This is a genomic window from Sphingomonas sp. UV9 (genome assembly GCF_004101245.1).
In the GTDB taxonomy this organism is placed as follows: domain Bacteria; phylum Pseudomonadota; class Alphaproteobacteria; order Sphingomonadales; family Sphingomonadaceae; genus Sphingomonas.
On sequence record NZ_SCIN01000001.1, the window covers coordinates 368,918 to 426,588 of the forward strand.

Consider the following 57,671-nt stretch of genomic DNA (forward strand, 5'->3'; position numbering starts at 1 on the left):
TCGAACGGCAGCGTCACCGATCCCCTCAACGATGGCCAGGCGCTAGCAGCACGCGGTGATTGCGTGGTCGTAACGGTCAATCACCGGCTGAATGCGCTCGGCTATCTGTATCTCGCGCGGCTCGACCCGCGGTTCCCCGACAGCGGCAATGCGGGACAGCTCGACCTGATCCTCGCGCTGAAATGGGTGCGCGACAACATCGCGGCGTTCGGCGGCGATCCGGCGCGCGTCATGGTGTTCGGCCAGTCGGGCGGCGGTGCGAAGATCGCGACGATGATGGGGATGCCCGCCGCCGCCAGTCTGTTCCACCGCGCCGCGACGATGAGCGGCCAGCAGGTCACGGCGTCGGGGCCCCTCAACGCCACCGCCCGTGCGCGCGCCTATCTGGCGAAGCTGGGAGTGCCCGAGACCGACCTTTCGCCGTTGCTGACGATGCCCGTCCAGACGCTGGTCGAGGCGCTATCGGCCACCGATCCGATCATGGGCGGGGGTGTGTATTTCGGGCCGGTGCTCGACATGACGTGGCTGACCCGGCACCCGTTCTGGCCGGACGCGAACCCGCTCGGCAACCGCATCCCGATGATGCTGGGCAACGCGCACGACGAAACCCGCGGCTTCATCGGCCCGGATTCGGCGAAGGCGAGGGGGCTCGACTGGAGCAACGTCGCGGCGCGGATGGCGCCCGAGCTGAAGACCGACATCCTCCCCGAATGGGTCGTGGCGCAGTACCGCGCCCGCTATCCGGACTGGACGCCGAGCGACGTCCTCTACGCCGCGACCACCGCCGGGCGCAGCTGGCGCGGGCAGGTGATCGAGGCGGAGGCGCGCGCGGATGCGGGTGTGCCCGGCTGGGTCTATCAGGTCGACTTCGCCTCGCGAACGGACCCTCGGCAGGGGGCGTTCCACACGATGGATATCCCGCTGGTGTTCGGAACGCTGGCCGCGGCCGGATCGCAGACCGGTACTGCGGCTGACGCTCGTGCCGCGTCGAAGGCGATGCAGGACAGTTTCGTCGCGTTCGCGACCACTGGCGACCCCAACCGCACGGGTGCACCGGACTGGCCGCGATACGACCGCACCACGCGATCGACGATGATCTTCGACGCCCGGTCCAGGATCGAGAACGATCCGCGACGCTGGGAGCGCGAACTGTTCGCGCGCGTACCCTATATCCAGCCGGGAACCTGATCCTAGCGCGGGATCGGCTAGGCGATGATCAATACGAGCAGTTCGCTGCCGGTCTGACGGATGCCGATCGTCGCGCCGTCGAACAGATAGGTCGCGATGCCCGGTCCCGACCTCGTCGACGATGATCATAGGTCGCGATGCGGGCTGCTGGGCCAGGCTCGATGCGGGCCAGATCATCGCGACTGTCTGGGCCGTAAATCGGTACCGTTTCATACCCGCAGCTCCTGCTTCGTGCGATGTGGGACGCGGCGAGTTGACACGTCAAAGATCATGCGACATTGTTCTGACACCGGTTACCTAGGCAAAGAAGGAACGGTGGGGAGACCAGCAAGAGCTGGCTTTTGGGGAGAGGATCGGGTGCTGCCGTGCTCAGTAACGGCCCCAATTCTCCGCGATAATCAGGTCGGAAGCGCCGCGGCGGGACGTCGAGCGCGCAACCGGTGTCATCGGCGATCGCCGAACGGGGAGTGGATGCAATGGAAGTTCAATTAACGGTTGCGATTCGACGGATGGGCTGGCTGGGCGGCGTGTCAGCGGGCAGTCTGGTTCTCGCGCTCGCGATGCCGGCCATCGCCTCGGCACAGGCGGCGCAGATCCCGAACAGCGTGACACCGGGAACGCCGGCTCAGATCGATCCGTCGCCGGCGCAGACAGCGGTCGTAGCCCAGGGCACCGAGGCCGATCCGGCCGCCACTACCGCGCCCCAGACTACACTGCAGACCACGCCCGATACGGTGCAGGCTGAGGGCGAGACCGCCGAGATCATCGTCACCGGCTTTCGCAAGTCGCTCGACGCCGCGCTGAACGTCAAGCGCCAGTCGGTCGCCGCCGTCGATGCGATCGTCGCCGAGGACATCGCGAAATTCCCCGATCAGAACCTTGCCGAGTCGCTGCAGCGTATCCCCGGCATCTCGATCCAGCGCGACGCCGGCGAAGGGCGGGCGATCACCGTCCGCGGTCTGGGCGCCCAGTTCACCCGCGTCCGCGTCAACGGCATGGAGACCGTCGCCACCTCGACCGACGGCGCCAGTTCGAACCGGGATCGCGCGTTCGATTTCAACGTCTTCGCCTCCGAACTCTTCAATTCGATCGTCGTCCACAAGACCGCCGAGGCGTCGCTCGACGAAGGTTCGCTCGGTGCGGTCGTCGATCTCAACACGGGCAACCCGCTTGGCGGCAAGATCGGCTTCACCGCGGTCGGGTCTGCGCAGGCGAGCTACAACGACCTGAGCAAGAATTTCGGACCGCGCCTCGCCGGGCTGTTGTCGTGGAAATCGGCCGATGGCAGTTTCGGCGTCGCAGCCTCCGCCGCCTATTCGAAGACCAATAATTTCGAACTCGGCAACAACACCGTACGCTGGGCCCAGGGCCCTTTCGATTCGGTCGACGGCACGCGCTGCTACACCACGCCGAACCGCGGCGGCGTGTACGTGCCGAGCGCAGACTGCACTGCCGCCGCGCTTGCCTTTCACCCGCGCATCCCGCGCTACGGTTCCGTCCGGCACGAACGTGAACGGCTTGGGATAACCGGCAGCGTGCAATGGTCGCCAAGCGATGCCACCAAGGTGTCGATCGATGGCCTGTATTCGCGCTTCAAGGAAACCCGCGAGGAGAAATGGGGCGAAGTCCTGCTGCGCTCCAACGAACGGTCGATCGACATCAGCGACTATACGATCGATTCGAACAACAACCTGATCAAGGCGACGTTGAACGATGCCTGGGTGCGAACCGAGCATTATCTCCGGAAGTCGCAGACCGAATTCTACCAGATCGGCGGCAGCTGGGATCAGGATGTCACCGACAAGCTGCGCTTCACGCTGATGGGCGGCATCTCGAAGTCGGATGCGACGATCCCGGTCGAGACGACCTTCGTGTTCGATGACCGCGATGCGCAGGGGTATAGCTACGACTATACCGATATGAAGCGGCCGGCGCTGACCTTCGGGACCAGCGTCACCGACCCGGCGAACTTCCAGCTGGCGGAGATCCGTGATCGGCCGTCGGAAACGGTCAACAAATTCCGCACCGCGCAGTTGCGGACCGAATGGGATGTCGCCGAGGGCTTCCAGATCAAGGCGGGCGGGCTCTACCGCAAGTTCACCTTCGACACGCAGGGCTTCTCGCGCGACGCCGTCGTCTGCCCCAATGCGGGGGGCCGTGACGTCGTGCTGGGGACGCTGACCTGTTCGCCGAACACGCTGTTCGGGTCGACCGCGGTGTACGGCTTCCCGGCCGGCAGCCTCGGCGAGATCTTCAACCTCGGCAAGGCGGGCCAGCCTGCGGGGACGACGACCAGCTTCCTGATCCCGAACATCGATGCGTCGGCCGCCTATACCGGGCTCTACAACCGTCCCGCGACCGTATTGGTCGGCGATACCCGCAGCGTCTCCGAGCAGGTGACCGGCGGCTTCACCGAGTTCGACGTGAAGGGCGACATCCTCGGCCTGCGCTACGCCGCCAATGCCGGCATCCGCTACGTCCACACCAAGCAGCGTTCGACCGGGCTGTCCTCGGCGACCGTCGCCGGCGTCACCGTCAACACGCCTGCGACGGTCGAGCGCAGCTATGACGACTGGTTGCCCGCGATCAACGTCGCGCTGTTCCCGACCGAAGACATCATCATCCGCGGCGCAATCGCCAAGGTGTTGACCCGACCCAGCCTCGGCAGCCTGACGCCGGGCGGTTCGGTCGATGGCTTCAACTACCGCGTGACCTTCGGTAATCCGCAGCTCGACCCGTTCCGCTCAACCGCGTTCGACATCTCGGCGGAATGGTATTTCGCGCCGCAGTCGATCTTCTCGGTCGCGCTGTTCAAGAAGAACGTCGAGAGTTTCCCGGTCTCGGCAACGCGCAGCGGCACGTTCGCATCGACCGGCCTCCCCCTGTCAGTGATCCCGGCCAGTTCGCCGGCCGCGGGTGCTCCGGAAGGCCAGTTGTGGCAGATCACCTCGCCGGTCAACGGCACGGGTGCCTCGCTGAAGGGGGCGGAAATCTCGCTCCAGACGACGTTCCGCTTCCTGCCGGGCTTCCTGCGCAACTTCGGCGCGCTGGCCAATGCGACGTTCGTCGACTCCAGTGCCGGGTATTCGCAAGGGGGGCCGGCGACGACGATCACCCGGCCCGCAGGCACGCTCGGTCCGCTGCCGAACACGACCCGATCGGCGACACTCTACGGCCTGTCGAAGCGCGCGTATAACGGCACGCTTTACTACGAGGATGCGAAGTTCAGCGCGCGCGGATCGATCAGTTATCGCAGCCCGTATATCGACGGCGCGTCGGCAACCGGCAATTTGTTCGAGGGGTATGGCGCGACGACCAACGTCGATGCGTCGATGCGCTACAAGCTGACGCCGGCAGTCGAGGTGTCGCTGGAGGGCACCAACCTCACCGACAATTACCGCAGCCGCTACGTCGATCTCGACGCGAACCGGAACTACGAGAACAATCACTTCGGCCGCACCTTCCTCGTCGGTGCGCGCTTCAAGATGTAGTGGCGGCAGCGCAAACCGCCGATATCTCGGGGACGCAGGCCTTGTTAGGCTGCGTCCCCTTTTTGCGTTAGATCTCGTCCGCGGCAAAACCGAGCGCTGCGGTCAGCGCGGCGCGCGCTGCGGCGCAACGCTCCCAAAGCTGCGGATCGCCGAGGTCGTCGGGCGCGATCGCCACGGGCCATTCGCGCGCGATCACCGCTTCGATCCGGTCGCAAATTGCCTCGTCGACGAGAAAGCGGGGATCGATCGCGGCGAGCGCCTCGGGGCCGACTTGCACCCGCAGTCTCAGGCAGGCGGGACCGCCGCCGTTGCGCATCGATTCGCGAACGTCGACGACCTCCAGCTGCTGGATCGGGCCGCCGCTCACGACGAGTTCGCCGAGCCAGGTCCAGACCGCGTTGTGATCCCGCGCTTCGGCGGGCAGGATGAGTGCCATGCCACCGTCGGGTAGCGTCACGAGCTGCGAATTGAACAGATAGGTGCGGATCGCGGTATCCAGGCTGACGCGGTCCGCGGGGACTTCGATCACGAGGGCGTCCGGGAGGAGCGTCCGCAACGCCGATCGGAGCGCGAGGGCGTCGGCGAACGCGTGCTCGTGCGCGAACAGGACATGGCCGTTGGCGACTGCGACCACATCGTTGTGGAAGGCGCCGGCGGCGATCGCCGCGTCGCTCTGGCGCACCATGAGCGTGCAAGCGGGATCGAGCCCGTGGCGACGCGCGACGGCTTCGCTGGCGGCGCGGCGCTGGCGCGAGGGGAAGCCACCGGCATTGCCCTCGCCATAGACGAACATCTCGACCGCGCTGTGCCCGCTGGGCGAGGCGAGGCGCATGAAGTTCGCTGCCCCCTCGTCGCCGAACGCCGCGGGGACAGCGGGATGGACGCGGAAGAAGCGCGGATCGGCGAAGGCGAGGCGAAGCTGCCGTTCGGTCTGCTCGGCTTCGCTCGCGCGGTGCGGCATCGTCGACAGGTTCGCGACCGAGATGTGGCACAGGCCGTCCGCGGTATCGCTGCCGGGCGACACCGTGCCGGCGTTCGCGGTCCACATCGCCGAGGCGGACATCGCGTTCGCCACCAGTGCGCGGTCGGAGGCCCAGGCCGAGGCGAGGACTTCGGCATCGGCGCCGACGAACCCCAGCGTCCGAAGCCACTCGACATTGGGTCGGATGTGCGGGAGGAACAGGCCTTGGTGCAGACCAAGCGCCATCGCGCGGCGCATCTTGGCGACGCCCTGAAGGGCGGCAAGGCGCGGTGCGGAAATATTGCCGGCGTTGTTCGCCGAAGCGAGATTGCCGATCGAGAGGCCCGCATAATTGTGCGTCGGCCCGATAATCCCGTCGAAATTGACCTCGATCACCGCATCGCTCCCTATCACTCGCGAGCGACCGCCATCGTCCGTGGAGGCGCGTCGCATGGCGTTCAATATCGGGGATAGGGCATCCGCCCCAGGAAAATCGGCAATGGTCGGGGCGATAGGATTCGAACCTACGACCCCTGGACCCCGAGACCAGTGCGCTACCAGACTGCGCCACGCCCCGACAACATTGCCGGTGAGCGCCCTAGCCGCGACATGGATTCCGATCAAGACAAATATCGGCTGCGTCCGCGATCTATCGCGCACGCGACGGCACTGCTAGGAGCGCGGTATGACTCCGCTCGACCGCATCCGCAATTTTTCCATCATCGCCCATATCGACCACGGGAAGTCGACGCTCGCCGACCGGCTGATCCAGCAGACCGGCGGGCTGACCGCACGCGAAATGTCCGAGCAGGTGCTCGACAACATGGACATCGAGAAGGAACGCGGGATCACGATCAAGGCGCAGACCGTGCGTCTGGCGTACAAGGCGAAGGACGGCCTCGATTACGTCCTGAACCTGATGGACACGCCCGGCCACGTCGACTTCGCGTACGAAGTGAGCCGCAGCCTCGCCGCGTGCGAAGGCGCGCTGCTGGTGGTCGACGCCGCGCAGGGTGTCGAGGCGCAGACCTTGGCGAACGTCTACCAGTCGATCGAGCACGATCACGAGATCGTGCCGGTCATCAACAAGATCGATCTGCCCGCCGCCGAGCCTGAAAAGGTGCGCAAGGAGATCGAGGACGTGATCGGCATCGACGCGTCCGAGGCCGTGCTCGCATCGGCGAAGTCCGGCATCGGCATCGCGGACATCCTCGAGGCGATCGTCGTCAAGATCCCGCCGCCCAAGGGCGATATCGACGGTCCGCTCAAGGCGATGCTGGTCGATAGCTGGTACGACCCGTATCTCGGCGTTGTCATTCTCGTGCGCGTGATCGACGGGGTCCTGCGAAAGGGCCAGCAGATCAAGTTCATGCAGACCGGCACGATGCATCTGGTCGACCGGGTCGGCTGTTTCCGCCCGAAGATCGAGCAGCTGACCGAACTGGCCACCGGCGAGATGGGCTTCATCACCGCGCAGATCAAAGAGGTCGCGCAGACTCGCGTCGGTGACACGATCACCGATGCCAAGCGGCCTGCGCTGGAAGCGCTGCCGGGCTTCAAGGAAGTCCAGCCGGTGGTGTTCTGCGGCATGTTCCCGGTCGATGCGGCCGAGTTCGAGAAGCTGCGCGAGAGCATCTCGAAGCTGCGGCTGAACGATGCGAGCTTCTCGTTCGAGATGGAAACGTCGGCGGCACTGGGCTTCGGCTTCCGCTGCGGGTTCCTGGGGCTGCTGCATCTGGAGATCATCCAGGAGCGGCTCACGCGCGAATACGACCTCGACCTGATCACGACCGCGCCGTCGGTGGTGTACGAGATCGAGCTGACCCACCCCGATCCTGCGGGCACGACGCATATCGAGCTGCACAACCCGGCCGACATGCCCGAGCCGAACAAGATCGCGACGATCAGCGAGCCGTGGATCGAAGCGACGATCTATGTCCCCGACGAATATCTCGGCAGCGTCCTGAAGCTGTGCCAGGATCGCCGCGGTATCCAGAAGAACCTGACCTATGTCGGCGGCCGCGCGCAGGCGACATATGAACTGCCGCTCAACGAAGTCGTGTTCGATTTCTACGATCGGCTGAAGTCGATGTCCAAGGGCTATGCCAGCTTCGATTACCACCAGATCGGCTACCGCGAGGGTGATCTCGTCAAGATGGGCATCCTGGTCAACGAGGAGCCGGTCGACGCGCTGAGCATGATCGTCCATCGCGGCACCGCCGAAGTGCGCGGCCGCGGCATGGTCGAGCGGCTGAAGGAACTGATCCCCCGCCATCTGTTCAAGATCCCGATCCAGGCAGCGATCGGCGGCAAGGTGATCGCGCGCGAGACGATCAGCGCGATGCGCAAGGACGTGACCGCGAAATGCTATGGCGGCGACGCAAGCCGCAAGAAGAAGCTTCTCGAGAAGCAGAAGAAGGGCAAGCTGAAGATGCGCGAATATGGCTCGGTCAGCATCCCGCAAGAAGCGTTCATCGCCGCGCTGCGCATGGGCGATGACGCGTAGGCGCATCTAGAGCGGGTCAGTTTCCAAGCCACCTTGCTTAACGCCTCGTCACCCCAGCGAAAGCTGGGGCCTTTGTAGGGTGGGGGCGCGGCTCGAACAGCGAGATACCAGCTTTGGCTGGTATGACTGGCAGGGGGGGTGGCGCGCCCATCTCGTTCACGAAAATGTCGCAGCGGCGCCAGGTTTCGCACAGACGAAAACCCCGTCACCAACTGTCATCATCCTAACACAATCCCCGCCTAACCGCCGGATCGGGGAGTGAGCGTCGCGAGGCGTCGTCGTGCCATCCGGGGAGGGTGGTCGATGAAGCGCAGCGGCGTTGCGTATTGGGATGTGCGGCCGGTCGTCAGGGACAGCGCCGCACGATTGGGGAATATCATCTTGAAGATTTCGGTCGTTAAGTCGGCGCTGATGCTTGGCGTCGCGTGTGGTTCGGTGTTGGCTGGGTCGGCGGCGTTCGCGCAAGCCGCGCCGGTGCAGGAGCAGGTACAGGCTCCCGAGGAAGGCCTAGGCGACATCGTCGTGACGGCCGAGCGGCGTTCGGAGAACCTGCAGCGCGTGCCGTTGTCGGTGGGTGTGGCATCGGGCGATGCACTGCGCGATTTCCAGGCGGGCGGCGACGACACGTTACTCGCGCTATCCGGCCGTGTGCCAGGACTGTACGTCGAATCGACGACCGGCCGCATCTTCCCGCGCTTCTACATCCGCGGTCTCGGCAATATCGATTTCTACCTCGGCGCCTCGCAGCCGGTCACGATCATCCAGGACGACGTGATCCTCGAGCATGTCGTGCTGAAGTCAAACCCGGTCTACGACGTCCGCCAGGTCGAAGTGCTGCGCGGTCCGCAGGGCTCGCTGTTCGGGCGTAACACGACCGCCGGTATCATCAAGTTCGACACCTACAAGCCGACCAACGCTTTCGAGAGCCGCGCCGCGGCCTCGGTGGGCACCTATGGCAGCGTCAATCTGGACGCCGGCGTCGGTGGCCCGCTCATCAACGACGTGCTCGCATTCCGCCTCTCGACGCTGATCCAGCACCGTGCGAACTATATCGACAACGCGTTCGTGGGTGCCAGCCAGGACAGCACCGCGACGCCGCGCAAGAACGCGATGGGCGGCTTCGACGATCGCAACATCCGCCTGCAGCTCGCGCTCACGCCGGGTACCGCGTTTTCGCTCGACCTGTCGGGTCATGCGCGCTGGTATGACGGCACCTCGACGCTGTTCCACCGCGGCGCGCTCCAAAAGGGCTCGAACGACGTCTCGGCCGAGCCGCGCAACACCGTCGCGCTCGACGAAGGCAACGACAACCCGCAGAGCTACAACACCTATGGCGGCTCGGTCCGCGCAAGCTACGACTTCGGTCCGGCGGCGCTGACCTCGATCACCGCCTATGAAACGACCTCGGGCTTCAGTCGCGGCGATACCGATGGCGGTGCGGGCGCGAACTTCCCCGTCCGCGGGGTCGCCAACGGCTTCGGCCAATCGCAGGGCCAGATCCGCGATCTCGATCAATGGTCGCAGGAGATCCGTCTTGCCGGCACGCCCGGCGGACGCTTCAATTGGCAGGTCGGTGGCCTGTATTTCGACAACCGCGACATCACCGATTTTTACCAGCGGACGTTCTTCCTGACGACCGCCGCGCGTAACCCGAATAACTGGGTCCGCCTGCATGACGTCAACACGTCATGGGCTGCCTTCGGTCAGGTCAGCTACGAACTGATGGACAAGCTGACCGTGACGCTCGGCGGTCGCATCACCGAGGACAAGAAGCGCACAGAGCTGCTCAAGACCGTGCAGACCGTCGCCGGCGTCAGCCAGTATCCGGCCAACTTCCGCCGCGACGTTACGCTGAAGGCGACCAAGCCGAGCTGGGACGCGAGCATCCTGTACCAGGCGAGCCCGGACGTCAGCCTGTACTCGCGCGTCGCACAAGGGTTCCGCGGACCGACCATCCAGGGTCGTTCGGCGGTGTTCAACTCGGACTTCTCGACCGCCAAGTCCGAGACGATCCTGTCGTGGGAGACGGGCATTAAGACCCGCCTGCTCGACAACACGCTGAGCCTCAACGCGACGGTGTTCGGCTACCGCGTCAACGACATCCAGCTCAACGGCAACGACGTCAACGGCAACGGTATCCTGTTCAACGGCAACAAAGCCGAGGCGTACGGCATGGAAGCCGAAGCCAATTGGAAGCCCGTGCCGAACCTGACGCTGGGGGCTGGCCTCAGCCTACTGCACAGCGCGATCCGCGACAAGTCGACCGAGGTGCAGATCTGCGCGCTCAACAACGTCGTGGTCTGCACGCCGTCGGCACCGGTTCGTTCCGTCCCGGGTGCGTTCGGAACGACCTATCTGGTGAAGATCAACGGCGAGCCGTTGCCGAACGCGCCGGAGTATAACGTCGACCTGACCGCGCGCTATGACCAGCCGCTCGGCAATGGCGGTCGCGCGTTCATCGCGGGCGACTTCAATATCCAGGGTTATACCCAGTTCGTGCTGTACAAGACCAAGGAGTTTACCGCGAACGGCAACTTCGAGGGTGGCCTGAAGATCGGTTACGCGGCGCCCGACGATGCGTACGAACTAGCGGTGTTCGCGCGCAACATCACCGGCGAGAAGAACCTCAAGGGCGTGATCGAGAACTATATGGCGGCCGTGTTCAACGAGCCGCGGATCATCGGCGTGTCGCTCAGCGGCAAGTTCCGCTGATCGGGTAGGGAGGCCATCAATCCTCCCCCGCAAGGGGGAGGTGGCTGGCCCTTCCCAGACGGAGGGGGAGGAATGCGATCCATACGTTCCGTGTCCGTCCCCTCCGTCACCTTCGGCGACACCTCCCCTTCGCGGGGAAAGATAGCTTCGAACCAATATTCGACCTGCCCGGTCCGGCTCACGGCGGCACACCCCAGTCTATCCTAACGCTAGCGTGACGCATTTGTCAGAAGCGTCGGCTCGTAACGCGCTGTAGCGGCCTGAAATAGCAATTTGCCGTTTTCCTTCCGCCGGTTGATACTCGCTTCATGTCGCTCAATCCCGTCTTCTACGATGCCAGTGGCCGCCGGCGCCGGCGCTTCACCTTTGGCGTTGCTGCGTTCGTCGCATTGCTGCTGCTGTCGATCGCGGTCTTCGCGGTATCGATCGGCGCGGTGCCGACCGCGCCGTTGCTGCCGATCGAGCCCGAGCATCCGGCGCTCCACAAGTTGCCGGCACCGCGGGGGGGCATCCTCCGCGAGACGAGGCGCGACCTCAATTACTACGCCCGGCAGCTGTTCGGGACGATCGCAGCCAAGCCCGGTGCCGGTAACGGCGCCAATCCGCAGCTCGCGATCGCCTTTCATGTGCCGTGGGACGAGGCGAGCACGGCCAGCCTCGCGCGGCATGTCGAACAGCTGGACTGGCTGATCCCCGGCTGGGTGTCGGTCACTGGAAAGGATCACCGGATCACCGTGTTCCGCGATCAAGCCGGTCGGGACATCCTGAACAAGGCGGTGCATCGCCCGGTCATCCTGCCGATGGTCCAGAACGCGGTCGACGGGGATTGGGATGGCGCCGGTAGCGCTGCGCTGTTCGCCGATCCGAAAGCGCGCACGGCGTTCCTCGACAAGCTCGTCCCGTTCCTCAGCGCGAACCATGCCGGCGGCGTGTTCTACGATTTCGAGGATCTGCCCGCGTCCGCGCAGCCCAACTACCGCGCCTTCCTCGCCGAGACGCGCGCGCGCTTCGCACCGCGTGGCTGGGTGGTGGCGATCGCTGCGCCGGTCGCGAATCCGGACTGGAGCCTGCCCGCGTACGCCAAGGTGACCGACAAGATCTTCCTGATGGCGTATGACGAGCACGAGACGAGCGGCGCGCCGGGGCCGATCGCCTCGCAACGCTGGTTCGCGCGGACGGTCGCCAACGCAGCGCGCGGCATCCCGCCGTCGAAGCTGGTCGTGGCGATCGGCTCCTACGCCTATGACTGGCACGCCGGCGCCGAGAGCGGCAATGGCGATGCGCTCGATGTCGAGGAGGCGTGGCAGAACGCCGCGGACTCCGGCACGATGCCGACCTTCGACAAGACCAGCGGCAACAGCAGCTTCGCCTATTCGGAAGGCGGCGTGCAGCATCAGGTCTGGCTGCTCGACGCGGCATCGGCCTTCAACCAGATCGCCTTCCTGCAAAAGGCGGGCCTTGGCAGCGTCGCGCTCTGGCGGCTTGGCTCCGAGGATCCGGGGCTCTGGTCGATCTGGGGTCGCGATCACCGCAAGCTTCCGGTCCCGGATTCGATCGACGCCATGCCCGCGGGCACCAACGTCGATATCGAGGGCAATGGCGAGATTTTGAAGATCGCCGCGGAGCCCGTCACCGGCATTCGCGATGCGGTGCCGGCAAAGGACGGCACGATCGCCGATGTGAACTTCACGCGGATGCCGTCGCCTTACGTCGTGGTGCGGACCGGCTACCGCCCGAAACAGCTCGCGCTGACCTTCGACGATGGCCCGGATTCCGAATGGACGCCGCAAATCCTCGACATCCTCAAGCGCGAGCATGCGCCGGCGACCTTCTTCGTGATCGGCGAGAATGCGCTGACGCAGCGATCGCTACTCGAACGGATGGTCGCGGAGGGGCACGAGATCGGCAGCCACACCTATACGCATCCCAACCTCGCCAACGTCTCGACGCGGCAGGTGAAGTACGAACTGAACGCCACGCAGCGGCTGTTTCAGGCGTTCACCGGGCGCTCGCTCCGCCTGTTCCGCGCGCCGTATTTCGGCGACGCAGAGCCGAGCACCGCCGACGAAATCCTGCCCGCACTCGAAGCGCAGCAGCGCGGCTATATCTCGGTCGGCCTCCACGTCGATCCCGACGACTGGAAGCGGCCGGGCGTACAGGCGATCATCGACCGGACGATCGCCGGCGTCGAAGCGGGCAATCCCGAGCGCAGCGGCAACATCATCCTGCTCCACGACGCCGGCGGCAACCGCGCCCAGACCGTTGCCGCGCTGCCGGTGATCATCGATCGACTGCGCGCGATGGGCTACAGCTTCGTCCCCGTCTCGACGCTCGCCGGCCTGTCGCGCGATGCGGCGATGCCGGTCATATCGTCGAGCGACCGTGTTGCCGCCGTCGCCGATCTGGCCTTGTTCAGCACGCTCGGCGGCATCGTCGTCGCGCTCCGCTGGATCTTCGGCATCGCGATCACGATCGGCATCTTGCGTGCGTTGGCCCTCTCCGCGCTCGCGCTGATCCAGGCGCGTCGCGAACTGAAGACGGTGTTTCCGACGATCGATCCGTCGCGGTTCGTCACGGTGATGATCCCGGCGTTCAATGAGGAACGCGTGATCGTCCGCGCGGTGCAGGGCGTGCTGGCATCGACCGACGTCGCGATCGAGGTGATCGTGATCGACGACGGCTCCAGCGACGGCACGAGCCGGGTCGTGTCCGAAGCGTTTTCCGGCGACGACCGCGTGCGCTTGCTCACGCTGGAGAACGGCGGCAAGGCGCGCGCGCTCAACCGTGGGCTGGACCTGGCGCGCGGCGAGATCGTCATCGCGCTCGACGCCGATACGCAGTTCGAACCGACGACGATCGCGCGGCTCGCCCGGTGGTTCGACGATCCGAAGCTTGGCGCGGTCGCAGGCAACGCCAAGGTCGGCAACCGGGTCAACCTGATCACCAAATGGCAGGCGCTGGAATACATCACCGCGCAGAATCTCGAACGGCGTGCGCTCGCGCGGCTGAACGCGATGACGGTCGTGCCGGGCGCGGTCGGCGCGTGGCGGCTCGAGGCGATCCGCAGCGTCGGCGGCTATCCCGACGACACGCTCGCCGAGGACCAGGATCTCACGATCGCGATCCAGCGGCACGGCTGGGCGGTCAAATACGACCAGTTCGCGATCGCCTGGACCGAGGCGCCCGAGACGATGCGGGCGCTGGCGAAACAGCGGTTCCGCTGGGCGTTCGGAACGTTGCAATGCCTCTACAAGCACCGCTCGGCGATCGGCAGGTCGCAGCCGCGCGGGCTCGGCTGGGTCGGGTTGCCGCAGGCGATCGTATTCCAGATCGTGCTCGCGTCGATCTCGCCGATCATCGATCTCGCGCTGCTGGTCAGCTTCGCCTCCACCTATCTTTCGGTGCAGGCGCATGGCTGGGAGCAGACCAGCCACGACGTCTATACGATGCTCGCCTATTGGCTGATCTTCACCGCGATCGACCTGCTCGCCGCGACGATCGCGTTCGCGCTGGAGCGCAAGGAACGCTGGCGGCTTCTCTGGCTGCTGATCCCGCAGCGGATCGGCTACCGCCAGGTAATGTATTACGTCGTGCTGAAGGCGATCGCGCAGGCGTTGCGCGGGCCGCTGGTCGGCTGGGGCAAGCTGGCGCGGACGGGACGCGTGACGGCGAACTAGCGGTCCGCCCAGTCCCGTCATCCTGACGAAAGTCAGGATCCAGAGTAACCGATCGCCGCCCTTCGTGACCCTGGATCCTGACTTTCGTCAGGATGACGGGCAGAACGCGGCATCTTCGGTTTTCTATAGCGTTATGGTGAGCCGCTATATATCCGCTCGATCTGGCTCCGAGAGGTGAGAAAATGCGGTATCTTACGTGTGCGCTCATCGTGCCGCTGGCCTTGCCGGGGGGCGCACAGGCGCAGCGTCCACCGCTGGTGCTGGCCGCGGCGTCCTTGCAGGAGTCGATGACCGCCGCCGCCGATGCTTGGGCCAAACAGGGCCATGCGAAGCCGACGATTTCGTTCGCGGCATCATCGGCACTCGCGCGACAGGTAGAGGCCGGTGCGCCTGCGGACCTGTTCGTGTCGGCCGACGAGGACTGGATGAACGCACTGGCGAAGAAGAACCTGATCGTCGGCACGACCCGCGTCACGTTCCTCGGCAACCGGCTCGTCGTCGCGGCGCCGGCAGGCAGCACGGTCCGGATCCCGGTCCGCCCGCCCGCCGCGCTCGTCCGGGTGCTGACCGCCGGGCCGCTGGCGATGGCCGATACCGCGGTTCCGGCAGGGAAATACGGGCAGGCGGCGTTGGAGAAGCTAGGCGTCTGGACGCAGGTTTCGCCGAAGGTCGTGCGGGCGGAAAATGTCCGCGCGACGCTGGCGTTGATCGAGCGCGGCGCGGCGCCGCTGGGGATCGTCTACGCAACCGATGCAAAGGCGTCGGCCAAGGTTCGGATCGCAGGCGTTTTTTCTGAGAACACGCATCCCGCGATCACGTATCCGGTCGCGCGGCTGAAGGCATCGACCAACCCCGAGGCCGAGGCGTTCCGGCGCTTCCTCGTCTCGCGCGCAGGCAAGGCGATCTTCGTGCGCTACGGATTCTCCGCGCGCTAGATGCTCGACGCGGCCGCATGGGGGATCGTCGCGCTGTCGCTGAAGGTCGGCGGCGTGGCGATGCTGGTAACCTTGCCGGTCGCGTTCGCGCTGGCCTGGCTGCTCGCGCGTGTCCGGTTTCCGGGCAAGGTGATCGTCGATGCCGCGATCCATCTTCCGCTGGTGGTGCCACCGGTCGTGACCGGGTGGTTGCTGCTGCTGGCGTTCGGGCCCAATGGCCCGATCGGCGGGTGGTTGCAGGATTGGTTCGGGATCACCGTGCTGTTCCGCTGGACCGGCGCGGCGATCGCGGCAGGGGTGATGGCATTGCCGCTGATGGTGCGGGCGATGCGGATTTCGATCGAGGCAGTCGACCGGCGGCTTGAGAACGCCGCGCGGACGCTGGGCGCGGGTCCGTGGCGCGTATTCTGGACGCTGACCGTGCCGCTGAGCATGCCCGGCGTTTTGGCGGGCGCGGTGCTCGGCTTTGCGCGATCGATCGGCGAGTTCGGCGCGACGATCACCTTCGTGTCCAACGTCCCGGGCGAAACCCAGACCTTGCCGCTGGCGATCTACTCCGCGTTGCAGCAACCGGGTGCGGATGCACTCGTGTGGCGACTATCCTGCATATCCGTGGGCTTGTCGCTCGTTGCTCTGATCGTGTCCGAACTGCTGACGCGGCGAGCGGGACGGGGGCTTCATGTCCTTTGAGATCGATATCCAGAAGCGGCTCGGCGATGCGCAGGTATCGCTGACGCTGGAGGCGGGCGAGGGCGCCACGGTGTTGTTCGGTCCGTCGGGGGTCGGCAAGTCGAGCGTGCTCAACATGGTTGCCGGGCTGTTGCGGCCCGACCGCGGGCGGATCGCGATCGACGGAGAGACGCTATTCGGCGACGGCATCGACGTGCCGCCCGAGCGCCGCCGTGCCGGCTACGTCTTTCAGGAGGCGCGCCTGTTTCCCCACATGCGCGTCCGCGCGAACCTGCTCTACGGTGCGCGCGGCGAGATCGCGCGGTTCGAGGACATCCTCGGCTTCCTCGGCGTCGGCCATCTGCTCGATCGCTGGCCGCGCACGCTTTCGGGCGGCGAAGCGCAGCGGGTGGCGATCGGCCGGGCGCTGCTCAGCCAGCCGCGCTTCCTGTTGCTGGACGAGCCGCTGTCGTCGCTCGATCGCGCCCGCCGAGAGGAGATCATGCTGGCGATCGAGCATGTCCGCGACGTGCTCAAGCTGCCGATCCTGATGGTCACGCACGACCCGGAGGAAGCCGAGCGGATCGGGACGCGGGTCGTGCGGATGTAGCGGTGCGTCCCCGCGGGGGCTTGCGACTACAGGGTTCAGACGAGTTCGAAGCTTTGTTTCTCACCGTCGATCGAACTGGTCGCGACCCAGAGATCGAACATCCCCGGCTCTACGACCCAATCGCCGTCGCCCCAGAACCGCAAATCCTCTCGCTTCAAGGTCAGCGTCACGCGTTTGGACGCGCCCGGCGCCAGCGAGACCCGCGCGAACCCCTTCAGTTCGCGAACCGGGCGAGTGCGGCTGGCGACCTGGTCATGGATGTAGAGCTGCACCACCTCATCCCCCGCTCGCGCACCGGTGTTGGTGACGGTGGCCGTGACGGTGAGCGTGTCGGTCATGCGCGCCGGCACGACGACGTTGGAAACCGTGAAGCTGGTGTAACTCAGGCCGTGACCGAACGGATAGAGCGCTTCGTTCTTCGTTTCGCGGTAGCGCGATTTATACTCCTGGCTGCCCGTATCCGGCGCCGGGCGACCGCTGTTCTTGTGGTTGTAGAAATAGGGTTCCTGGCCGCTTTCGTTGGGGAAGCTGGCGGACAGCTTGGCGGACGGATTGACGTCGCCGAACAGCACGTCGGCGATCGCGTTGCCGCTCTCCGAACCGAGAAACCAGGTCGCGACGATGGCGGGCGCGTTCTTCACGGCACCGTGGAGCGCGAGCGCGCGGCCGTGCCGGAGCAGCACGATCACGGGCTTGCCGGTGGCGGCGACGGCTTCGGCGAGCGCCATCTGCGGCGCAGGAATGGTGATCTCGGTACGCGACTGCGCCTCGCCCGACATGAGCTGCGATTCCCCGACTGCGAGCAGGACGATGTCCGCGCCTCGTGCAGCAGCGACGGCTGCGGCGATCCCGCCCGGCAGGGGAGCTTCGATCTCCGATCCCTGCGCCGTCGTGACGGTCAGCCCCCGCGCGCGAAGACCTTGCGCGACCGAGACGTTGAGCGCCTCGTCGGCCATGAACGCCCAGGTGCCAACGACGTTCTTGCGATCCTCCGCGAACGGCCCGATCAGCGCGATCCGGCCGGGGTTCTTCTTCAACGGCAACAGGTTGCCTTCGTTCTTTAGCAGTACGATCGAGCGTGCCCCAGCCTCGCGGCTGAGCTTCAACATCGCGGGCGTCGAGACGCTGGTGCGCTCCGCCTTCTGGCTGACCGAGCGATAGGGGTTGTCGAACAGTCCTATCGCATCCTTCAGATGCAGCACGCGGCGGACGCCTTCGTCGAGACGCGCGAGCGGGACCTCGCCTTTTTCGACGAGGTCGGGGAGCCACAGATTGAACAGGTTCGACTGCATGGCCATGTCCATGCCCGCCATGAACGCCTTCTTCGCGGCATCGCGGCCGTCCTTGGCATAGCCATGCGCGATCAGTTCCTCGTCCGCGGTGTAGTCGCCGACGACCATCCCGCGGAACCGCCATTCGCCGCGCAGGAGATCGGTCATCAGCCAGTGATTCCCGCTGGAAGGAACGCCGTCGATGTCGTTGAACGCGCTCATCAATGTCGCGACGCCCGCATCGACCGCGGCCTTGAACGGCGCGAGATGCACTTCGTGCAGCGTGGCGGGGGAAATCTCGGTGAAGTTGTAGTCCTGACCGCCGGAAACCGCGCCATAGGCTGCGAAGTGCTTGGCACACGCCGCCATGCGCGTCGGGTCGCGGAGATTGTCGCCCTGGAAACCACGGACACGGGCTACCGCCAGCTGTATACCGAGATAGGGATCCTCGCCCGATCCCTCGGCGACGCGGCCCCAGCGTTGATCGCGGGCGACATCGACCATCGGCGCGAACGTCCAGTGGATACCGAGCGCGGTGGTTTCCAAGGCAGCGGCGCGCGCGGTACGCAGCGCAAGATCGGGATCGAACGCGCAAGCCTCGGCGATCGGCAGCGGATAGGCCGTACGCAGACCGTGGATAACGTCGCCCGCGAAGATCAGCGGGATCTTGAGCCGGGTGGCCATCGCCGCATCCTGCGCAGCCTTGGCGCCCGCATAGCCGACGCCGTTGAACAGCATGCCGATCTGCCCTGTCTTGATCCGCGCGATCTGTTCGGCTGCACCGCCGGTGGCGAGGCCAGGGTTGAAGGGCACGCCGATCGGCCGGATCTGGTCGGAGAAGCAGCTGAGCTGGCCGGCTTTTTCAGCCGGCGTCATCTTGGCGATCAGGCTCTCGATCCGGTCGCTCTGCGCGAACGCGGCGGTCGAGCCCAGCGACAGCCCGGCGATGGCAGCGCCGCCGGTCAACATCTGGCGGCGATCTAGAATGGGCGACATATCCTGCTCCTGAGTCTTTGGAGCGGGTTAGTCGCTGGACCACGGTTCCGCAAATCCGCGGAACCGTGGTCGCACCGCTTACCCGAGCGCGCGCGTGAACAGCCGCGAAAGGCGGGCGGAGAAGGCGCGGGCATCGAGCGGCCGCTCGCCATCGGCAATCTGCGCTTCGTCGAACAGCAGGTGCGCGGCGTCCTCGCGCAACGCCGTCTCGTCGTCGCCGAGCGCGGCCAACTTGGCGATCAACGGCGCGCGCGGGTTGATCTCCAGCACGGGCTTGGCGGCTGGCATGGCCTGCCCGCTAGCCGCGAGGATCCGTTCGAGCTGGCGGTCCATGCCGCTGTCCGCCGCAACCAGGCAGACCGCGCTGTCGGTCAGACGCTCTGACGCGCGGACCTCCGACACGGCGTCGGCGAGCGTCGCCTTCACGAACGCGATGAAGTCCGTGACTTCCGGCGTGGCGACGGTCGTCGGGGCTTCCGCGCCGTCGACCAGCGGGATCAGGCTCAGATCGGCCGCACCCTGGGTGACGGACTTGAACGGCTTGCCATCGTGGTCGATGCCCGCCGTTACCCAGAACCCGTCGACCGGGTCCGGCAGCAGCAGCACTTCGATGCCCCGCGCGCGGAATCCCTCGAGCTGCGGCGACGCCTCGAGCCGGTCGAGATCGGTGCCGACGGCGTAATAGATCGCGGTCTGGTTCTCCTTCATCGCGGCGACATAGTCCGCGACCGAACGCCAGGCGCCGCCCGACGTCGTGGTCTTGAAGCGGGCGAGCTTCAGCAGCGCCTCGCGGCGTTCGAAATCCTCGTACAGCCCCTCCTTCAGGACCGCGCCGAAATTCTCCCAGATCTTGGCGTATGCATCGGCATCGCGCGTCGCGAGCTTGTCGAGTTCGGCCAGTACGCGGCCGGTCACGCCCTTGCGGATCGCGGCGAGCATCGGGCTTTCCTGGATCATTTCGCGCGAGACGTTGAGCGGCAGGTCGGACGAGTCCACCAGACCGCGCATGAACCGGAGATAGCGCGGCAGGACTTCGGCATCGTCGGTGATGAAGACGCGCTTCACGTACAGCTTCATCCGGCCGTTGCGGTCGGGATCGAACAGGTCGAACGGCTTGGCGCCCGGCACATAGGCGAGCACGGAATATTCGTGCAGCCCCTCCGCGCGGTAGTGGAGCGTCAGCGCGGGCTCGTCGAACTGACCCGACACGCCGCGGTAGAAATCGGCATAATCCTCGGTGCTGATCTCGGACTTGGGCTTGGTCCAGAGCGCGGCGCCGTCGGCGATGTCGACCGGCTCCGCGTCGGGCCTTTCGCGCAGGGTGATCGGGACGGGAACGTGACCCGACTGGTCCTTGACCAGCCGCTCGACGGTAAAGCGGTCGGTGAAGGACGTCGCGTCTTCGAGCAGATGCAGCACGACGCGGGTACCGCGCGACGGTGCTTCCGCGGTATCGACGGGCGCGATCCTATAGGTGCCGAGGCCATCCGACGACCACACCGATGCCGTGTCCGCGCCGGCGCGGCGCGAGACGACGTCGACCTTTTCAGCGACCATGAACGCCGAATAGAAGCCAACGCCGAACTGGCCGATCAGCTGTGCCCCCTCGCTGCCCGTATTGGCGCTTCCGCTGGAGGCGGCGATGCGGTCCATGAAGGCCTTGGTGCCCGAGCGCGCAATCGTACCGAGCGCCTCGCCCATGTCGTCGGCGGTCATGCCGATGCCATTGTCCTCGATCGTCAGCGTCTTGGCGTCGGGATCGAGCGTGATCGCAATCTGCGTGCGGGATTCGTCACCGAGCAGTTCGGGCGCGCTCAACGCCTCATACCGCAGCTTTTCGCACGCATCGGCCGCATTCGAGATCAGTTCGCGAAGGAACACGGTCTTATCCGAATAGACCGAGTGCACCATCATGTGCAGCAGCCGCGCGACGTCCGCCTCGAATGCGTGGGTCGCAGGAGCAGAAGTGTCGGCGGCGGGGGCCTCGGCGGTGGGCGTGGTTTCGATGGTCATAAGATGTAGCTGGTCTCTCGCTGAAACGACTGCGGCGAGAGTTGGCCGGAGGTCAGTGGAAATTCAAGGGTCTGGTGCTTTTGCACGCGGTATCGTTGGACGGCCCATCGGGATCGGCCCTCTGTCAACGAAGATTTCATTTGCGTTACAGGTCGAAGCAATGTTCAATCCGAATCAGCCAGTCAAAAGATGCAACGTGTCGAGTTATCGCGCTGAAAGGAACTTTCCGTTCTTTTCCGAACCTTAACCTGCGTCCATCGTGACTGACTAGGGGGTGATGATCCTGCGAGGCCGCTGACGGGTTCGACCCGGCGGTGTTTCTGACGTTCGGTAAACCTTTGGGGAGGTTTGCTGCATTCGGGGGCCTCGATGATTACACGCGGTACAGCAATTACGCGCCGGACTATTCTTGGAAGACTGGGTCTCGTCGGCGGACTCGGCGCAACTCTCGGGGCCATGCAGGCACTCGGGTTGACGGGGGGATTGATCGGAACGTCGCATGCCGAAGCGCTCGCGACGCTGACGCCGACGCTCGGCAGGGGAACCCATGTCGTCGTGCTGGGTGCGGGGATCGCCGGACTGACTGCCGCCTACGAACTTGAACAGGCAGGGTTCCAGGTGACCGTGCTCGAGGCGCGGGACCGGGTCGGCGGGCGCGCCTGGACGGTGCGCGACGGTGACAAGATCGAGATGATCGGCGAAGCTACGCAGACCGCCAAATTTTCCGATGGCATCTATTTCAACGCAGGACCGGCGCGGATCCCGAGTTTCCACCAGGGATTGATCGGATACGCGAAGAAGTTCGACGTGCCCTTGGAAGTCGAGGTCAATTCGAGCCGGTCGGCCTATGTGATGGGCGAGAACGGCAGCAAGATCCGGATGCGGACTGCGATCAACGACATGCGCGGGCATATCGCCGAACTCTTGGCCAAGGCGCTCAACCAAGGCGCGCTCGACCAGGCGGTGACGCCTGCGGACAAGCAGAAACTGATGCCGTTCCTCAAGGCGTACGGCGATCTCGGCACCGATTACAGTTTCGCCGGCACCGAGCGATCGGGGTTCGGAACCGCGCCGGGTGCGGGCGTGACCTTCTCGTCGGCGGGCAGCGCGGTGGCGCTCGACCAGTTGCTCGCCAACGAACGGCTGCCGATGACGCTGTTCGAAGACAATCTGTACATGCAGGCGACGATGTTCGAGCCGGTCGGCGGGATGGACCGGATCCATGCGGGTTTCGATCGCAACCTGCGCCGTCCTGCGATCCGCGGCGCAGAGGTAACGAAGATCCGCCACACGCCGCGCGGCGTCGAGGTGGTGTACCGTGACAAGGCGAGCGAGGTGGTCGACACGGTGAAGGCGGATTACATCATCTGCACCATCCCGTTCCCGGTGCTCGCAGCGATCGACACCGATTTCTCGCCTGCGCTGAAGAAGACGATCGCCGGCGTCGTGTACGATCACTCGAACAAGGTGGCGTTCGAGAGCCCGCGGTTCTGGGAACGCGAGCAGATCTACGGCGGCATCTCGTTCGTCGGCGGCCCGACCACGCTGATCTGGTATCCCTCGGCCGGATTGCATTCGGAGCGCGGGATGTTGCTCGGCTGCTATTCGTCGGGGCCGACCGCCGCCGCGTTCGCGAAGCGACCGATCGCCGAGCAGATCGCGTTCTCGCGCGGAGTCATCGACCGGCTGCATCCGGGGCACGGCGCCGATCTCGTCAATGGGCTGGCGGTGAACTGGCACAAGATCCCGTACAGCCTGGGGCCCTGGCCCGACTGGAACGCGGGCAGCGCGAACGGCCGGCAGGAAGGGCATATCGACACGCCCGAGTTCCGGCTGCTGCAAAAGCCCGACGGTCGCGTCTATTTCGCTTCCGCCGCGCTCAGCCAGACTCCGGGCTGGCAGGAGGGTGGCATCCAGTCCGCGCAGGGTCAGGTGATGGCGTTGGCTCGGCGTGTGGCGGCGCAGGCGAGTATCGAGCGTCGAAGCCATACGGCATGACCGGAAAAAACAGACTATCGTCGTTGCTTTAAAGTAACGATATCGGGAATTGCGACGATATGGTTTCAGATTGAGGTCGAATCGGTTGCATATCTTCCAATTCATCGCAATCCTCTGAAAATCGATCAACAACAATACTGGAGACAATAGTTCGCAATCATGGATTGCGGGAATGGTCGAACACGTAATGATGACTTAGATCATCGTGCGTTTGGGAGAGATGCGTGAAGGGCGATCATCAATAAGGGGGGAGTCCTTATGAAGACCGTTACCAGCATTTCACGTGGTGCACTTGCCGTTGCCCTTGCCAGCCTTTCGATCGCCGCCGCACATGCCCAGGCGGTCGAAGTCGCCGCCCAGGCCAGCGCGCCGGGCGACGACATCATCGTCACCGGCACGCGCGCCACCGGGATCACCGCCGCCGAAAGCGCCGCACCGATCAAGGTGCTCGATGCCGACCTGATGAGTCATGTCGGCCAGCCGAACCTGAACCAGGTCCTGACACAACTCGTACCGTCGTTCACCGCGCAGGCATTCGGTGGCGATACCGCCAACCTCACGCTGTCGGCGCGATTGCGCGGACTCAGCCCGAACCACGCACTGGTGCTGATCAACGGCAAGCGACGGCATGGCACCTCGAACCTCGCCGTCCTCGGCGGCCCGTACCAGGGTGCGGCAACCGCCGATCTCGACCTGATCTCGCCCTCCTCGATCAAGCGCATCGAAGTGCTGGAGGATGGTGCGGCCGCGCAATATGGTTCGGACGCGATCGCCGGCGTCATCAACATCATCCTCAAAGACGACAAGGAGGGTGGCGATGGTTACGTCACCGCCGGCGAGAATTACGACACCGGCGGCCGCACCTATGCGGGCACGCTGCACCTCGCGACCAAGATCGGCGACGCGGGCTTCATCAACGTCACCGGCTTCTATCGCTATCACGACTTCACGCAGGTCGGCGGGCTCGATCGCCGCGTTACCGACATCAACGGAAACCTGCTCAGCAGCACGACAAACCCGTCGATCAGCCCAATCCAGCAACAGCTCTATCCGGGCATGTCGGATTTCCCCTACGTCAACAAGATCAGCGGCGATGCACAGTCGCGGCTGATCAACCTCCAATATAACTCCGCCTATGATTTCGGCGGGGTCGAGGCCTATAGCTTCGGCACCTATTCGCGCCGCGTGGCCAGCGCGTACGAGAACGTCCGCGTCCCGACCCGCGTCTCGCGCACCGTCGCCGGCGTGACGACCTATTTCGATCCCGACGGCGACAGCCCGGTCAACGGCTTCTCGCCGCGCGAAAAGATCCGCGAGGAGGACATGGCGTTTACCGGCGGCCTGCGCGGCGACGCCAGCGGCTTTCACTACGACCTGTCGACGACGTTCGGTCAGGACAAGAACGAAATCTACACGGTCAATTCCGCCAACGCCTCGCTCTACGCGGATACCGGCTTCACCCCGACGACGTTTTACAACGGGTTCTTCAAATCGAGCGAATTCACCGCCAACGCCGACTTCACGCATGAGATCGAGGCGGGGATGGCCGCCCCGATCAACCTCGCGTTCGGCGGCGAATATCGCAAGAACGTGTACGAGATCGGCTCGGGCGATGCCGCCTCGATCTACAAGGAGGGCGGACAATCCTATCCCGGGTTCCGGCCTTCGGATGCGGGCGTCAACGGGCGCGAGTCCCAGGCGGGCTATGTCGATATCGCGCTGATGCCGGTCGACGGACTGAAGGTCGACGTCGCCGGGCGATACGAGCATTATTCCGATTTCGGCAGCAAGTTCATCTACAAGGGCACGACGCGCTACGATTTCTCGGATGCGTTTGCATTGCGTGGCACGTTCTCGACCGGCTTCCGCGCACCGACGCTGGCGGAGTCGTTCTATTCGGCGACCAACGTCTCGCCGACCGCGGCCTTCGTGCAGTTGCCGGCCAATTCCGCCGCGGCGAAACTGATCGGGTTCGACAATCTGAAGCCTGAAAAGTCGACCAACTACAGCCTCGGCACGGTCATCCGGCCGGTTCCGCGGCTGACGATCACGATCGATGCCTATCAGGTGAAGATCGAGGATCGCATCCTCGGCACGGGCTCGATCTTCGGGCAGGGCGGGGCGAGCAATTTCCCGATCGTCACGGCGGCGATCCTCGCCAATGGCAACGTCCTCGATCCGACCGTCAGCCAGACCGGCATCAACATCTTCACCAACGGCGCCGATACCCGGACGCGCGGCATCGACCTCGTCGCGAGCTACGCCAGCGATTTCGGCGATTACGGCAAGGCGACCTGGACGCTGTCGGGCAATTACAACAAGACCAAGATCACCAAGCTCGCCACTGCGCCCGCAGCCCTGGGCAACATCTCGCTGTTCGACGCCGGCGCGCGCGCCAATATCGAAACCGCATCGCCGCGCGTGAAGGTCATCGGATCGACCTTCTACTCGATCGACAAATTCTCGATGACGCTGCGCGGCACCGTCTACGGAAAGAGTTCGTCCAAATACAGCCCGGACGGCGGGACCTTCTATACGCAGAAGATCGGCACCGCATTCATCGGCGACGTCGAACTGAACTTCAAGGCGACCGACGATCTCGAGCTGTCGATCGGTGCGAACAACGTCTTCAACAAACGCCCACCGACGCTCGGACTGGTGCCGGGTACGACCAACAACACGCTGGTCGGCGGCGGCAACCAACTCGACGCACCGCTGACGTTCAGCCCATACGGGATCAACGGCGGCTATTATTATGCGCGCATGAACGTCAGCTTCTGATCATCTGCCGGGCGTCGGACCAATCCGGCGCCCGGTCTCCACGAGAGGATATCCATGTCGAAGACCATCATTGCATCGCTCGCTCTCTTCACAGCCTTGGCCGGCGCATCCGCCGCGAGTGCGCAAACGCCTGAAACCGCGATCGTCCGCCATGCCAACACCCCCCCCGGGCTGATCCTCCAGGGTGTCACCGTCCCGGCGGGCGCAGAGATGCTATACCTGAGCGGCCAGCTCGCCGCGCCGATCAACCCGGCCAGCAAGACGCCGCCGGCACAGCTGACGATCGCCGATTTCGGTGACACCAAGACGCAGACGATCAGCGTGTTCACCAAGATCAAGACGATCCTCGCGGCGCAGGGCTATGCGATGAGCGACATCATCAAGCTGACGATCTTCGTGGCGGGCGATCCGAAACTCGGCGGCAAGATGGACTTTGCGGGCATGAACGACGCGTTCAAGATGTTTTTCGGCACGGCGGAAAATCCGAACACGGTCGCGCGTTCGACCGTGCAGGTGGCGGCGCTGGCGGGACCGGCGTTCCTGGTCGAGATCGAGGCGACCGCAGCGAAATAACGCGCGGGAACGGGGCGAGCGTTATTTAACATCGGGTATGGCGGTTCGCGCCCATATCGGGCGCGTAACGATTTGACGTCGATGGCGGCCCGTGGGACGTTCATGATCGTAACGGATCGGAAGACTGCCATGCTCGTTCCACCGCTCGTCCACGGACTCATCCTCGCACTGGTCATCGGGATCGTCGCGGGGTTGCGTGCGATGATGGCGCCCGCCGCAGTCGCCTTCGCCGCAAGCCGGGGCGGGTTGCCGCTGCAGGGAACATGGCTCGCGTTCCTCGGGTGGCGGTTCACGCCGTGGGTCTTCGCGGTGCTGGCCGTCGCCGAACTCGTCACCGATCAACTGTCGTCGACCCCCAGCCGCAAGGTACCGCCGCAATTCGCTGCGCGCATCGTCACCGGGGGGCTGTCGGGTGCCGCGATCGGCTACGGCGTCGCCGCGCCCCTGCTCGGGCTGGTGTTCGGCGTCGTCGGCGCGGTGATCGGAACCTATGGCGGTGCCGCGGCGCGCGCGCGGATGGCGGCGGCGTTCGGTAACGACCGTCCGGCAGCGCTCATCGAGGATGCGATCGCGATCCTCGGGGCGGTGCTGGTGGTGTCGTCGTTCTGATGCGCCAGTTCGATGCGATCATCGTCGGCGCAGGACAGGCCGGGCCGCCGCTCGCCGGGCGGCTGACTGCAGCCGGAATGACCGTCGCACTGATCGAGCGCAAGCTGGTCGGCGGCACCTGCGTCAATACCGGCTGCATGCCGACCAAGACGCTCGTCGCCAGCGCATACGCCGCGCATCTGGCGCGCCGGGCTGCGGAGTTCGGCGTACGGACCGGTGACGTCGCGATCGACATGCCGGCGGTGGCGGCGCGTGCGCGAAAGGTCGTCATGGACGCGCGAACCGGGAACGAGACGTGGCTGGAGGGGATGGCGGGTCTCACGCTGCTGCGCGGCCATGCGCGGTTTACCGGCCCGGGGACGATCGCGGTCGATGGCGAGGAGCTCACCGCACCGCGCATCTTCCTCAACGTCGGCGGGCGGGCGAGCGTCCCCGACATGCCCGGCATTGGCGACGTGCCGCACCTCGACAACACCGACATGGTCGCGCTGGAGGCGGTGCCCGAGCATCTCGTCGTCGTCGGCGGAAGCTATATCGGGCTGGAATTCGCGCAGATGTATCGCCGGTTCGGCGCGGCGGTAACGGTTGTCGAGCGCGGCGAGCGGCTGATCGGGCACGAGGATGCCGACGTCTCCGATGCGGTGCGCGGGATCCTGGAGGACGAGGGCGTAACGGTGCGGACCGATGCGAACTGCATCGCCTTCGCAGCGCACGACGCGGGCGTCGCGGTATCGGTCGATTGCCATGCGGGCGAGCCAGTGGTGGTCGGCAGTCACGTCCTGCTCGCGGTCGGTCGGCGGCCCAATACCGACGATCTCGGGCTCGATCGCGCCGGGATCGCAACCGATGCGAAGGGGTATGTCATCGTCGACGACCTGCTCCAGACCAACGTGCCGGGCATATGGGCGCTGGGCGATTGCAACGGACGCGGCGCGTTCACGCATACCGCGTATAACGACTTCGAGATCGTCGCCGCGAACCTGCTGGACGGTGACGATCGGACGCTGAGCCAGCGGCTGGTCGGCTATGCGCTCTATATCGATCCCCCGCTCGGCCGGGTCGGGATGACGCAGGCGCAGGCGGAGCAGACCGGGCGCCGCGTCCTCGTCTCGACGCGGCCGATGTCGCGCGTCGGCCGCGCGATCGAGAAGGGTGAGACCAAGGGTTTCATGAAGATCGTCGCGGATGCGGAGACGCAGCGGATTCTGGGCGCGGCGATCCTCGGCACGGGCGGCGACGAAGCGATCCACGGCATTCTCGACATGATGAACGCGGACCAGCCGGTGTCGGCGCTGCGCTGGGCGGTGCCGATCCATCCGACCGTGTCCGAACTGATCCCGACGCTGTTGCTCGGCCTCGAACCGGTGGTGCCGCGATGACCCAGCACGACAGCGTCGCGTCGCGCGAGCATCAGATGTTTCCGGTGCTGGACGCCGAGCAGATCGAGACGGCAAAGCGGTTCGCGAGCGGTCCGGCACGAAGCTTTGCGCCCGACGAGCAGATCTACGCGATCGGTGAACAGGGTGTGCCGGCCTGGCTGGTGCTCGCGGGATCGATCAAGGTCACCCGCCGCGACGGGCTCAGTCACGAGACACCGATCACCACGCATGGTGCAGGGCAACTTACCGGCGAGGTCAATCAGCTCGCTGGACGCCCATCGATCGCCGGGGGACTCGCCGGCCCCGATGGCTGCACCGCGCTGCCGTTTGATCCGGCACATCTCCGCGCGTTGATGGTCGGCTCCGCCGACGTCGGCGAGAGCGTGATGCGCGCGTTGATCCTTCGCCGCGTCGGGCTGATCGAGCAGGGCAGCGGTGGCACCGTGATCGTTGGCGTACCGGGCAGCCCGGACATCGTCCGGTTGCAGGGGTTCCTCACGCGGTCGGGCTATCCCAACATCGTGCTCGACGCCGCGTCGGACGAGGAAGGACGCGCGCTGGTCGACCGGATCGGCGTGGTGCGTGGCGATCTACCGCTGGTGGTCTGTCCGAACGGAACGGTGCTCAAGCGGCCGACGGACGTCGAGGTCGCGGCGTGCCTGGGGATCACGCCCGATCTCGATCCGGCCACCGTGTACGACGTCGCGATCGTCGGGGCAGGGCCGGCGGGGCTGGCGGCGGCGGTCTATGCGGCGTCCGAGGGGCTGTCGGTCGTCGTGCTCGACGAACGCGCGATCGGCGGACAGGCGGGCGCGTCTACACGGATCGAGAATTATCTGGGGTTTCCCACCGGTATTTCCGGGCAGGCACTGGCCGGACGCGCGTTCAACCAGGCGCTGAAATTCGGCGCGGAGATCGCAGTGCCGCTGGAGGTCGCGCGGCTCGATTGTGACGAGGCACGGCCTGCGGACGATCCGCTGGTGCTGGCCCTGCCCGGTGACAGGCGCGTCCGGTCGCGGACGGTGATCGTCGCGTCGGGTGCGCGCTATCGCCGCCCCGACATCCCCGACCTGGCGATGTTCGAAGGCGCAGGGGTGTCCTATTGGGCGTCACCGATCGAGGCGCGGCTGTGCGAGGGCGAGGAGGTCGCGCTGGTCGGCGGCGGCAACTCGGCCGGGCAGGCCGTGGTCTTCCTCGCCCCCCGCGTGAAACACCTTCACCTGATCGTTCGTCGGCCACTGGCGGCGACGATGTCGAAATACCTGATCGACCGGATCGCGGCGCTGCCCAATGTGACGTTGCATGTCGGCACCGAAGTCGTCGGTTTGGAAGGCGATCGGGCAATCGGACTGACGGGAGCGATGGTCCGCCAGGCCAATGGCTCGACCAGCCGCTGCGCGATGCGGCATTTGTTCCTGTTCATCGGCGCCGATCCCAACGCCGGCTGGCTGCAAGGCTGCGTCGATACGGACGACAAGGGGTTCATCGTCACCGGCACGGCGGCACTGGCGTTGCAGACGAGCCGCTCGCGCGTGTTCGCGATCGGCGACGTACGCGCGGGCTCGACCAAGCGCGTCGCGGCCGCGGTCGGCGAGGGCGCGGCGGTGGTCGCGCAGGTCCATGTCGCGCTTGCCGACGTGGCCGAAGGGAGGGTGTCATGAGGTGCGGGTGCATGCATCTCGACACGATCCGGTCGGTCACGCCGAGCGCCAGGGGGTGCGAGGAATGCCTGCGGATCGGGAGCGAGTGGGTCCATTTGCGGCTGTGCCGGGCGTGCGGGCATGTCGGCTGCTGCGACGATTCGCCGCACCGCCATGCGACCGCGCATTACCGGGCTACGCAGCATCCGATCATCGAGGGCTATGATCCGCCCGAGGGCTGGGGCTGGTGTTTCGTCGACGAGACGATGGTCGATCTGCCCGATCAGACACCGCAATCGGGACCTATCCCGCGATATGTCTGAGGGGGAGCGGCGGGTGGTCCCTCGCAATTTCCGTTCCTCAATAGGGCGCCGGCCTTTGCCGGAATGGGGCCAGTCGGGCCGGCGTCCACTTTCGGTGGCAACCCGGACTTGGCCGCGCTCGCTTGCTTCGTCGCAGCCCGACCGCTAGCCGACTCCCATCGGTACAAGCGTGAGTAAGCGAAGATGCGGCGTGTGATTATGGGGCTGTTGGCCGTTGCGGCGCTCGCTACCGCGGGGTCTGCGCAGCAGGCAAACCGCACGAAGCCGAAGCCGGGCACTGTCCGTGTCCGCATCGTCACGTCGGAGGGGCCGATCCTGCTCGCGCTCGATACGCGGCATGCACCCAAGACGACGCAGAACTTCCTCCAATATGTCGATGACGGACGCTTCGACGGGACCGATTTCTACCGCGCGAGCCGGCAGAAGTCGTCGCCGAAGACGGGCTTCATCCAGGCCGGGATTCGCACCGATGCGCGGCGCATCCTTCCGCCGTTCCCGCTGGAGACGACCGCGACGACCGGGATCAAGCATCTCGACGGGACGATCTCGATGGCGAGAGGCATGAACCCGGCATCGGCGGGGGGCAATTTCTTCATCACCGTCGGCCCCGCGCCGGCGATGGACGCGCGCGCGGGCTATCCGGGCTATGCGGCGTTCGGGCATGTCGTTGCCGGGATGGACGTGGTGAAACGCATCCTCGCCAAGCCGACCGGCGGCGGCATGGATGCGTTCAAGGACCAGATGATCCTGAAGCGTGTGGCGCTCGTGAGCGCGCGGCGGTTGGACGGGGTGGCGAAGCCGACCGGGTTTCCGAAGGCATGGTTGATCAAGGTGCGGCCTGATCGGAAGAAGTGAAGTCCCGGAGGTCACAGGACGCAAATTCCGTCACCCCGGACTCGTTCCGGGGTCCACCGTTCCGCGGACTGAGCGGCCGTCGAGACTGTGGAACCGTGGATGCCGGAACGAGTCCGGCATGACGTAATCTCAGGCGACCATGCTCAGCGCGACTGCTTCCGCCACCTTGATACCGTCCACCGCCGCGGAGAGGATGCCGCCGGCGTATCCTGCGCCTTCGCCTGCCGGGAACAGCCCCGCCGTGTTGAGGCTCACGAAATCATCACCTCGCGTGATCCTGACCGGCGACGACGTACGCGTCTCTACCCCCGTCAGCACGGCGTCGGGATGATCGTAGCCGGGGATCTCGCGACCGAACGCCGGCAGCGCTTCGCGCAATGCGGTGATCGCGAACTCCGGCAGGCATTCGGAGAGGTCAGTCATGTGGACGCCAGGCTTGTACGACGGGATCACCGCCCCCAGCGCGGTCGACGGCCGTCCGGCAAGCAGATCGCCGATGCGTTGCGCGGGCGCCTTGTAGTTCGAGCCGCCCGCGACATAGGCGCGCGATTCCCAGTGGCGTTGCAGTTCGATCCCGGCGAGCGGGTGCCCCGGATAGTCGCGCGCGGGATCGATGCCGATCACGATCCCCGAGTTCGCGTTGCGTTCGTTGCGCGAATATTGGCTCATGCCGTTGGTCGCGACGCGGCCCTCTTCCGAGGTCGCGGCGACGACGGTGCCGCCCGGGCACATGCAGAAGCTGTAGACGGTGCGCCCGTTCTTGCAGTGGTGCGACAGGCTGTAGGCCGCCGCGCCGAGATCGGGGTGGCCCGCGCAGGGGCCGAAGCGGGCTTCGTCGATCCACGACTGCGGGTGCTCGATGCGGACGCCGATCGAGAACGGCTTGGCCTCGACGTGAACGCCCTTGGCATGGAGCATCTCGAACGTGTCGCGGGCGCTGTGGCCGACCGCGAAGACGACGTGGTTGGCTTCGAGATAGTCGCCGTTGCTGAGGTGGAGGCCGCGGAGTTGGCGAGCGCCGGCCTCCTCGACGATGTCGAGACCGTCGACGCGCGTCGAGAATCGGTATTCGCCGCCCAGCGCCTCGATCGTCGCGCGCATGCTCTCGACCATCGTGACGAGGCGGAAGGTGCCGATATGCGGGTGCGCTTCGGTCAGGATTTCGGGCGGGGCGCCGGCCTTGACGAATTCGAGCAGGACCTTCCGCCCGAGATGGCGCGGGTCCTTGATCTGGCTCCAGAGTTTTCCGTCGGAGAAGGTGCCGGCGCCGCCCTCACCAAATTGGACGTTGGATTCGGGGTTTAGAACGCTTTTCCGCCAAAGCCCCCAGGTATCCTTGGTGCGTTCGCGCACGACTTTCCCGCGGTCGAGGATGATCGGTCGCAGCCCCATCTGCGCTAGGATCAGGCCGGCGAACAACCCGCAGGGGCCGGCGCCGACGACCACCGGGCGCAGGCCCTTGTAGCTCGGTCCTGCCTTGCTGACGAAGCGATAGCCGGTGTCGGGGGTACGCTGGACGTGGCGATCCTTGCGGAACCGCGTGAGGACGGTGTCCTCGTTCTTCAGCGTGACGTCGACCGAATAGACCAGGTGGATGTCCATCTTGTCGCGGGCGTCATGTGCGCGGCGAGCGATGGTGTAGCGGATCAGGTCGCGCGGGGTGACGCGCAGCCGGTCGCGGATCGCGGCGGGGAGCGCTTCGTCGGCGTGGTTCAGCGGGAGCTTGAGGTCAGTGATGCGGAGCATGCCGCACGCTCTAGCGCCGCGCGGCGCGATCCGCCATCGGTGGCGAAAGAGGACATGATCATGCGGACCGACGAAGAACAGAATGCCAAGAGCGCCAAGCGGAAGGAGGTCCACGACCGGATCGTCGCGAGCAAGACGATCGAGAAGGGGCTGATCATCGTCCACACCGGCGCGGGCAAGGGCAAGTCGACCGCCGCGTTCGGCATGGCGGTGCGGATGATCGGGCATGGGCGCAAGGTCGGGGTGGTCCAGTTCGTCAAGGGCGCGATGGCGACGGGCGAGAAGGCGATCTTCGACGCATTCCCGGCGCTGTGCGAGTTCAAGCCGATGGGCGAGGGCTTTACCTGGGACACGCAGGACCGCGCGCGCGATATCGCGGTGGCGCGCGAGGCGTGGGACGAGGTGAAGCGGATGATCGCCGATCCGTCCTATGCGATGGTGGTGGCGGACGAATTGAACATCGTGCTGCGCTATGATTACCTGCCGGTCGACGAGGTGCTCGCGGCGCTGGCGGCGAAGCCCGAGATGACGCATGTCGTGATCACCGGACGCAACGCGCCCGACGGGCTGATCGCGGTGGCAGACCTGGTGACCGAGATGACGCAGGTGAAGCATCCGTTCCGGTCGGGGGTGAAAGCGCAGGCTGGCGTGGAGTTCTGAGCTCACCGTCATGCCGGGCTCGTTCCGGCATCCACCGCTCCACGTTATCGACAGGCTTGATCTCGCGGAACGGTGGACCCCGGAACACGTCCGGGGTGACGGCGCCGCTGAGACGACCGCATGTATTGCACGCAACGCAGCCCACGCGTATCGCTCGACCCGCGACAGGTTCTCCCGAGGCTCACGCCGAGGGGGATGAAAATGGGAACGGGAGACACCCGGCTGCCCCTGCAACTGTACGCGGCGAGCCATCGTGCCTCATGCCATTGGGATACTCCCGAGAAGGCGGCACGGACGGCATTGACCCGCGAGCCAGGAGACCTGCCCGTCGCGGTCGTCTTTCGTCCGGCCAGGGTGCGCCGAACGGACGGGTAACACCCCGAGCGACGACATCGCTTCGCATCGCGCGAAGGCCGGAGGCGTGCGCCTTTTGCCCTTCGCACGGTGCGGGATCGACTGTCCGAAGGGGTACCTATGCCACGTTCACATCATCGTATGATCGTCCGGGAACGGACATGCTGAAGCCCGCCGAAGACGGCGTCGCGGTGGTCGCATGCAACACGTGCCGCCATTCTGCCGACGCGCGCGATGACGACGAGGGCCAGCGGGGCGGCGCGCGGCTCGTCAGTGCGCTGAAGGCGGTGCAGGCGAGCGACCCCGCCTATGCCGATGTCGCGGTGCAGGAGATGCCGTGCCTGTTCGCGTGCCAGGATTTCTGCACGATCCACCTGCGCGCGCCGGCGAAGGTCGGCTACGTCCTTGGCCGGTTCGAGCCGACCGAGGACGCCGCGCGGGCGATCCTCGATTACGCGCGGCTCTACGGCGAGAGCGCGTTCGGGCAGGTGCCGTTCAAGCAATGGCCGCAGGGCGTGAAGGGGCATTTCATCACTCGCACGCCGCCGGCGGGGTTCGTGGTCGAATGACCGCGTTCGCGACGCCTGCTGCATTTCTCGCGGCCTTGCGCGGCTTGCCGCAGGCGGACGCGGCGGCGCGATCCGCCGCGATCGCGCGGCAGGGCGAACTGACCAAGCCACCGGGATCGCTCGGGCGGCTGGAGGATATCGCGATCTTCATGGCCGGCTGGCAGGGCAACCCGCTGCCCCGGCTCGATCGCGGGAGCGCCGTCGTCTTCGCGGGCAATCACGGAATCGTCGCGCAAGGCTTGAGCGCGTTCCCCGCTTCGGTCACCGCGCAGATGGTCGACAATTTCAATCATGGCGGCGCCGCGATCAACGCGCTGTCGCGAGCGGCGGGCCTCGACCTCAAGATCGTGTCGCTCGACCTCGATCGGCCAACCGCGGACTTCACCGAAGCGGCGGCGATGTCGGAGGACGATTGCCTCGCCGCGATCAACGCCGGTGCGGCTGCGGTCGCGGACGCGCCGGATCTGGTCGTGCTGGGCGAGATGGGGATCGGCAACTCCACCACCGCGGCCGCGCTGTGTCTGGCGAGCTTCGGCGGGTCGGCGCGCGACTGGGTCGGGCCGGGCACCGGGGTCGATGGCGAGGGCATCGCGCGGAAGATCGCGGTCGTCGAGGCAGGGCTCGCGCTGCACCGGGACGCGCTCGGCACGCCGTTCGAGATCTTGCGGCGGCTCGGCGGTCGCGAGTTGGCTGCGATTGCGGGGGCGGTGGTTGCGGCGCGGCTGACGGGCGTTCCGGTGATGCTCGACGGATTCATTTGCTGTGCGGCGGTCGCGCCACTGGCGGCGGCGTGTCCCGACATTGTCGCGCATTGCCTTGCCGGCCATGTCTCGGCCGAGCCCGGGCATTGTCTTTTGCTCGAGCGAATGGATCTCGCGCCGCTTCTGTCGCTCGGGATGCGGCTGGGCGAGGCGAGCGGTGCGGCGACGGCGACGTTGCTGATCCGGGCTGCGCTGGCCGTGCATGCAGAGATGGCGACCTTCGCCGAGGCGGGCGTTTCGGCAGCGTGAGCGCACACACGCTGTATCTGATGCGGCACGGTGCGCCACACGTGGCGGGGCGGTTGCTCGGGCGGACCGACGACTCGGCGACCGAAGCGGGGATCGCCGCCTGCGTCGCACGCGCGCAGGGCCTTGCGGTGGAACGGATCGTCACCTCCGACCTCGCCCGCGCGAGCGCCTGTGCGGAAGCGATTTGCCGGCCCCGAGGCGTATCGGTCGCGGTCGACCCACGCTGGCGAGAGCTCGATTTCGGCGCGTGGGACGGCTTGGCCCCGGCCACGGTCGACCCCACGGAATTGGCGGCGTTCTATGACGATCCCGACGCTTCACCGCCGCCGGGTGGTGAACGCTGGTCCGCGTTGCAGGCCCGTGTCGCGCAGGCGCTGGCCGCGATGCCACCGGTGCCGACGCTGGTCCTGACACATGGTGGCGCGATGCGGGCGGCACTCGCGGAGTTGTGCGGGTTCGATCGGCGACAGATCTGGGCATTCGACCTTCCCTATGCCGCGCTAATCTCGCTACGCATCTGGCCGGGTCCGACGCGGACCGTCCAGATCGTCGGACTCGCGACATGAAGCAGCTGATCGTCGCATTCGGCTTCCTGACCCGCCTGCCCATGCCGCGCGTCGAAGTCGGAACAGAGGATTTCGCCGCAGCGATCCGGTTCTACCCGATCGTCGGCCTCGCGATCGGCGGGCTCGTCCTGCTCGCGGGCTGGTCAGGCGCGTTGGTCGATCCGTGGACCGGCGCCTGTGCCGCGCTGCTAACCTGGATCGCGATCACCGGCGCGCTGCATCTCGATGGCCTCGCCGACCTCGCCGATGGGCTCGGCGCGGCGCATGGCGATCGGACGCGGCTGCTCGCGGTCATGGCCGACCCGCATATCGGCAGCTTCGGCGTCGTCGCGATCGCCGGGCAGATGCTTGCCAAGCTCGTGCTGCTGCATGCGATCGGCATACACTGGACGCTGATCCTCATACCCTTGGCCGCGAGGATGGGCCCGCTCGTCTGGGCCAGACTGTTGCCGCCACTGCGTCCCGGTGGCCTCGGCGCAGCGGTCGTCGGTGCGGTCCGCACGCGCGACCTCTTGGGATGGGGCCTGCTGCTCGCGCTCGCCGCCGTCGCGATGCCGGCGCTGCTCGCCCTCCCGCTACTCGTGCTCGGCGTTGCTGCTTGGTTGCGGCGGACGCTGGGCGGGGTGACCGGCGACGCGCACGGCGCCGGGATCGAGATCGTCGAGACCGGGTTGCTAGTCGCGCTCGCGGTGGCCAGCGCGCTCGCTTAGCGCGAGCAACGCATCCAGGTCGACATGCCGTTCGAGCGTCGCGGCGATCGCATCGAGCGCGGCATCGATCGACGCGCCATGATCGGGCCCGCTGGCCGCGACGCCGAGCCGCGCAAGCCACACTGCGCGCTGCTCCGCGAGCGCGAGCAGGCCGTGGACGTAGCTGCCCGATATCAGTCCGTCCGCACTCGTCGCGCCTTCAGGGCTGCCATCGGCACGGTGACCGACCGGGCGGGTGGTCGCGGGCCCGGTGGTCGCGCCCATGTGCATCTCATAGCCCTCGAATGCCGCGCCCTGTGCCCGGCCGCGTACCCGCTCCAGCGTCTTGCGGCCGGTGAGCACCGTGTCGATGTCGAGCAACCCGAGCCCGTCGACACGCCCCGCGGGCCCCTCGATGCCGTCCGGATCGGCGATGCCTCGGCCGAGCATCTGATAGCCGCCGCAAAGCCCGAGCACCGGTTTGCCGCGGCGATGATGCGCGCGGATATCGATGTCCCAGCCCTGCGCGCGGACGAATGCCAGATCGGGGATCGTCGCCTTCGACCCGGCAAGGACGATCATGTCGACGTCCGGGATCGGCGTGCCCGGCGGCACCATCACCAGCGCTACGCCCGGCTCCAGCCGAAGCGGATCGAGGTCGTCGAAATTGGCGATCCGCGGCGTGATCGGGCAGGCGATCGTGACACGGCGTTGCGTACTGGCGGAGGGGCGTTCGAGGATCACCGCGTCCTCGCTCGGCAGCCGTACCGCATCGGCCAGCCACGGCACGACGCCATAGCCGCGCCATCCGCTACGCGCTTCGATCGCGCGATAGCCGTCCTCGAACAGTGCCGGGTCGCCGCGGAACTTGTTGATCAGGAAGCCGTGGATCATGGCCGCATCGGCCGGATCGATGACCGCGCGCGTGCCCACGATCGCCGCGATCACGCCGCCGCGATCGATGTCGCCGACCAAGACCACGGGCACGTCCGCGGCACGTGCGAAGCCCATATTGGCAATGTCGCCGGCGCGCAGGTTGATCTCGGCAGGGCTGCCCGCGCCTTCGACGACGACGAGATCGCAGCTCCCCGACAGCCGTTCGAAACTGTCGAGCACGTCGACCAGCAAGCCCTCACGCCCTTCGCGCCAGCGCGCGGCGGCGAGCGTCCCGCGCACCTGCCCGCGGACGATCAGTTGCGAGGTACGGTCGCCCTGCGGCTTGAGCAGCACCGGGTTCATGTCGACGCTCGGCGCGACCCGGCAGGCGATCGCCTGGGTGGCCTGCGCGCGGCCGATCTCGCCGCCATCGGCGGTGACGGCGGCGTTGTTCGACATGTTCTGCGGTTTGAACGGCCGGACCGACAGCCCGCGATTGGCGAACGCGCGGCAAAGGCCTGCGACGAGCACCGACTTGCCGACATCCGAGCCGGTCCCCTGGAGCATCAGAGCACCCATGCGATTCCTCCGGCGATTACGAGCAACAGGACGCAGGCCCGGCGATAGATGCCGAGCGCGGTACGAACGTCGGATGCGGTGGCGTCCGCACGGCCGTCACCGATATAGGGTTTTGCGATGCTCACCCCGTCATAGGCGATCGGCCCGGCAAGCTTTAGACCAAGCGCGCCGGCCATCGCGGCTTCCGGCCAGCCGGCATTGGGCGACGCGTGATTGCCCGCGTCGCGCCACATCGTCCGCCACCCGCCGAGCCCGGCAAGGCACAGCACCACGCCGCTGATCCGCGCCGGGATCAGGTTCGCCACATCATCGGTCCGCGCCGCCGCCCAGCCGAACGCGCGCCATCGCTCCTCGCGGTGCCCGATCAGGCTGTCGGCGGTGTTGATCGCCTTGTACGCCCACAGCCCCGGCAGGCCGGCGACGAGCAGCCAGAACAGCGGTGCGACGACACCGTCGCAGGCGCTTTCCGCCAAGCTCTCGATCGACGCGCGCGCGACGCCGGCTTCGTCGAGCGATGCCACGTCGCGTCCCACGATCATCGCGACGCGGACGCGCGCAGTTTCAATATCGCTCGCACCCAGCGCACGCGCGACCGGAACGACATGGTCGTACAGGCTTCGGATCGCCAGCCCAGGCGCGGCCATGACGCCGATCGCAATCCATGCTGCCGAGCCGAGTGCGTGCCGGGCGAGCAGGGTCGCCGCCCACGCGACCCCGATCGCGATCGCAACGACCAGGGCCAACGTCAGCGCGCCCATCACGCGACGATAATCGTCCGATGCGGCGGGAATATTCCAGCGCGTTTCGGCCCAACCGATCACACGAGCGAACCCGCCGACCGGATGACCGACCCGGGCGTAGAGCGCCGATGGCCAGCCGACCGCCACGTCCACACAGATTGCAAGCGCTGCGATCGGCTCAGCCATGGGCAAGGGCTCGGTCGAGGCGGTCGAAGGCGGCGGCGTCCCCCGGTACGCCGAAGCGGAGCCAGCGCGGCGCGTGATCGAACGCACGCGTGAGGATGCCCGATGCCGCAAGGCGTTCGAACAAGGCTGGCGCATCGTCGGTTTCCACCAACCGGAACAACGGGCACGCACCGCGGCTTTGCAGGCCGTGACGGCCGAGCAGCGTATCCAGCCGGCCGGCGCGTTCGACGATCGATCGCCGGGCTTCCGCGATCCATTCGGTGTCCCGGTAGGCGGCCGTGCCGTACGCAACCGCGAGCGCGGAGACGGGCCAGCTGCCCAGGCGACGACGCATTGTGTCTGCCTGCGGTGGCGGCGCGATGATGAAACCCAGTCGCACGCCCGCGAGCCCGAAGAACTTGCCGAACGATCGAACTATGATCGCCCGATCGTCGGTGGCGAGACGCGGGACGAGGCTGAACGCCGGTGCGACATCGGCAAAGGCTTCGTCGACGACCAGCCACGTGCCGCTACGCACGATCCGCAACAGCCGGTCGGGCGTATCGCGGTCGCCGTCGGGATTGTTCGGGTTGGCGAGCAGAAGCGTGCCGTCGCGGATCGTGTCGATCGCTTCACGCGCGATCGGTGTCGCGCCGCTGATCGCCTCGGCATGCGTGGCATAGCTCGGCGTCACGAACCGGACCGGCGACGGTAGCCCGAGACTATCGAGCGAACGCAGGCCGATCTCGCTGCCGGGCAAGGCCACGACCCGATCCGCACTGGCCCCGAACATCGCCGCGGCCGCGGATTCGAGATCGCGGATGGCAGCCGGGGAGGGGAGGCCCCGCAGATCGACGAGCGGCGCGGGATCCGCAGGCCAGGGGCACGGATTGATGCCGGTCGACAGATCGAGCCACGGCTGCGGCGCACCCGGATAGCAGGTGGCGGCGAGATCGATCCGTCCACCGTGGATGCGCAGGGCCTTCATTCTGGCAGGGCCTTCATTCTGTAAGTCAGTCCCACGGGCTTTTGCTTGATCTTCGCGGCGTCATCGTCATTCCGGGTTCCGGCCGCAAGCACGAAGGACACGACATGGTGCAATCAGTTGGAGCGTCGTTCGGCAGGAGCCTGTTCGTGCTTGGTGGTGCGCGCTCGGGCAAGAGCCGTCATGCGCAGCAAATGGCCGAGGCGCTCGCCGCGACCGAGTCGGTCAAGCTCATCTATATCGCGACGGCGCAGGCGTTCGATGGCGAGATGACCGATCGGATTGCGCGCCATCGCGCCGACCGCGACGATCGGTGGGAGACCGTCGAGGCGCCGCTGGCACTGCCCGAAGCCTTGCCCGCCGCCGATGCTGTCGATGCGGTCCTGCTCGTCGATTGCCTGACCTTGTGGGTGTCCAACCTGCTGCTCGACGACGCGCCGATCGCAGCGCGAACCGATGCGCTGCTGGACGCCATCGGTCGGCTCGAAGGGCGGATCATCGTCGTGTCGAACGAGGTGGGGCTCGGAATCGTGCCGGACAACGCGTTGGCCCGCCGCTTCCGCGATGCCGCGGGATTTCTCCACCAGCGCATCGCTGCCGAGGTGGACTGCGTCGATATGGTGATGGCCGGGCTCGTCCAGCGCTGGAAATCGCCGCTACATCAGTAGTAACCGTGCAATCGAAGGCCCCCTTCCTTCCCCGATTGCAATTGGCTTTCGCCCTAATCGCGAGCATAGATCAGGCCACGCAATCTTGGGGGGTGCAATGCATAGCAAGGTGCAAACGATCGCGCGGCTGAAATCTATGGTTTTTCTTATCGAAGAAGCGCTTCGGATCGCCGATGAGGGAGACCATGCGTTGCTGGGCGCCAAGCTGAGTGACTGTATCGATAATATTCAAACCGCGCTCGTAAAGATTGGATAGCAGGCTGAAACGGGATGTCGAATCACCAGGGAATCCTTGCCTCTGGCGCCGGCATCGCTCGCTATCCGACAGTGAGTGTTTGATTCATCCATTGATTACGGCAGTCGGATAATCGCGTGGGCGTTATCTGGGCGGTCTCAAGTGGCTCTTAAACTTTGTTCTTAACCTATGTTGTATCTGAAATACTGACATATATCTAAACGGCCCTATTCGGACTATGTTATCGCCGCCTATCGTCAGCCGTTTTTTGGGCCCTGACGACCGAGAGATGCATGTGCTCCCGCCCCGATATTTGCGGGAATACGCTATGATCTCGACACCCAGCCCTCTGGCCCTGATGGTGCGAAAGCTCGAGACGCATGCGACGCTGAACGCGGACGACCGCGCGGCACTGCTGGCGCTGCCCTATACGCTCCGGACCTATGAGCCGTCCTCCTATCTGGTCCGCGAAGGCGATGCGCCTGAGCAATGCGCGGTGCTGTTGTCGGGTTTCGCCTATCGCCAGAAGCTGACGGGTTCGGGGATGCGACAGATCGTCTCGCTGCATATTCCGGGCGACGCGCTCGATTTTCAGCACCTGTTCCTCGACGTCGCCGATCACAACGTCCAAACGCTGACCCGGGCGGAGGTAGCGACGATCCCCAGGACGGCGTTGCGCGAACTGGCCCTCAAGCGCGCCGCGATCGGCAATGCGATCTTCGTCAACACGCTGGTCGAGGGCTCGATCTTTCGCGAATGGATCTTGAATATCGGACGCCGCGACGCGCGATCGCGGCTGGCGCATTTCCTGTGCGAATTCGCCATCCGCCTCGACATGCAGGGGCTGACCGGACAGGCGGATTACGAATTGCCGATGAGCCAGGAACAGCTTGGCGATGCACTGGGCCTGACTGCGGTACATGTGAACCGAACGATCAAGTCGCTCGAAGCCGACGGGTTTATCAGTCGCAACCGGCGTCGAATCAGCTTCCCCCAATGGGATGCGCTGCGGGAACTTGCCGACTTTTCCAGCCGCTATCTGCATCTTGCCCAGCAGAAGATCGAGCGACCAAGCTCAGTCGTTACGTGAATTGGATACTGAATCGATGATCCGCCCGCCCGCCATGAAAACGGCGATCGGGCAGGCGGCGAACAGCAGCCAGCCCCCGTATCCTGGATATTGTTGCAGATAATGCATCCCGCGCTCCACTGCGCCGAGCCCGAGGCCGTAGATGACGAGGAACGCCTCGAACTTGGTCTTGATGACGAACAGGCGGGTAAAGCGGGTCCACATGGCAGGCGTATCAGCAAGATGCGTACCAATGACGGATATCTGGGGTTTCCCGCTGCCTGATCGTGGTTAACTGTAAATTAACCCGACATTTTGCGGGGACCGATGGCCGTCAAAGACGCGGCACGTGGGTGACGTGGTCGGCTGCGCGGACGTCCAAGGCGCGAGCGCAATCATGGGCCAGGACAACGCCTTTGCTGGTCTCGCGAACCTTGCCGAATGCTGCTCGGAAGTCGGCGAGGTACCCTGTCGCGACCAGGGCGTCCTTGCCGTCGTCGCCACCGATCGCAACGACGCTGCTATCGCGCGCTTCGGCGATCGACCGGACCTGATCGGTGCGCGCGGTCATCGTCGGGCCGCCGTCGAAGATGTCGACGTAATTCTCGAACGCGAAGCCTTCGTTCTCCAGCATTCGCATCGCCGCGCGGCCCGAGGGGTGGGGCAGGCCGATCGCCGCGCGTGCGCTCTCGGTCAGCATCGCGGTGTAGATCGGGTGCTTGGGCATGAGGTCGGCGATGAACTGGTGACCGTTGGTGGCATTGAACTGATCCGCGTCCTGGAAATTCATTCCGAAGAAGCGCCCGGCAAGGCCGTCCCAGAACGGCGAGCCACCCGCTTCGTCGATCACGCCGCGCAGTTCGGCAAGGATCCGGTCGGCGAAGCGTGCGCGGTGCATCTTGATGAACAGATAGCGGCTGCGCGCGAGCAACAGACCGAGGCCACCCGCGCGTTCGCCAGGGTGCAGGAAGAGCCCGCCGACTTCGCTCGCGCCTTCCAGGTCGGTGGCAAGCGAGAGCATGTCGGCGCGGAAGGTGCGGTTCAATTCGCGGCTATGCTGGGTCAGCTGGCCGATCCGGTAGCTGTAGAACGGGTAGCTTTGTCCCACCTGCGTGAAGATCTGGCAGGTGCCGCGTACTTCCTGCGTCTCGATGTTTTCGAGGATCAGCACGAACAGCTCGTCCTGGACCGGACCATCGGTGCGCGCGAAGGCGGCGTGGCTGCGTTCGAGCTTGGCGGTCAGTGCGCGACGATCGGGCGGCAGGTTGGTGAAGCCCCCCCCCGTGAGCTTGGCCATTTCATAGAGATGCTGAAGATCGGCATCGACTGCAGCGCGGATCCTGAAGCTCACAAGCGGCCCTCCGCAAGACGCAATATGGTGACGGCCGACAGCGCCGCGCGCTCGGCCAGGCTGTCGGGGATCATGAATTCGTCCACGGAATGGATCGCCCCGCCGCGGACGCCCATCGTGTCGACGACCGGTACGCCAGCGGCGGCGATGTTGTTGCCGTCGCAGACGCCGCCGGTCGCTTTCCAGGCGATGTCGAGGCCGAGGTCCGCGCCGGATGCCTTGACCAGATCGAACAGCCGCGCCGCGCCCGTGTCGATCGGTTTGGGGGGGCGGTTGAAGCTGCCATGGACCTCGATGCGGACATCGTGCTCGGCGGCGACCATCGCGACGACGGAATCGATATGTGCCTGCGCGCGCGTGATCTCGTCGAGCGTCGCGGGGCGGAAGTTGATGCGGAGGATGGCAAGATCGGGCACGACGTTGTTCGGGCCACCACCGTCGATGCGTGCCGGGTTCACCGCAAGGCGGGGACTGCGGACCTTCGACAAGCGCACCGCGATATCGGCCGCCGCGACCAGCGCGTTGCGACCTTCCTCCGGATTGCGCCCGGCATGCGCGCTGCGGCCGTGGACGATGATCGAGAAATTCCCGGTGCCGCCCCGCGCGCCGGCCAGCGTCCCGTCGGCGAGCGCCGGTTCGTAGGTCAGGGCTGCGACCTTGCCGTGCGCGGCGCGCGCCAGCAGTGCGGCGGAAGAGAAGGAGCCGGTTTCCTCGTCCGCGTTGATGACGACGTCATAGCCGATCCGCGCGGCTAGCGGGCTCGCTTCGACGGCCCGTAGCGCCGCGAGCATGACAGCGAGCCCCCCCTTCATGTCGGCGACGCCGGGGCCGTTCAGCCGCCCGTCGTCGAGCCACTGGAGTGACTGGAACGCGTGATCGACCGGGTAGACCGTATCCATGTGTCCGGTGAACAGCATCCGGACCGGGGCGTCGGGGCGCACGACGAGGTGCAGGTGATTGCCGTGCTCGATCGCCGAAACCATGCCGTCCGCGCCGACGCTGTCGACCGGGGTCGGCTCGACCAGCGTGATCTCTCCCGGCAGGACCGCGAACGCATCGGCGAGCAACCCGGCCATCGTCGCCACGCCCGCGATGTTACGCGTGCCGCTATTGATCGCGGCCCAGGTCTCGACCTGCGCCAGCATCGGTGCAGCGCCCGCCGTGTCGACGGCATCGCGCTCTACAGTTGAAAGTCCCCTCATCGCGCAACCCTAGCGAGGCCGGGCGCGCGTGGGAACCGGGTCAGAAGCTGTAGACCAGCGATGCGCGGCTGGTGGTGTCGGTCGAGACCGAGCCGACCGGCGGTTCGCTTTCATACTGGACGCTGTACGACAGTGCCGCGGAGAGGGGCCCGATCAGCTTTGCGTTGAGCGACGTCGTGCCGCTGAGCGTGCTGTTATAGCGCTGCACATAGGCGGAGGCGACCTGGCTCACGGACAGACCACTGAGGATGCGGACGCTGAAATTCGCCGTTCCACGCGCGGCAAGGCTGCTCTGCACGGTGTCGTCTGTAAATTCGGTATGACGATAGGCCGGCCCGAGCTCGAGATCGAGCTTGGTCCCCGCGGTCTTGATCACGCTGTAACCGGCACCGACCGAGGTCGAGTAACGATTATAATAGCCGAGAAACCGATCGCCTTCATATTGCGCGACGCCGTAGATATAGGCGCGGTCGTCGACCTTGTAGTTGGGTTCGTACGACGCGAGGTAATGCTCGCGCGTGGTGATGTTGAGATTCGACTGATAGTCGGCCTGCGCGTGGAATTTGTGGCGCCAGCGAAGACCTTCGCGGTTGAGGTCGAGCACCGCGGTGCCGCCCGCGGTGTCGGAATTGCCGGTTGTCAGATAGCCGCCGACCTCGGCTTTCCCGCTCCACAGGTCTAGGAAGCTGGCTTGCCGGATGACCTGTGTCCGCTGTTCGGCGCGGTCGGCCTTCCACTTCTCCGCGATCGCCAGCACGGCGTCACCGCTGAGCGGATCGGCGGCGCGCGCGTATTTCGCGATCGTGTTGACGTCCGCCTCGTTGCCGGCCTCCAACGCAGCGTCCAGCATCGCGCGGATCGTCTCGGGAATCATCACCGAGGTGGGATCGGGCGCGTTGGCGAGCAACAGCGGGGCGAGTATGATACAGGATAATCGGCGCACGCTGGATTCCGTAACGGCAGCGCAACCGGTTGGGAACTGCGCAGCGATGCGGTTATGCGCCGAGATGTGGCGCGAAGGCGGCGAGTACCTGCTCGTACAGCGCCTTCTTGAACGGCACGATCAGCCGCGGGAGATCGGCAGGGTCGCTCCAGCGCCATGCACGGAATTCCTCGTGGTCGGTGGCGATGTCGATATCCGCGTCCGTGCCGAGGAACCGGTAGAGGAACCAGCGCTGGGTCTGGCCGCGCCATTTGCCTTTCCACACCTTGCCGAGCAATTCGGGTGGAAGGTCGTAGACGAACTCGCCGGGCGCCTCCGCGATCAACTCGACCTTGTCCGGCATCACGCCGGTTTCCTCGCCGAGTTCGCGCAGCGCGGCGGCTTCGGCGTTCTCGCCCGGATCGATCCCGCCCTGCGGCATCTGCCACGCCTCCAGCGGTGAATCATTGCGCTGGCCGACGAAGATCTTGCCATCGGCGTTCATCAGCATGATCCCGGCGCACGGGCGATAGGGCAGGGTCGAAACGTCGGTCAAAATAGTCTCCGCAACGCAGGTGCTTGGGGGGAGGGCTGCGCGCTCCTACCTACGGAGCATGATCCATGTCGTCCACCATCCCGACTATGTCACGCCGGCCCCGGCGCGGTCGACCTATCGCTGGAACAAGAACGGGCTGATCCGCGACCTGCTGCTCGACAAGGGCGATGCGGTGGCGTGGCACCGCGCCGAGGCCACGCCGACCGCGTGGCTGGAGGCGGTGCACGACGAGGATTATGTCGCCGAAGTTCTGGAAGCGCGCGTGCCCAAGGATAAGGAACGGCGGATCGGGTTTCCCGTCAGCGCGGCCGTGGCGTCGCGCGCTGCGATCGTGCCGCATGGGACGTGGCTCGCGGCGTGCCTTGCGCTGGAGCACGGGTTCGCGGCGAATACCGCGGGCGGGAGCCATCATGCGCTGGCGAACACCGGGGCGGGGTTCTGCGTGTTCAACGACTTGGCGGTGGCCGCGGCGCGGTTGATCGACGAACGACGGGTGGCACGCGTGCTGATCGTCGATTGCGACGTGCACCAGGGCGACGGCACCGCGGCGCTGCTCGCGGGACGACCTGAGATCGCCACCTACTCGATCCATGCCGAGAAGAATTTTCCGGTACGAAAGGCGCGCTCGACGGTCGACGTGCCCTTGCAGGACAAGGTCGGCGACGCCGCGTATCTGGCGACGCTGGAGGAAACCTTGGTGCCGTTGCTCGACGCGTTTCGGCCGGACTTGATTCTGTACCAGGCGGGGGTGGATCCGTTCGATGGCGACCGGCTCGGGCGGCTCGCGCTGACCTTGGACGGGCTGACGCGGCGGGAGCGGCTCGTTGCTGGTCTCGCGATCGCAAGGGGGGTGCCGCTCGCGAGCACGGTCGGCGGTGGCTATGGTGACGACGCGTTGGCAATCGCCGAGCGGCATGTGGCCGCGATCATGACGTTGGGCCAAACTTTCGCAGCGCGTGATGCTGGATCGCAGGTTGCTGCGTTGGGGATGCGATGACGACACCTGTTCTTCTCTGGCTGCGCCAGGACCTTCGCCTCCATGATCAACCCGCGCTGATCGCCGCTGCGCATGCCGGGCCAGTGATCCCGGTCTATGTGCTCGACGACAATGCGCCGGGGAAATGGAAGATGGGCGGCGCGCAGCGCTGGTGGCTGCACCATAGCCTTGACGCGTTCGGCAAGGCGCTGGCCGACAAGCAATCGAAGCTGATCCTGCGCCGAGGGGATGCGGTCGAGGTGCTGACCGCACTGATGGAGGAAACCGGCGCGGCTCAGGTGCATGCGATCCGGCATTACGAGCCTTGGTGGCGCAAGGCCGAGGCGGCGCTCGGCGACCGGTTGTGCCTGCACGACGGCAACCACCTCGCGCGCGTCGAGACCGTAAAGACGGGGGCGGGCGGGCAGTTCAAGGTGTACTCCTCGTTCTGGAAGGCGCTGAACCAGATGATGCCGCCGGGTGATCCCGAGCCCGTCCCGCGGACGATCCCCGCGCCGTCGAAATGGCCGAAGAGCGAGAAACTCGCCGCCTGGGACCTGTTGCCGACCAAGCCGGACTGGTCGACCGGGTTCGACGACTGGACGCCGGGCGAAACCCAGGCGTTGAAGAACGCGAAGGCGATGGCGCCGATCGTCGAGGCGTATGACGTCGATCGCAACATGCCGTCGATCGAGGGCACGTCGCGGCTGTCGCCACATCTGCATTTCGGGGAGATATCGCCGCGTACCGTGTGGCATGCGGTCGATGGGCACGGCGATGCGACGACGTTTCGCAAGGAACTCGCGTGGCGGGACTTCACCGATGGCGTCGTGCTGACGATGCCGGCTTACGGCGAGGCGAACGGGCGGCCCAAGTTCGACAAGCTGCCCTGGCGGTCTGGCAAGGACGCGGCGGCGGACCTGAAGGCTTGGCAGCAGGGCAAGACGGGATATCCGATCGTCGATGCGGGGATGCGCCAGCTTTGGGCGACCGGGTGGATGCACAACCGGGTGCGGATGATCACCGCGAGCTTCCTCGTGAAGCATCTGCTGATCGACTGGCGCGAGGGTGAGCGCTGGTTCTGGGATTGCCTGGTCGACGCGGATTACGGGAATAATTCGGTGAACTGGCAGTGGGTGGCCGGGACCGGGGTCGATTCGAACATGTTCGGGCGGATCATGGCGCCGCTGTCGCAATCGGAGAAATTCGACGCGGGGGACTATATCCGGCAGTGGGTGCCCGAACTGGCCAAGGTATCTGGCGACGCGATCCATGATCCCGACGAGTCCGGTTGCAGGCCCAAGGCCTATCCCGCAAAGATCATCGGCCACCGCGAAGGCCGCGAGCGCGCGCTCGAAGCGGGGCGTCACGCGCGCTAGTCCCTTTCCACCGCGGCGCCCCTGTTGCATGGAGCGCCGCGATGAATGCGGTTCCAGCTTTCGATGACGTCGTGGCCATGCGCGCGACGACGCTTGCGCGCATAGTCGCGCCGATCTTCCACCGGTTGCTCGATCGGATCGATGCGGGGCTGGAGAGCGGAGGGATCGACGCGCGCTTGCCCGACGGCACGCGGCGGATGATCGGGGGCCGGGCGCCGGGGCCTTTGCCGGTGGTGACCCTGCATCGCTGGCGCGCGCTGGTACGGCTGGCGACGGCGGGGTCGGTCGGCTGGTATGAGGGCTGGGCGGCGGGCGACTGGTCGAGCCCGGATCCGGTCCCGCTGTTCGACCTGTTCATGCGCAACCGACGCTCGCTCGGGAGTTCGGCACGGTCGGGGGGCGTCGCGCGGCTGGCGGCGCGCGCGTGGCACCGGATGCGGCGCAACGATCCGACCGGCTCGCGGAAGAACATCGCGGCGCATTATGACCTCGGCAATGATTTCTACGAGACCTGGCTTGATCCTAGCCTGACCTATTCGAGCGCGATCTTCGCCGAGCCGATCGACGATGCCGAACCGCACGAAGCGGCGCAGGCGACCAAGCTGCGCGCGATCCTCGACCGAACGGGCACGCGGGCGGGGGATACGATCCTTGAGATCGGCTGCGGCTGGGGCTCGTTCGCCGAGATGGCGGCGCGGGCAGGGACCGGCGTGCATGCGTTGACCCTCTCCGTCGAGCAGAAGCGGCAGGTCGACGACCGGATCGCCGCGGCGGGGCTCGACGGCGTGCAGGTGGCGCTGACCGATTACCGCGAGGTGACGGGCACGTACGACGCCGTCGCGAGCATCGAGATGGTCGAGGCGGTCGGCGAGGAATATTGGCCAGCGTACCTTGATGCCGTCGTGCGGGCGCTGAAGCCCGGCGGGCGCGCTGCGCTTCAGTATATCTCGATCGACGATGCGATTTTCGATGCCTATTCGCGGAGCGTCGACTTCATCCAGCGTTACGTGTTTCCGGGCGGAATGCTGCTGTCGGAGCCGCGGTTTCGGGCGCTCGCGGAGGCGCGTGGGCTCGCATGGGAAAACCGGCGCGGGTTCGGGCTTCACTATGCCGAGACGCTGCGGCGCTGGCGGATCGCGTTCGACGCCGCGGTCGCCGAGGGGCGGTTGCCGGCGCGGTTCGACGCGCGGTTCGTGGCGTTGTGGCGCTATTACCTGATGTACTGCGAGGGCGGGTTCCGCGGCGGCGGAATCGACGTCGCGCAGGTCACGCTGGTGAAGGCGTAACACCCTGCGATTCGTCACCCCGGACGTGTTCCGGGGTCCACGGTCCCGCAAATTATACGCCGTCGAGTGCGCGGAACGGTGGATGCCGGAACGAGTCGGGCATGACGGGAGTGATTAGTTCACCCGCTCGAAATGGCCGGCGTCGAAACCATCGATCGCCAGCGCGACGATGCGGTCAGCTACGACCTGCGGCTCCTTCACCGAGTTCGGATCCTCGCCGGGATAGGCTCGCGCCCGCATCTTGGTCCGGGTCGCCCCCGGATCGACGATCGCCGTCCGGATCGCGCTGATCTCGGCCATCTCGTCGCCATAAGCACCGATCAGCGTCTCGAACGCCGCCTTCGACGCGCCGTAGAGACCCCAATATGCCCGCGGCTTACGGCCGACGCTGGAGGTCACGCCGATCACCCGCGCCGACTTCGCCTTCTTCAGCATGGGATCGAACGCCGCGATCAGCGCGGCCTGCGCGCTGACATTAAGCGTCAGGACCTGCGCCATTTCCTTCGGATCGATCGATGGCACCGACGACAGCGAGCCGAGCATCCCCGCATTCAGCACCAGGATATCGAGCGCATCCCAGCGGTCGCCGATCGCCGTCGCCAGCCGCGCGATCGCCTCGCTCTCCGCTAGATCGAGCGGCGCAATCGTCGCCGAACCGCCCGCCGCATGGATCGCCGCCTCGACCTCTTCGAGACCACCGGCGGTGCGCGCGGTCAGCACGACATGCGCGCCCTTTGCCGCCAGCGCGATTGCGGTCGCGGCGCCGATCCCACGGCTGGCACCGGTGACCAACGCGAGCTGGCCGTCGAGAGGCTTGTCGGTCATATACGCTCCGGGATGATCAGATGACGCGCTCGGCGAGCATCGCGAACTGGTCGACCTCCGAGCCTTCGTCGTGGTCGGTCAGCGTGGTCGGGTAGTCGCCGGTGAAGCACGCGTCGCAATATTTCGGGCGCACGTCCGCGCGCTTCGCCTCGCCGAGCGCCTTGTAGAGCCCGTCGATCGAGATGAAATTAAGGCTGTCGGCATGGATGAAGCCGGTCATTCCGCCGAGATCGAGCTTGGCCGCGAGCAGCTTGGTCCGCTCGGGCGTATCGACGCCGTAGAAGCACGAGTGCCGCGTCGGCGGGCTGGCGATCCGCATATGCACCTCGGCGGCGCCTGCCTCGCGCATCATCTGGACGATCTTGAGCGAGGTGGTGCCGCGGACGATCGAATCGTCGACGAGGATGACCCGCTTGCCCTTGATCAGCGCGCGGTTGGCGTTGTGCTTCAGCTTGACGCCGAGATGGCGGACCTTGTCGCCCGGCGAGATGAACGTCCGGCCGACATAATGCGAGCGGATGATGCCGAGCTCGAACGGAATGCCCGACTGTTGCGCATAGCCGATCGCCGCCGGCGTCCCCGAATCGGGGACCGGGATGACCAGATCGGCATCGACCGGCGATTCGATCGCGAGCTGCGCGCCGATCGCCTTGCGCACCGAATAGATCGAGTGATCGTCGACGATCGAATCAGGACGCGAGAAATACACCCATTCGAAGATGCACGGCCGCGCCGCCATCGGCGCGAACGGCCGGATCGAGCGGATCTCGGACCCTTGCACGATGACCAGCTCACCCGGCTCGATCGCACGGACGAAGGTGGCGCCGACGACGTCGAGCGCGACCGTCTCCGACGCGAAGATCACCGCGTCGCCGAGCTTGCCCATCACGAGCGGGCGGATACCCAGCGGATCACGACACGCGATCATGCCCTCGGGTGTCATCACGATCAGCGAATAGGCGCCCTCGATCTGCTTCAGCGCATCGATGAACCGGTCGAGCAGCGTGCGATAGTTCGACGTCGCGACGAGATGGATGATCGTCTCGGTATCGCTGGTCGACTGGAAGATCGAGCCACGCCGGACGAGCTCGCGCCGCAGTCGCATCGCGTTGGAAATATTGCCGTTATGCGCAATCGCGAAGCCACCGGTCGACAGTTCGGCGTACAGCGGCTGGACGTTGCGCAACGCCGTCTCGCCGGTCGTCGAATAGCGGACATGGCCGCAGGCGACGGTGCCGGGGAGGGCGCGGATCACGTCGTCGCGATCGAAGTTGCCTGCGACATGACCCATCGCGCGGTGCGTGTGGAAATTGGCACCGTCGAAGGTGGTTATGCCGGCAGCTTCCTGCCCGCGATGCTGCAATGCGTGGAGGCCCAAGGCCACAAGCGCGGCCGCGCCATCGGTGGCCGAGACGCCAAACACCCCGCACTCTTCGCGAAGTTTGTCGTCGTCATAGGGGTTTGTCGTCAGCATGCCGGATCTCACGTCGTGCGGAAGCTGCCCTATACGAGCGGTTGGCGGCGTTGTCGCCTGTTTGTAATAACATTGCGTGCTGCTGGTCGCATCGGGGCGGGTTTCGGGTATATCTAGAGCATGACACACAGCCGCGACACGGGCCTGACGCTCGATCCGAAATTCGATTCCGCCGGGCTCCTGACCGCAGTCGTTACCGATCGCGTGTCGGGCGACGTGCTGATGGTCGCGCACATGAATAGCGAGGCGCTCGAGCTGACAAGGACGAGCGGCGAGGCGCATTTCTGGTCGCGAAGCCGCGCAAAGCTCTGGAAGAAGGGCGAGACATCGGGGAACGTGCTCCGCGTCGCCGAACTCCGGATCGACTGCGACCAGGACGCAGTGTGGGTAATCGCCGACGCGGCGGGGCCGGCCTGCCATACCGGGGAACGCACCTGTTTCTTCCGGCGGATCGAAGGCGACGGGCTGGTGACCGCCGAATGAAGCGCGTGCTGCTGCTCGCGCTGGTGCTGGGTGGGTGCGGGCAGGGGCCATCGACCGTGATCGCAGACAGCCCGGGTGCTCGGCTCGAAGCAGCCGCCGCGACTGCCGGCATCATCGCCGATCCAGACGCGCCGCTACAAGGCTCCTGGGCGCGCGACACCGACCGCGTCTGCGTGGTCGGCACCGACCGAATCAGCCGGATCGGCGTCAGCCTCGACTATGGCGAGGACCAGGGATGCGCCGCATCCGGCACGGTCGAGCGATCCGGCAACGCGCTGAAGCTGGCATTCGGCGCCTGCAAGTTCGTGGCCCGGTTCGAGGGCGACCGTATCGTGTTTCCCGTCGACATTCCGGCGCCGTGCGAATCGCTCTGCACCGGCCGCGCCTCGCTCGCGGCGCTGACCGTCGACCGTCTGAGCGAATCACGATCCGAAGCCGCTACGTTGCGATCATCGACCGGGAAGTTGCTCTGCGGCAATTGACGTTGACGTAAACGAGAGCTAGTTCGTCACGCATGGCGACCCTAGCATCCCCTGAATCCTATGCGGTGATCGAGCCACGGCATGATCGCGAGAGCTTCACGATCTCCGATCTGTCGGCCGAGTTCGACGTCACCGCGCGCGCGCTCCGCTTCTACGAGGACGAGGGGCTGATCGCGCCCGAGCGTCGCGGGACGCAGCGCATCTATTCGCACCGCGACCGCGCGCGGCTCGCCTGGATCCTGCGCGGCAAGCGCGTCGGGTTCAGCCTCGGCGAGATCCGCGAGATGATCGACCTGTACGACGTCGGCGATGGTCGCCGCGTCCAACGCCAGGTCGTCATCGAACGCAGTGAGGCGCGGATTGCGCTGCTGCTGGAGCAGAAACGCGACATCGACGCCGCGATCGACGAACTCACCAATTTCTTGACCATCCTCGAGGCCAGCCGCGCCCAGGACAAAGGATAATCCATGCCCCAGTACACGCCCCCCGTTCGCGACACGCGCTTCGTCCTCGACCATGTCGTCGGCCTCGATCGCTATTCCAATCTCCCCGGCTTCGATGCCGCCTCGCCCGACGTGGTCGAGGCTGTCCTCGAGGAGGGCGGCAAGTTCGTCGCGGAAGTGCTGTTCCCGCTCAACCTGTCGGGCGACCAGCAGGGGTGCACGCGCCACGCCGACGGCTCGGTGACGACGCCGGACGGCTTCAAGGAAGCGTATAAGCAGTATGTCGAGAGCGGCTGGGCGACGCTCGGCAACCAGCCCGAATATGGCGGGCAGGGCATGCCGCACGTCGTGTCGACCGCGTTCCAGGAATACATGATCTCGTCGAACATGGCGTTCGCGATGTATCCCGGCCTCACCCACGGCGCGATCGCCGCGCTGATCGCCAAGGGCTCGGACGCGCAGAAGGCGATGTACGTGCCCAAGATGGTGTCGGGCGAATGGGGCGGCACGATGAACCTGACCGAGCCGCAGTGCGGCACCGATCTGGGCCTCATCCGCACCAAGGCCGAGCCGCAGGCGGATGGCTCCTACGCGATCACCGGGACGAAGATCTTCATCTCGAGCGGCGAACATGACCTGACCGAGAACATCATCCACCTCGTGCTGGCCAAGACCCCAGGCGCGCCCGACAGCTCGAAGGGCATCTCGCTGTTCGTCGTGCCGAAGATGATGGTCAACGACGACGGCTCGCTCGGCGCACGCAACGGCGTCACGTGCGGCTCGATCGAGCACAAGATGGGCATCCACGCGAATTCCACCTGCGTGATGAATTACGACTCGGCGACCGGCTGGCTCGTCGGCGAGGAGATGAAGGGCTTGGCTGCGATGTTCATCATGATGAACGCTGCACGGCTCGGCGTCGGCCTTCAGGGGTTGGGCGTCGCCGAGGTCGCCTACCAGAACGCGGTGCAGTACGCGGTAGACCGTCGCCAGGGCCGCGCGCTGACCGGGCCGAAGGAGCCGCAGGAGAAGGCCGACACGCTGTTCGTCCATCCCGACATCCGCCGCATGCTCATGGAGGGCAAGTCGCTGACCGAAGGTCTGCGCGCGCTGATCCTGTGGACCGCGCTCCAGGCCGATCTCGAGCATAACGCCGCGACCGAGGAAGAGCGCCAGCTCGCCGGCGACCTGATCAGCCTGCTGACCCCGGTCATCAAGGGCTATGGTACCGACATGGGCTATGCGATCGCGACCAACGCGCAGCAGGTTTACGGCGGCCACGGCTACATCGCCGAATGGGGCATGGAGCAGTACGTCCGCGATGCGCGGATCGCGATGATCTACGAGGGCACCAACGGGGTGCAGGCAATGGATCTGGTCGGCCGCAAGCTCGCGCAGAACGGTGGCCGCGGGATCCAGGCGTTCTTCAAGCTGGTGGCGGACGACGTCGCGGCCGCGAAGGGCGACCCGGTCACCGCTTCGTTCGCAGAGGCGCTGGAGAAGGCGAACGGCCAGCTTCAGGCGGCGACGATGTGGTTCATGGCGAACGGCATGAAGAACCCCGAGAATGTCGGCGCCGGCGCGGTCAGCTACATGCACCTGATGGGCATCGTCGCGGTCGGCACGATGTGGCTGCGGATGGCAGTTGCTGCGGCAAAGCTGAAGGCGGCCGGCGAGGGCGAAGCCGCGTTCCTCGACGCCAAGTTGGTCACCGCGCGCTTCTACGCCGAGCGAGTCCTGCCGGACGCAGGCGCGCTGCGTCGCAAGATCGAGGGTGGCGCGGAGTCGCTGATGGCGCTCCCGCCCGAAATGTTCATGGCCGCCTGATCAGACGGAGGCGGGCCATCCCTTCTTCCCCCTCCCTCAAAGGGAGGGGCAGGGGGTGGGTCGGCTTCCGCACATCCGAGCCGTTGAGACCCAAGCGGGGCTACCCACCCCCCAACCCCTCCCTTTCAGGGAGGGGAGCAGGGCTGTGCTATTTCGTGATCGGCGCGGGCGACGTAGGCGTTACGGTCGTCGGTGGCGGGACGGCGTTCGGTTTTCGTCGAACACCGTTCAGTTCAGGCGCGTTCGGCGCAACAGCGGGGGGTGGCGGCACGGCGGTCATCGCCGCCCGCGCCACCATGCACTGGGTCGGATCCGTCCGCTTGAACTGCCGGCAGTTCCACAGCGATCGCTCATAATTGCTCGCTCGATCGCGCAGATAGCTGAAACTCAGCGCGGCTGTCTGCGCAGGCTCAAGCGGGATCGCGGTCGCCGTCTTCGTGCCGTCGGTCCACGCCATGTAGCGACAGAAAGGCCTGTCGCCGCACGCCTGTGCAGCAAGCGCAGTCAAACCGTCGGCATTCTGGTTGCGCGGCAAGGTCACGAAAATCGTGTCGTTATCCAGAGGCGTCACCGCCGTAGACGCCGTGTCGGCCGCCGCACTGAACCCCATGGCGATCGATGCCTCCGCCAGTGCCGCGTTGGCCTCGGCGAGCACGGCGCCGGTCTTGTGCGCGTCGGACAGCTCGGCAAGCTGCGCGATGACGGGCTCGACGGTCTCGGGGTGACGACCGAACGCCGGAGGCGTGCCCCACCAGCCGGACCAGCGGAAGAACAAATGCGTTTCGACCGCAGCGATCTTGTCTAGGCTCGACTGCCAATAGGGCACGACCCAGTCGGTATGGTAATGCGTGGCATAGCCAACCGGCTTGAAGACCGCGCCGCCGAGTGCGGCGGTGGCGACTTCGCGGGCGCGTCGCCATGCATCGTCGGTCGGATGCCATCGCGCGATCGCACCATCGCAGCTGAAGCTGAACTGGCAGCCCGTCGAACGATCCTGCCCTTCGAATACCACGCCGCACACCGTCTTGGGGAAGGCCGGATGGCGGAGGCGATTGAGTACTACCTGCGCGACCGCACGTTCGCCGAGCGTGTCGTCGCCGGCTTCGTAGAGGATGCCCGCCGCCATGCAGTCGGTGGCGCGCGCGAGGTCCTCCGGGCCGCCGGCAAAGCGGAACGGGCGCGCGGCCGGGTTGGGATCGGTCGAGAAGGGTATCGTCGCGTTGAACGCGCGCGCGTCTTCCGGGCTGAGGTCGACGAACTTGACGGGTTCGACCTCGGGGACTTCGGCTTGCGGCACGACCCGGCCCGGCGGGAGTTTCACCCGCTTCGAAACATGGACGATCGTAGGCGCGTTGGCGACGACCAGCGCAGGCCCGACGACCGCCAGCGCGGAGATGCCGACGAGAGTGGCGCGCAGCACCTTGGTACCGCGCGCGGAGAGATCGGTCTTCACTGTTCGGGCAGGAAGTCCGGGACCGACAGATAGCGCTCGCCGGTGTCGTAGTTGAACCCGAGAACGCGCACGGTGTCAGGCAGGTCGGGCAGCTTCTGGAGGATCGCCGCGAGCGTCGCGCCCGAGCTGATGCCGACCAGCATGCCCTCTTCGGTCGCCGAGCGTCGCGCCATGTCCTTCGCCATTCCGGCGTCGACCTCGATCACGCCGTCGAGCGCCTGGGTATGGAGGTTTACCGGGATGAAGCCGGCGCCGATCCCCTGGATCGGGTGAGGCCCAGGCTGACCCCCGGCGATTACCGGCGATGCGGCAGGCTCGACCGCATAGACCTTGAGCGACGGCCATTCCTTCTTCAGCGCCTCGGCGACGCCGGTGATATGACCGCCGGTGCCGACACCCGTGATGATGACGTCGATCGGCGTATCGCGGAAGTCGGCGAGGATTTCCTGTGCGGTCGTCGCGACATGCACGGCGATGTTCGCAGGGTTTTCGAACTGCTGCGGCATCCACGAGCCGGGCGTCTGCTCGACCAGTTCCTTCGCGCGCTCGATCGCGCCCTTCATGCCCTTCTCGCGCGGCGTCAGGTCGAAGGTCGCACCGTATGCGAGCATCAGGCGGCGGCGTTCGATCGACATGCTCTCCGGCATGACGAGCACGATCTTGTATCCTTTAACCGCGGCGACGAGCGCGAGGCCGATGCCGGTGTTGCCACTGGTCGGCTCGATGATCGTGCCACCGGGCTGGAGATGGCCGTCCTTCTCCGCCTGCTCGACCATCGCGAGCGCGATGCGGTCCTTGATCGACCCACCGGGGTTCGACCGCTCGGATTTCACCCAGACTTCGGAGTCGGGGAAGAGCTTCGACAGGCGGACGTGCGGCGTGTTGCCGATCGTGTCGAGGATCGAGTTGGCCTT

The 57,671-nt window shown here is 66.0% G+C and carries 48 protein-coding genes, 1 tRNA gene and 1 riboswitch (3 of these 50 only partly in view); of the genes, 31 read left to right on the top strand and 18 right to left on the bottom strand.

The annotated features are described in order from the left end of the window. Positions 1-1,188 carry the 3' portion of a carboxylesterase/lipase family protein gene (locus EQZ23_RS01435; RefSeq protein ID WP_128452702.1) on the top strand. It extends 372 nt beyond the left edge of the window, so the window shows 1,188 of its 1,560 coding nt (coding positions 373-1,560); its start codon lies off the left edge, out of view; the stop codon is at positions 1,186-1,188. A 476-nt stretch (positions 1,189-1,664) separates the two neighbouring features. Beyond that, a complete protein-coding gene (locus EQZ23_RS01440; RefSeq protein ID WP_240663107.1) occupies positions 1,665-4,679 on the top strand; it encodes a TonB-dependent receptor in 3,015 nt (1,004 codons plus the stop codon). A gap of 67 nt (positions 4,680-4,746) precedes the next feature. On the opposite strand, the gene EQZ23_RS01445 is transcribed toward EQZ23_RS01440, so the two are convergent. Together EQZ23_RS01445 and EQZ23_RS01450 are read right to left on the bottom strand one after the other, a co-directional pair. Next, on the bottom strand, positions 4,747-6,093 hold the full coding sequence (locus EQZ23_RS01445) for an N-succinylarginine dihydrolase (protein WP_128452703.1): 1,347 nt from the start codon (positions 6,091-6,093) through the stop codon (positions 4,747-4,749). A gap of 47 nt (positions 6,094-6,140) precedes the next feature. Next, positions 6,141-6,217: transfer RNA gene (locus tag EQZ23_RS01450), tRNA-Pro, on the bottom strand. A gap of 108 nt (positions 6,218-6,325) precedes the next feature. On the opposite strand from EQZ23_RS01450, the gene lepA reads away from it, so the two are divergent. The 6 genes from lepA to EQZ23_RS01480 all read left to right on the top strand — a co-directional run bounded on the left by lepA (position 6,326) and on the right by EQZ23_RS01480 (position 16,749). Then, positions 6,326-8,146: a translation elongation factor 4 gene (gene lepA / locus EQZ23_RS01455; protein WP_128452704.1), complete on the top strand. Its 1,821-nt coding sequence runs from the start codon at positions 6,326-6,328 to the stop codon at positions 8,144-8,146. Between the two features lie 411 nt (positions 8,147-8,557). After that, the gene (locus tag EQZ23_RS01460; RefSeq protein WP_128453529.1) at positions 8,558-10,858 is read left to right on the top strand and encodes a TonB-dependent receptor; all 2,301 of its coding nucleotides are present in this window, start codon (positions 8,558-8,560) and stop codon (positions 10,856-10,858) included. A gap of 308 nt (positions 10,859-11,166) precedes the next feature. Further along, positions 11,167-14,535: a polysaccharide deacetylase family protein gene (locus EQZ23_RS01465; protein WP_128452705.1), complete on the top strand. Its 3,369-nt coding sequence runs from the start codon at positions 11,167-11,169 to the stop codon at positions 14,533-14,535. Positions 14,536-14,717: 182 nt separating this feature from the next. Continuing rightward, positions 14,718-15,470, top strand: coding sequence for a molybdate ABC transporter substrate-binding protein (gene modA, locus EQZ23_RS01470; RefSeq protein WP_128452706.1), 753 nt, complete (start codon positions 14,718-14,720; stop codon positions 15,468-15,470). Continuing rightward, positions 15,471-16,160 (top strand): molybdate ABC transporter permease subunit, encoded by a 690-nt coding sequence (gene modB / locus EQZ23_RS01475; RefSeq protein ID WP_128452707.1) that lies wholly within the window; start codon positions 15,471-15,473, stop codon positions 16,158-16,160. Then, positions 16,150-16,749, top strand: a complete 600-nt coding sequence (locus EQZ23_RS01480; protein ID WP_128452708.1) for an ATP-binding cassette domain-containing protein — start codon at positions 16,150-16,152, stop codon at positions 16,747-16,749. Before modB ends, EQZ23_RS01480 begins: the two co-directional genes overlap by 11 nt. Positions 16,750-16,784: 35 nt before the next feature. Here EQZ23_RS01480 and EQZ23_RS01485 read toward each other — a convergent pair whose 3' ends face one another. Continuing rightward, positions 16,785-19,016 carry a glycoside hydrolase family 3 N-terminal domain-containing protein gene (locus EQZ23_RS01485; protein WP_128452709.1) on the bottom strand — a complete coding sequence of 744 codons (2,232 nt, stop codon included), beginning with the start codon at positions 19,014-19,016 and terminating at the stop codon, positions 16,785-16,787. Between the two features lie 78 nt (positions 19,017-19,094). Beyond that, entirely contained in the window at positions 19,095-21,029 is a 1,935-nt protein-coding gene (htpG, locus tag EQZ23_RS01490) for a molecular chaperone HtpG (protein ID WP_128452710.1), read from the bottom strand. A 456-nt stretch (positions 21,030-21,485) separates the two neighbouring features. On the opposite strand from htpG, the gene EQZ23_RS01495 reads away from it, so the two are divergent. From EQZ23_RS01495 to EQZ23_RS01530, 8 genes are all read left to right on the top strand, one after another. Further along, entirely contained in the window at positions 21,486-23,027 is a 1,542-nt protein-coding gene (locus EQZ23_RS01495; protein ID WP_164913356.1) for a flavin monoamine oxidase family protein, read from the top strand. Positions 23,028-23,285: 258 nt separating this feature from the next. Then, on the top strand, positions 23,286-25,808 hold the full coding sequence (locus EQZ23_RS01500) for a TonB-dependent receptor (RefSeq protein WP_128452712.1): 2,523 nt from the start codon (positions 23,286-23,288) through the stop codon (positions 25,806-25,808). A gap of 54 nt (positions 25,809-25,862) precedes the next feature. Further along, positions 25,863-26,381 (top strand): RidA family protein, encoded by a 519-nt coding sequence (locus tag EQZ23_RS01505; protein ID WP_128452713.1) that lies wholly within the window; start codon positions 25,863-25,865, stop codon positions 26,379-26,381. Positions 26,382-26,510: 129 nt separating this feature from the next. Continuing rightward, entirely contained in the window at positions 26,511-26,990 is a 480-nt protein-coding gene (locus tag EQZ23_RS01510) for a DUF4126 domain-containing protein (protein WP_128452714.1), read from the top strand. Beyond that, positions 26,987-28,369, top strand: coding sequence for an FAD-containing oxidoreductase (locus EQZ23_RS01515; protein WP_206364175.1), 1,383 nt, complete (start codon positions 26,987-26,989; stop codon positions 28,367-28,369). Before EQZ23_RS01510 ends, EQZ23_RS01515 begins: the two co-directional genes overlap by 4 nt. Beyond that, positions 28,366-30,030, top strand: coding sequence for an FAD-dependent oxidoreductase (locus EQZ23_RS01520; protein ID WP_128452716.1), 1,665 nt, complete (start codon positions 28,366-28,368; stop codon positions 30,028-30,030). Before EQZ23_RS01515 ends, EQZ23_RS01520 begins: the two co-directional genes overlap by 4 nt. An 11-nt stretch (positions 30,031-30,041) precedes the next feature. Continuing rightward, positions 30,042-30,332 carry a UBP-type zinc finger domain-containing protein gene (locus tag EQZ23_RS01525; protein ID WP_240663108.1) on the top strand — a complete coding sequence of 97 codons (291 nt, stop codon included), beginning with the start codon at positions 30,042-30,044 and terminating at the stop codon, positions 30,330-30,332. Between the two features lie 183 nt (positions 30,333-30,515). Next, a complete protein-coding gene (locus EQZ23_RS01530; protein ID WP_240663109.1) occupies positions 30,516-31,187 on the top strand; it encodes a peptidylprolyl isomerase in 672 nt (223 codons plus the stop codon). 129 nt (positions 31,188-31,316) lie between these two features. Here EQZ23_RS01530 and EQZ23_RS01535 read toward each other — a convergent pair whose 3' ends face one another. Next, entirely contained in the window at positions 31,317-32,933 is a 1,617-nt protein-coding gene (locus tag EQZ23_RS01535; protein WP_128452718.1) for an NAD(P)/FAD-dependent oxidoreductase, read from the bottom strand. 54 nt (positions 32,934-32,987) lie between these two features. Here EQZ23_RS01535 and cobO point away from each other — a divergent pair, with 54 nt between their 5' ends. From cobO to cobS, 5 genes are all read left to right on the top strand, one after another. Beyond that, complete coding sequence (gene cobO, locus EQZ23_RS01540; RefSeq protein ID WP_128453531.1) at positions 32,988-33,593, top strand: cob(I)yrinic acid a,c-diamide adenosyltransferase; 606 nt, start codon at positions 32,988-32,990, stop codon at positions 33,591-33,593. A 149-nt stretch (positions 33,594-33,742) separates the two neighbouring features. Further along, a riboswitch (cobalamin riboswitch) is annotated at positions 33,743-33,937 on the top strand. A 171-nt stretch (positions 33,938-34,108) separates the two neighbouring features. Further along, positions 34,109-34,516, top strand: a complete 408-nt coding sequence (locus EQZ23_RS01545) for a DUF1636 domain-containing protein (protein ID WP_128452719.1) — start codon at positions 34,109-34,111, stop codon at positions 34,514-34,516. Next, positions 34,513-35,526: a nicotinate-nucleotide--dimethylbenzimidazole phosphoribosyltransferase gene (gene cobT / locus EQZ23_RS01550; protein ID WP_128452720.1), complete on the top strand. Its 1,014-nt coding sequence runs from the start codon at positions 34,513-34,515 to the stop codon at positions 35,524-35,526. Before EQZ23_RS01545 ends, cobT begins: the two co-directional genes overlap by 4 nt. Next, positions 35,523-36,092, top strand: a complete 570-nt coding sequence (locus EQZ23_RS01555; RefSeq protein ID WP_164913357.1) for a histidine phosphatase family protein — start codon at positions 35,523-35,525, stop codon at positions 36,090-36,092. Before cobT ends, EQZ23_RS01555 begins: the two co-directional genes overlap by 4 nt. After that, positions 36,089-36,802, top strand: coding sequence for an adenosylcobinamide-GDP ribazoletransferase (cobS, locus tag EQZ23_RS01560; RefSeq protein WP_128452721.1), 714 nt, complete (start codon positions 36,089-36,091; stop codon positions 36,800-36,802). Before EQZ23_RS01555 ends, cobS begins: the two co-directional genes overlap by 4 nt. On the opposite strand, the gene EQZ23_RS01565 is transcribed toward cobS, so the two are convergent. The 3 genes from EQZ23_RS01565 to EQZ23_RS01575 are packed head-to-tail and all read right to left on the bottom strand — an operon-like array spanning position 36,767 to position 40,129. Further along, complete coding sequence (locus tag EQZ23_RS01565; RefSeq protein WP_128452722.1) at positions 36,767-38,236, bottom strand: cobyric acid synthase; 1,470 nt, start codon at positions 38,234-38,236, stop codon at positions 36,767-36,769. The two genes, cobS and EQZ23_RS01565, sit on opposite strands and share 36 nt — an antisense overlap. Beyond that, complete coding sequence (cbiB, locus tag EQZ23_RS01570) at positions 38,224-39,162, bottom strand: adenosylcobinamide-phosphate synthase CbiB (RefSeq protein WP_128452723.1); 939 nt, start codon at positions 39,160-39,162, stop codon at positions 38,224-38,226. Before cbiB ends, EQZ23_RS01565 begins: the two co-directional genes overlap by 13 nt. Further along, a complete protein-coding gene (locus tag EQZ23_RS01575) occupies positions 39,155-40,129 on the bottom strand; it encodes a threonine-phosphate decarboxylase (RefSeq protein ID WP_128452724.1) in 975 nt (324 codons plus the stop codon). The genes cbiB and EQZ23_RS01575 overlap by 8 nt, the downstream gene beginning before the upstream one ends. 104 nt (positions 40,130-40,233) lie before the next feature. On the opposite strand from EQZ23_RS01575, the gene cobU reads away from it, so the two are divergent. The 3 genes from cobU (at position 40,234) to EQZ23_RS01585 (ending at position 42,119) form a co-directional block, all read left to right on the top strand. After that, positions 40,234-40,794 carry a bifunctional adenosylcobinamide kinase/adenosylcobinamide-phosphate guanylyltransferase gene (cobU, locus tag EQZ23_RS01580; RefSeq protein ID WP_128452725.1) on the top strand — a complete coding sequence of 187 codons (561 nt, stop codon included), beginning with the start codon at positions 40,234-40,236 and terminating at the stop codon, positions 40,792-40,794. 97 nt (positions 40,795-40,891) lie between these two features. Beyond that, complete coding sequence (locus EQZ23_RS19710; protein ID WP_164913358.1) at positions 40,892-41,050, top strand: hypothetical protein; 159 nt, start codon at positions 40,892-40,894, stop codon at positions 41,048-41,050. Positions 41,051-41,357: 307 nt separating this feature from the next. Then, complete coding sequence (locus EQZ23_RS01585; RefSeq protein WP_240663110.1) at positions 41,358-42,119, top strand: Crp/Fnr family transcriptional regulator; 762 nt, start codon at positions 41,358-41,360, stop codon at positions 42,117-42,119. On the opposite strand, the gene EQZ23_RS01590 is transcribed toward EQZ23_RS01585, so the two are convergent. The 5 genes from EQZ23_RS01590 to EQZ23_RS01610 form a co-directional block, all read right to left on the bottom strand. Further along, a complete protein-coding gene (locus EQZ23_RS01590) occupies positions 42,105-42,323 on the bottom strand; it encodes a hypothetical protein (RefSeq protein ID WP_128452726.1) in 219 nt (72 codons plus the stop codon). The genes EQZ23_RS01585 and EQZ23_RS01590 overlap by 15 nt on opposite strands. A gap of 109 nt (positions 42,324-42,432) precedes the next feature. Further along, entirely contained in the window at positions 42,433-43,449 is a 1,017-nt protein-coding gene (locus tag EQZ23_RS01595) for an arginine N-succinyltransferase (protein WP_128452727.1), read from the bottom strand. After that, entirely contained in the window at positions 43,446-44,651 is a 1,206-nt protein-coding gene (locus tag EQZ23_RS01600; RefSeq protein ID WP_128452728.1) for a hydrolase, read from the bottom strand. Before EQZ23_RS01600 ends, EQZ23_RS01595 begins: the two co-directional genes overlap by 4 nt. Before the next feature lie 40 nt (positions 44,652-44,691). Further along, the gene (locus EQZ23_RS01605) at positions 44,692-45,594 is read right to left on the bottom strand and encodes a DUF481 domain-containing protein (RefSeq protein WP_240663112.1); all 903 of its coding nucleotides are present in this window, start codon (positions 45,592-45,594) and stop codon (positions 44,692-44,694) included. 52 nt (positions 45,595-45,646) lie between these two features. After that, complete coding sequence (locus tag EQZ23_RS01610) at positions 45,647-46,129, bottom strand: RNA pyrophosphohydrolase (RefSeq protein WP_128452729.1); 483 nt, start codon at positions 46,127-46,129, stop codon at positions 45,647-45,649. Positions 46,130-46,187: 58 nt separating this feature from the next. Between EQZ23_RS01610 and EQZ23_RS01615 the strand changes: the two genes are divergently transcribed. The 3 genes from EQZ23_RS01615 to EQZ23_RS01625 all read left to right on the top strand — a co-directional run bounded on the left by EQZ23_RS01615 (position 46,188) and on the right by EQZ23_RS01625 (position 49,770). Next, entirely contained in the window at positions 46,188-47,126 is a 939-nt protein-coding gene (locus EQZ23_RS01615) for a histone deacetylase (RefSeq protein WP_128452730.1), read from the top strand. Then, entirely contained in the window at positions 47,123-48,484 is a 1,362-nt protein-coding gene (locus EQZ23_RS01620) for a deoxyribodipyrimidine photo-lyase (RefSeq protein WP_128452731.1), read from the top strand. The genes EQZ23_RS01615 and EQZ23_RS01620 overlap by 4 nt, the downstream gene beginning before the upstream one ends. A gap of 77 nt (positions 48,485-48,561) precedes the next feature. Beyond that, complete coding sequence (locus EQZ23_RS01625) at positions 48,562-49,770, top strand: cyclopropane-fatty-acyl-phospholipid synthase family protein (protein ID WP_240663114.1); 1,209 nt, start codon at positions 48,562-48,564, stop codon at positions 49,768-49,770. Positions 49,771-49,884: 114 nt separating this feature from the next. Here the strand turns inward: EQZ23_RS01625 and EQZ23_RS01630 are convergent, their stop codons facing one another. Both EQZ23_RS01630 and purF read right to left on the bottom strand, forming a co-directional pair. Further along, positions 49,885-50,595 (bottom strand): SDR family NAD(P)-dependent oxidoreductase, encoded by a 711-nt coding sequence (locus EQZ23_RS01630; RefSeq protein ID WP_128452733.1) that lies wholly within the window; start codon positions 50,593-50,595, stop codon positions 49,885-49,887. A 16-nt stretch (positions 50,596-50,611) separates the two neighbouring features. After that, the gene (gene purF, locus EQZ23_RS01635) at positions 50,612-52,069 is read right to left on the bottom strand and encodes an amidophosphoribosyltransferase (RefSeq protein WP_128452734.1); all 1,458 of its coding nucleotides are present in this window, start codon (positions 52,067-52,069) and stop codon (positions 50,612-50,614) included. A gap of 120 nt (positions 52,070-52,189) precedes the next feature. On the opposite strand from purF, the gene hisI reads away from it, so the two are divergent. Genes hisI through EQZ23_RS01655 form a run of 4 tightly spaced genes read left to right on the top strand, consistent with a single transcriptional unit; the run spans position 52,190 to position 55,304 of the window. Then, positions 52,190-52,552, top strand: a complete 363-nt coding sequence (hisI, locus tag EQZ23_RS01640; protein ID WP_128452735.1) for a phosphoribosyl-AMP cyclohydrolase — start codon at positions 52,190-52,192, stop codon at positions 52,550-52,552. Continuing rightward, positions 52,549-53,034, top strand: a complete 486-nt coding sequence (locus tag EQZ23_RS01645; protein WP_128452736.1) for a hypothetical protein — start codon at positions 52,549-52,551, stop codon at positions 53,032-53,034. Before hisI ends, EQZ23_RS01645 begins: the two co-directional genes overlap by 4 nt. A 32-nt stretch (positions 53,035-53,066) precedes the next feature. Continuing rightward, positions 53,067-53,498 (top strand): MerR family DNA-binding transcriptional regulator, encoded by a 432-nt coding sequence (locus EQZ23_RS01650; RefSeq protein WP_128452737.1) that lies wholly within the window; start codon positions 53,067-53,069, stop codon positions 53,496-53,498. A gap of 3 nt (positions 53,499-53,501) precedes the next feature. Next, positions 53,502-55,304: an acyl-CoA dehydrogenase C-terminal domain-containing protein gene (locus EQZ23_RS01655; protein WP_128452738.1), complete on the top strand. Its 1,803-nt coding sequence runs from the start codon at positions 53,502-53,504 to the stop codon at positions 55,302-55,304. 148 nt (positions 55,305-55,452) lie between these two features. Here EQZ23_RS01655 and EQZ23_RS01660 read toward each other — a convergent pair whose 3' ends face one another. Beyond that, positions 55,453-56,757, bottom strand: coding sequence for a cell wall hydrolase (locus EQZ23_RS01660; protein WP_128452739.1), 1,305 nt, complete (start codon positions 56,755-56,757; stop codon positions 55,453-55,455). Continuing rightward, on the bottom strand, positions 56,754-57,671 hold the 3' portion of the coding sequence (gene cysK / locus EQZ23_RS01665) for a cysteine synthase A (RefSeq protein WP_128452740.1). 3 nt of this gene lie beyond the right edge of the window; only the last 918 of its 921 coding nucleotides appear in the window; the start codon falls outside the window, past its right edge; its stop codon occupies positions 56,754-56,756. The genes EQZ23_RS01660 and cysK overlap by 4 nt, the downstream gene beginning before the upstream one ends. Continuing rightward, on the bottom strand, position 57,671 holds a 1-nt sliver of the coding sequence (locus tag EQZ23_RS01670) for an MFS transporter (protein WP_128452741.1). It continues 1,352 nt past the right edge of the window; only 1 of the gene's 1,353 nt is visible here; its start codon lies beyond the right edge, outside the window — the gene reads right to left on this strand; the stop codon is cut by the window's right edge — 1 of its three bases falls inside, at position 57,671. Before EQZ23_RS01670 ends, cysK begins: the two co-directional genes overlap by 4 nt.

What these genes read in the sequence shown, in the direction of transcription:
- EQZ23_RS01440 (WP_240663107.1), top strand. Translation starts at nt 1,665, where the DNA reads ATGGAAGTTCAATTAACGGTTGCGATTCGACGGATGGGCTGGCTGGGC.
- EQZ23_RS01445 (WP_128452703.1), bottom strand. Translation starts at nt 6,093, where the DNA reads ATGCGACGCGCCTCCACGGACGATGGCGGTCGCTCGCGAGTGATAGGG.
- lepA (WP_128452704.1), top strand. Translation starts at nt 6,326, where the DNA reads ATGACTCCGCTCGACCGCATCCGCAATTTTTCCATCATCGCCCATATC.
- EQZ23_RS01460 (WP_128453529.1), top strand. Translation starts at nt 8,558, where the DNA reads ATGCTTGGCGTCGCGTGTGGTTCGGTGTTGGCTGGGTCGGCGGCGTTC.
- EQZ23_RS01465 (WP_128452705.1), top strand. Translation starts at nt 11,167, where the DNA reads ATGTCGCTCAATCCCGTCTTCTACGATGCCAGTGGCCGCCGGCGCCGG.
- modA (WP_128452706.1), top strand. Translation starts at nt 14,718, where the DNA reads ATGCGGTATCTTACGTGTGCGCTCATCGTGCCGCTGGCCTTGCCGGGG.
- modB (WP_128452707.1), top strand. Translation starts at nt 15,471, where the DNA reads ATGCTCGACGCGGCCGCATGGGGGATCGTCGCGCTGTCGCTGAAGGTC.
- EQZ23_RS01480 (WP_128452708.1), top strand. Translation starts at nt 16,150, where the DNA reads ATGTCCTTTGAGATCGATATCCAGAAGCGGCTCGGCGATGCGCAGGTA.
- EQZ23_RS01485 (WP_128452709.1), bottom strand. Translation starts at nt 19,016, where the DNA reads ATGTCGCCCATTCTAGATCGCCGCCAGATGTTGACCGGCGGCGCTGCC.
- htpG (WP_128452710.1), bottom strand. Translation starts at nt 21,029, where the DNA reads ATGACCATCGAAACCACGCCCACCGCCGAGGCCCCCGCCGCCGACACT.
- EQZ23_RS01495 (WP_164913356.1), top strand. Translation starts at nt 21,486, where the DNA reads ATGCAGGCACTCGGGTTGACGGGGGGATTGATCGGAACGTCGCATGCC.
- EQZ23_RS01500 (WP_128452712.1), top strand. Translation starts at nt 23,286, where the DNA reads ATGAAGACCGTTACCAGCATTTCACGTGGTGCACTTGCCGTTGCCCTT.
- EQZ23_RS01505 (WP_128452713.1), top strand. Translation starts at nt 25,863, where the DNA reads ATGTCGAAGACCATCATTGCATCGCTCGCTCTCTTCACAGCCTTGGCC.
- EQZ23_RS01510 (WP_128452714.1), top strand. Translation starts at nt 26,511, where the DNA reads ATGCTCGTTCCACCGCTCGTCCACGGACTCATCCTCGCACTGGTCATC.
- EQZ23_RS01520 (WP_128452716.1), top strand. Translation starts at nt 28,366, where the DNA reads ATGACCCAGCACGACAGCGTCGCGTCGCGCGAGCATCAGATGTTTCCG.
- EQZ23_RS01525 (WP_240663108.1), top strand. Translation starts at nt 30,042, where the DNA reads ATGCATCTCGACACGATCCGGTCGGTCACGCCGAGCGCCAGGGGGTGC.
- EQZ23_RS01530 (WP_240663109.1), top strand. Translation starts at nt 30,516, where the DNA reads ATGCGGCGTGTGATTATGGGGCTGTTGGCCGTTGCGGCGCTCGCTACC.
- EQZ23_RS01535 (WP_128452718.1), bottom strand. Translation starts at nt 32,933, where the DNA reads ATGCTCCGCATCACTGACCTCAAGCTCCCGCTGAACCACGCCGACGAA.
- cobO (WP_128453531.1), top strand. Translation starts at nt 32,988, where the DNA reads ATGATCATGCGGACCGACGAAGAACAGAATGCCAAGAGCGCCAAGCGG.
- EQZ23_RS01545 (WP_128452719.1), top strand. Translation starts at nt 34,109, where the DNA reads ATGCTGAAGCCCGCCGAAGACGGCGTCGCGGTGGTCGCATGCAACACG.
- cobT (WP_128452720.1), top strand. Translation starts at nt 34,513, where the DNA reads ATGACCGCGTTCGCGACGCCTGCTGCATTTCTCGCGGCCTTGCGCGGC.
- cobS (WP_128452721.1), top strand. Translation starts at nt 36,089, where the DNA reads ATGAAGCAGCTGATCGTCGCATTCGGCTTCCTGACCCGCCTGCCCATG.
- EQZ23_RS01565 (WP_128452722.1), bottom strand. Translation starts at nt 38,236, where the DNA reads ATGGGTGCTCTGATGCTCCAGGGGACCGGCTCGGATGTCGGCAAGTCG.
- cbiB (WP_128452723.1), bottom strand. Translation starts at nt 39,162, where the DNA reads ATGGCTGAGCCGATCGCAGCGCTTGCAATCTGTGTGGACGTGGCGGTC.
- EQZ23_RS01575 (WP_128452724.1), bottom strand. Translation starts at nt 40,129, where the DNA reads ATGAAGGCCCTGCGCATCCACGGTGGACGGATCGATCTCGCCGCCACC.
- cobU (WP_128452725.1), top strand. Translation starts at nt 40,234, where the DNA reads ATGGTGCAATCAGTTGGAGCGTCGTTCGGCAGGAGCCTGTTCGTGCTT.
- EQZ23_RS19710 (WP_164913358.1), top strand. Translation starts at nt 40,892, where the DNA reads ATGCATAGCAAGGTGCAAACGATCGCGCGGCTGAAATCTATGGTTTTT.
- EQZ23_RS01585 (WP_240663110.1), top strand. Translation starts at nt 41,358, where the DNA reads ATGATCTCGACACCCAGCCCTCTGGCCCTGATGGTGCGAAAGCTCGAG.
- EQZ23_RS01590 (WP_128452726.1), bottom strand. Translation starts at nt 42,323, where the DNA reads ATGTGGACCCGCTTTACCCGCCTGTTCGTCATCAAGACCAAGTTCGAG.
- EQZ23_RS01600 (WP_128452728.1), bottom strand. Translation starts at nt 44,651, where the DNA reads ATGAGGGGACTTTCAACTGTAGAGCGCGATGCCGTCGACACGGCGGGC.
- EQZ23_RS01615 (WP_128452730.1), top strand. Translation starts at nt 46,188, where the DNA reads ATGATCCATGTCGTCCACCATCCCGACTATGTCACGCCGGCCCCGGCG.
- EQZ23_RS01620 (WP_128452731.1), top strand. Translation starts at nt 47,123, where the DNA reads ATGACGACACCTGTTCTTCTCTGGCTGCGCCAGGACCTTCGCCTCCAT.
- EQZ23_RS01625 (WP_240663114.1), top strand. Translation starts at nt 48,562, where the DNA reads ATGCGCGCGACGACGCTTGCGCGCATAGTCGCGCCGATCTTCCACCGG.
- EQZ23_RS01630 (WP_128452733.1), bottom strand. Translation starts at nt 50,595, where the DNA reads ATGACCGACAAGCCTCTCGACGGCCAGCTCGCGTTGGTCACCGGTGCC.
- purF (WP_128452734.1), bottom strand. Translation starts at nt 52,069, where the DNA reads ATGCTGACGACAAACCCCTATGACGACGACAAACTTCGCGAAGAGTGC.
- hisI (WP_128452735.1), top strand. Translation starts at nt 52,190, where the DNA reads ATGACACACAGCCGCGACACGGGCCTGACGCTCGATCCGAAATTCGAT.
- EQZ23_RS01645 (WP_128452736.1), top strand. Translation starts at nt 52,549, where the DNA reads ATGAAGCGCGTGCTGCTGCTCGCGCTGGTGCTGGGTGGGTGCGGGCAG.
- EQZ23_RS01650 (WP_128452737.1), top strand. Translation starts at nt 53,067, where the DNA reads ATGGCGACCCTAGCATCCCCTGAATCCTATGCGGTGATCGAGCCACGG.
- EQZ23_RS01655 (WP_128452738.1), top strand. Translation starts at nt 53,502, where the DNA reads ATGCCCCAGTACACGCCCCCCGTTCGCGACACGCGCTTCGTCCTCGAC.